Here is a 56359-nt window from a genome sequence, read left to right as displayed (position 1 = left end):
GGGACCAAGAGCACCAGCTTCAACGCCGACGGCAGCGTGGCCGCGAGCTCCTTCATCTCACTTCTCCAGTCCGACCTCGACGCCGGGTATTCCAACGCGGACGACTACCGCATGAGCGCCGCGGACTATTACCAGCACATGGTGAAGACCTTCCAGGGCTGGACCGAGCACCCCGAGGTCAAGGCGGGCCACTGGCCGGCCACCCTTGAGCAGGCCTTCGGCATCGCGCCGCAGTACAAATACCCGCTGTCCCAGGCCGACGCCGAGGCCCTCACCAACTACTTCATGGACGTCTACGCCCCGTCGCGCAGCGCCCGGAACAACCTGCGCGCGTTTGAAGGCTTCATTGTGTCCGGGCCCGAGTACCTGACGGTGTTCGAGGGAGCCACGGGCAAGGAACTGAAGACCGTGGCCTACACGCCGGGCCGGACCGACGACGGCCTCATGTGGGGCGACTACGCCATGCCCCGGATCGAGCCGGGCAACCGCGTGGACCGGTTCCTGGCCGGCGTCGCCTACCTCGACGGCAGGAAGCCGGCGGCGGTCTTCGCCCGCGGCTACTACACCCGGACCACCCTGGCCACCTACACCTGGGACGGGACCAACCTCTCGCCGGTCTGGAACGTCGACTCCGGCTGGACACCGATGACCAACCCCTTCAACGACTCTCCGCACGGCCGCGACGGCACCGACCCCACCTACGGCAAGCTCACCACCCAGGGCTTCCACTCCCTGAGCGCCTCGGATGTGGACGGTGACGGAAAGCAGGAGATCGTCTACGGATCGGCAACGCTCGACGACGACGGATCTGTCCTGTACACCTCGTTCGACACCCTGCCGACCGGCAGCGCCGCGCCCGGACAAGAGGCGCGGCTGGGACATGGTGACGCCATGCACGTGGCGGACATCGACCCGGTGCGCCCCGGCAAGGAGATCTTCACCGTCCACGAAGGTGCCTCCTACGCGCCCTACGGCTACGCCATGCGCGATGCGGCCACCGGGGAGGTGCTGTTCGGCGCCTACTCAGGCAAGGACACCGGCCGCGGCATGATCGGCGACGTGGATCCGTCCGTCCCCGGCCTTGAGAACTGGGCCATCGGCATGCAGTCCGCGGACGGCCGCAAGCTCTCCACCAGTGCCCCCGGCACCAACATGAGCATCAGGTGGGCCGCGGACATGACGACGCAGATCATCAACGGCTCGGGCGAGCAGACCCCCACCATCGATGACTGGAAGCGCGGGCGGTTGCTCACGGCAGACGGCACCCGCACCAACAACAGCACCAAGGGCACTCCCAGCCTGGTGGCCGACGTCCTGGGCGACTGGCGGGAGGAAATGTTGGTCCGCACGGCAGACAGCTCCGCCCTGCGGATCTACCTGAGCACCGAGGTCACCAACCACAAGCTCTACACGCTGATGCACGATCCGCAGTACCGCGCCGAAGTTGCCCGGCAGAACACGGCCTACAACCAGCCCGCCTACACGGACTTCTACTTTGCCTCCGACATGACCTTCGGAAATGTCCCGCTGCGCGCCGCCTGGTTACCGGGCAGCGTCAAGGCATTGCAGGACATCCTGACGGACCTGGTGGACTCCGGCGATGTGGCAGGTCCGGTGGCGGCCCAGCTTGGCGCCAGCGTCCAGCAGGCGGCAAAGGCGGTCCAGGACGGCGACCCGGCCAAGGCTGGCCAGGCCCTGCAGAGGTTCGTGGACTTCCTTGCCCAGCAGAAGGGGCCGGATACGGTATCGAGTACGGCCCGGGTGGCGCTGGACTACAACGCCGGCAACATCCTCCGGGCCTTCTCGAATCCAGGCCGGTGAGGGCGCTGGCGGCCGAAAAAGGGGAGACTGATGGCATGACACTTGCACCGCTCATCGAACTCAATGACGGCAACAGGATTCCGCAGCTGGGGCTTGGCACCTGGCCGCTGGACGACGAACAGGTGGCTGCCGCCGTCGTACACGCTGTGGAAGCCGGATACCGGCACATCGACACCGCCGTGAAGTACGGCAACGAACGCGGGGTGGGCAACGGCATCCGCGCCAGCGGGGCTGGGCGGAGCGAGCTCTTCATCACCACCAAGTTGGACGGTGAATTCCAGGGCGACGACCGCGCGGTGGCAGGACTGGAGGGCTCGCTGAAGCGCCTGGGGCTGGACTACGTGGACCTGCTGCTGATCCACTGGCCGCTGCCCCAGCGCGATGAGTACGTGTCCACATGGAAGACGTTCGAGCGGTTGCAGGCAGAGGGGAAGGTGCGTTCCATCGGCGTTTCCAACTTCAAGCCGGCCCACCTCGAGCGGCTTATGGCCGAAACCGGAGTGGTGCCGGCAGTAAACCAGATCCAGCTCAGCCCGGCCATCACCCGTACGGCCGAGCGGGAGTCCACGAAAAGCACGGAATTATCACAGAGTCCTACAGCCCCCTTGGTGGATCAGGGGCCAGCCTGCTTGATGCTCCCATCCTGTCCCAGCTGGCCGAGAAACACGGAAAAACACCCGGTCAACTGGTCCTGCGGTGGCATATTCAGCACGGACTTGTAACGATTCCGAAAACGGCCAATCCAGACCGGATGAGGGAGAACCTGGACGTCTTTGATTTCGCCTTGGATCCGCAGGATCTAGCGGAATTGGCCATCCTCGACGAGGGTCCCGGCGCAGGCAATGATTCCGATGTAACCGGGCACTGAAACGGGCCTGAACTGCGCTTTTTGTTATATTTGGGGTTGGCAAAGAGATAGTAAGCATGATTACTATTGAGGCAGAAGGATGAAGTGCTTCCGGGATCCGGGGGCCTCCTTTACTTAGGAAGAGGAACGAAAAATGGGATTTATTGCATTTCTGATTCTCGGACTTATTGCTGGTGCGATCGCTAAGGCGATCCTCCCGGGCAGGCAGGGTGGCGGCTGGGTCATCACTCTGATCCTGGGCGTCGTTGGCGCTTTCCTCGGCGGCTGGCTGGGCGGTTTGATCTTCGGCAGTGGACTGCAGGAGTTCTTCTCGATCCAGACGTGGCTGCTGGCGATCGTCGGCTCGCTGATCGTCCTTGCCATCTATGGCATGGTCACCAAGCGAAGCGCCCGCGGATAACTGTACGGGCATGCCAGGAGGCCGGCCTGGGGACACCATCCCCAGGCCGGCCTTCATTTTCTCCGGCAACAGGCGCCCGCTACGCCGGCCGGGACTGACAACCTTCTCGCAGAGCAGGAGTTCATCGTGAAAAACAAGCTTCTTTTGGGTGTAGGCGTTGCCGTCGGCTATGTCCTCGGCTCCCGTTCAGGCCGTGCGGCCTATGACAAGCTGAAAGCCCGTGCCGCCGGCATCTGGGACAGCAAGCCGGTCCAGGACAAGGTATCCGTGGCCACGGAGACCATCAAGGAAAAGGCTCCCGAGGTGGCGGACCAGTTGAGTGAAGCCGCACGCCGGGCTGGCACTGTCATTGGCTCCGCCATACACCGGGACGGCAGCTCTGGGGGGAGCCAGGCCTCGGGAACTGCTGGCACTTCCAGCGGCACCTCGGTGGCGGGCGACGCCACGGGTGAAGACCACATCCCCGCACACAGCACCCACCCGGAGACCACCAACCTTGGCACCTCCGATGAAACCGGCACAAAGGCCTGATCCTGCTTTCGCCCTGATCATTACGCTGGAACCTGCGTTTGACACAGCGGGTTGAAGGCTTTGTGCTACAACTGAATCGCCTTGCCGGCCGTCGCGATCCTTGGGGGACGCGGCGGCCGGCAACGTTTAACCGGGGCTTGAAACAACACCCATCCATGGTTTTCCACATAGGGGCTTGGGCGGGTCCTGATTGTCGGTGGTGGCTGGCAGAGTGGGGTTATGGAGACCATTGGGGAAGATCTTGGGAAGGCGTACGACGCCGGCAGTTGGCTGCCGCGCCCGGCCCACCTTCATGCCGTCCCCGGGGAGGCGCCGGCCACCGGGGAGCCTTCAGCGCAGTCCCTGAGTCTGACAGCTGCCGCGGCACCTGCCGTACGGGCTTTGTTGGGCGGGCTGGCTGGGCAGCTTGCGGCCACTGCCCTGGCCGCCCCGGACGTGCTGGCCTCCGCCTCCTATGTTGAGGCCGCCGACTTCGCCGGCGGCGTCGAGGAACTGGTCCGGACCGCGGAATACCTGCAAATCCTCTCGGCCGACGCTGTGGACCGGACCCGCACCCAGGCCATCAGCGACGCCGCCACGGCCAAAACCCGCCCCACCCGGTCCCGGGGCTGGACCACCGGATGGGACGCCAACGGTGTCGAAACCCTGAACACCGGACCTCAAGCTGTGAACGAGACCGACGCCGAGTGGCCCGCCCCGGCCGCCACACTCAATGCCCTGGGTCTTAGCCAGCTGGTGTCCCCGGCCGCCACACCCGACCAGCCCTCCCGGCCCGGCCCCCTCGTGGCGTCCCCGGCCGATGACGGCTGCCGGAACACCGCAGAGTTCCTCCGGCTGCGGCTGCGGATTCCCATCCGCGAAGCCCGCCGCCGCCTCACCCTCGCCCGGCACGTCCTCCCCGCCAGCAGCCTCACCGGTGAACCACTCCCACCGGCCCGGCCTCACCTCGCCGCCGCCCTCACCCCGGCCCCGCAGACGAACGACCACCCCCAGGGCCCGGCGGTGTCCTCACACGCCGCGACCATCATCACCGCCACCCTGGACCGGCTCCAACACCACACCACCGAAGAAACCCTGGACCGGATCGAACACCACCTCACCCACGCGGCCGCCACCGCCGACCCCGACTTCCTCACCCGCCTGGCCCAACGCTGGACCGACACCATCGACGCCGACGGCACCGAACCCACCGAAGAAGCCCTCCACCACACCCAAGGCGCCTTCATCCGCAAACCCCGCCACGGCCTGCACCACGTCGAAATCTTTGCCACCACCGACCAATACGAACACCTCCTCACCGTCATGAACACCGCCACCAACCCCCGCACCACCACCCCCGAGACCACCAAGGCCACCAGCACCGGGGCCACGGGAACGGGCACGGCCGCCAGTGAAACCACCCCTGGTGAGGACACCGAACCAGGTGGAGCAGGAACTGCACCAGACCTGCCCGACCTGCCCGACCTGGACCTGCGTACCCGCGCCCAAAAACAACTCGACGGCATCATCACCGCCGCCAAAACAGCCCTCGCCACCAACACCCTGCCCACCACCGGCGGCAACCGGCCCCAGATCATCGCCACCATCCACTACCAGGACCTCTTCCCCGAAACCCCCACCACACCCGCAGGCACCACAGAACCCGCCACGGCCGGACGGCCGGAAGCAGGCACCGGAACACCAGCAGGACCAGCAGCGGGCAGGGCCACAGGGACAGGGACAGGGACAGGGACCTTCGCGTTCACCGGGCCCGTCGCCGCGGCCACCCTGCGCAAAACAGCCTGCGACGCCGACATCATCCCCGCCCTCCTGGGCACCCACGGCGAAATCCTCGACCTCGGCCGCAAAACCCGCCTCTTCACCCCAGCCCAACGCACCGCCCTCACCGCCCGCGACCAAGGCTGCGCCTTCCCCAACTGCACCATCCCCGCCCCCTGGTGCGAAGCCCACCACATCACCTACTGGTCACACGCCGGACCCACCACCACCAACAACGGCGTCCTGCTCTGCAGCCACCACCACCACCTCATCCACAAAGAACAATGGAAAATCACAACCACCCACAACACACCCATGTTCATCCCCCCACCCCACATCGACCCCACCCAAACACCCCAACAAAACCACTACTTCAAACCACCACCACCACCCCGCGGAAGCGGATGAGGCAAGGCTCCCGAACGGGTCGCGGATGACCCGGACCGACCTCCCATGGACCACCATTTGAGGTCCCCCGCGCCGGGGTTGTGCCGGCTCAAGGGGCGGTCCCGATTCAAGGAGCCGTGCCGGTTCAAGCGTCCACTGACATCACCCTGCCCGCGTCCCGGCAGCCATCAAGGGGTCCTGCCGGTTCAAGAGCCGGGGCTGGGGCAGGGGCTGAGGCTGGGGCTGGGCTGATAAAGACCCGCGGAATGCTTACCCCTGCGTCATTCCTGCCGCCAGGCATCCAACAACGACGGTTCCATCCACTTCTTCCGAGTGGACCGTTCGGGTGAGGAAACCGGCGGCAGCCAGGATGGCGGAGGTGCCGCCTGCCTGCCGCTGGCTGGTTTCGATGAGTAGGTGACCGCCGGGAGCCAGCCACCCGAGGCTCCCGGCAGCAACCCTTCGGTGGAAGTCCAGGCCATCAGGACCGCCGTCGAGGGAGGCTACAGGTTCGTACAGGCGCGCTTCGGGCGGCATGGTGCGGATGGCTTCCGTGGGAACGTAGGGAGCATTAACCACCAGCACCCGGACCTGCCCACGCAGTGCCGGCGGCAGGGCATCAAACAGGTCCCCTGCATGCACCTGGCCGCCCATGGGCCCAACGTTCCGGCGGGCACACAGAACAGCCGAAGGTTCGATGTCCGCGGCATGCAGTTCCACCCACGGCGCCTGCTGAATGATGGCCGCTCCCACGGCTCCAGACCCGCAGCAGAGGTCTACGACAACCGGGGGCGCCGGCTGGGGCGCGTCGGGCAGCAGGGCCAGTGCCTCGTGGACCAGCAACTCCGTACGGCGCCGCGGCACAAAGACGCCTGGTTCCACAAGAATGCGCCGGCCCGCAAATTCCGCCCAACCCAGGATGTGCTCCAGGGGGACGCCTGCCACCCGGCGCTGGACATTTCGGGCAAGGTCGCCGGGACTGGAGGCCTCGGCCAACAGCAGGCGGGCCTCTTCCTCCGCGAAAACACATCCCGCGGACCGCAAAGCAGAGACGACGCCGTCGAAGACCCCCAATGGCGACGGACTGCCAGAAGGGGAAGGACCGAGAGATGGTGAAGGACTGAGGGACGGGGAAGGACTGTGAACAGCCCGTGGTTCGGGACGTGGCACAGCAGCACCCTCCGCTGAGCCCGCAGCCACCCCCATGCCGGCTAGCCCAGGCTCTCGGGACGGCGCCGGGAGGGGACGGCCACAGCTGTTACAGCGGTCATGGGCCCACCTCCTTCGTCCCTTGCTGGAAATCCCATGCTAATTGTCGGCCGTGTGCACGGGAATGGGTGCCAACCCTTGGCAGGATGGGATCATGACCACGGGAACAGCCAGCAACATTCTTTGGATCGGCACCTACACCCCCGACGGCGGCGGCCGCGCCAAAGGCATCGGAGCTGTCCGGGAGCACCGCGACGGAAGCCTTGAGTGGCTGGGCACGGCAGTCGAGGCCCAGTCGCCGTCGTTCCTGGCCGTCCATCCCACGTTGCCGGTGGTGTATGCGGCGGCCGAGCAGCGCAAAAAGGTCCAAGCCTACCGCCGCCGGGGCGAGTTTGCGCTGGAACCGTACGGGACGCCGGAGCCGGCCGGAGAGGCCACCTGCCATGTAGCAGTGGACCCGCGGGGCCGGTTTGTCACGGCTGCCTGCTGGGGCGACGGGCAGGTCCTGCTTTACGGGCTGGATGACGACGGCGGCCTGACCGGGCGGTTCCCCGCCGTACCGTCGGTTGACCCCCACGCAAGCCTTTCTCCCGGCAGCCCCAGGCAGAGCCGTGCCCACGCCAGCCTGATGCTGCGTGACGGGCGGGTCATGACGACGGACCTGGGCCATGACACCCTCCGCATTTGGAATTATGAGCCGGGCGCCGGGCTGGTGGCTGACCACGAAGTGGTCCTCCCCTACGGCAGCGGTCCCCGGCATATGGTGGAGCACCCTTCGGGCAACGTGTTCATCGTGTCGGAGTACTCCGTAGAGGTGTTCGTCGTCCGGCCCGAGGCCGGCACGTATGAGCTGGTATTCCGTGGACCCGCTACAGCGGGCGGGAGCAAGGAAGGTGATTCCGCCGCCGAAATCTGCCTTGGTCCGCAGGGAGACTTCGCGTATGCCGGCGTCCGCGGATCCAACCTCATCAGCGTCCTGGAAGTAGCAGCGGGCGGTACCGAACTGATCCCCCTCAAGGACTTCGACAGCGGCGGGGACTGGCCGCGGCACCACCTGGTCCGCGGAAACCGGCTGCATGTGGCCCACGAACGGTCGGACAACATCGCCACGTTTGAGCTGGCCCCCGTGACCGGGCTCCCCGGCCCGGTGCTCCATAATTTGGGCACCCCCTCGCCTACTGCCCTGGTATCCGCCGGCTGACTGCATTCCCCGCCGCACTTCGCGCCACGACCCTTCCCCAGACACTGGAGTAATTCAGTGCAAGCGCTTACAGTTGTGACTTGGTTCACAGGTCAGCGTGCTGTCCTTCGAACCCTCCTGCCGCATCCCTTGTCAACGGCAAGCCTGTACAGCAGCGCTGCTTCCCAGGAAGGTCTCACCCTTGTTATTCCGCACCCCTCCCGGCGCGCCCCCACGCGCCCAGCTGCGGGCAAAGCCCGCAGGAACACAGCCCCCCAGAGCCCGTCGGTCAATGCAAGGCCGCGTCGTCGCGGCCAGGTCCGCGGCCGGCCTCCTGGCAGCCGCCGTGGCCATCTCGGCGGCAGTCCTCCCGGCCCATGCTGCGGTGGCCCTTAAGGATCCAGGTCCCAAGGATCCCGGCATCCAGGGCCAGGGATCTTCCTCCGCCCTGCATTCGCTCCGCGGTCCCGTGACGGACGAAAACTTCTACTTCGTCATGGCAGACCGCTTCAGCAACGGCAGCACCGCCAACGACCAGGGCGGGCTGGGGCCCGACCCGATGGTTTCCGGCTTCGATCCCACGAAGAAGGGCTTCTACAACGGCGGGGACCTGGCCGGCCTGCGCAACAAGATCGACTACATCCAGGGCCTGGGCACCACGTCCATCTGGTTGACCCCCAGCTTCAAGAACAAGGCGGTCCAGCCGGAGGACAAGTCCGCCGGCTACCACGGCTACTGGGTCACGGACTTCACCCAGATCGATCCGCACCTGGGCACAAACGACGAGCTCAAGGCCCTGATCAGCGAGGCCCACGCCCGCGGCATGAAGGTGTACTTCGACATCATCACCAACCACACCGCCGACGTCATCGGCTACCAGGAGGGCGACCGCAAAGGCTACGTCTCAAAGGACGCTGTCCCCTACAAGACGGCCTCGGGTTCAGCATTCGATGACCGCGACTACGCCGGCACCGGAACCTTCCCCCAGCTGGACGCGGACACGTCGTTCCCCTACAAGCCCGTCCTGGCTCCCGGCGAAGAAAACCTCAAGGTTCCCGCCTGGCTGAACGACCCCACGCTGTACCACAACCGCGGCGACACCACCTTCACCGGCGAGGACTCGATGTACGGGGACTTCTTCGGCCTCGACGACCTCTTCACCGAAAATCCCACCGTCGTGCACGGCATGGAGGACATCTATAAGTCCTGGATCGGTGACTTTGGCGTGGACGGTTTCCGGATCGACACCATGAAGCACGTGAACAACGAGTTCTGGCAGGAATTCGGCCCCAACGTCCTCAGCTACGCCAAGGAGCACGGCAAGGACGAGTTCTTCATGTTCGGCGAAGTCTTCGATACCACCAAGAGCTTCACGTCGCAGTTCACCACCCGCAACAAGATGCAGGCCGTGCTCGATTTCCCCTTCCAGGACGCTGCCCGAAATTTTGCCTCGAAGAGCCAGGATGCCAAGGCCCTGCAGGCCTTCTTCGACGGTGACGACTGGTACACCGACGCCGACTCCAACGTCTACGAGCTGCCCACCTTCCTGGGCAACCACGACATGGGCCGCATCGGCAGCTTCATCGCCCAGGATAACCCGGCCGCAAGCGACGCCGAGAAGGTGGCCCGCGACGAGCTGGCCCACGAGCTGATGTACTTCTCCCGCGGCAACCCCGTGGTCTACTACGGCGACGAACAGGGCTTCACCGGCCCTGGCGGCGACCAGGATGCACGCCAGACCCTGTTCGCCAGCAAGGTTCCGGACTACCTGGACGACGACCTGCTGGGCACGGACGCCACGCACGCCACCGACAACTTCAACCCGGGCCACCCCCTCTACGCCAGGATCGGCGAACTGGCCGCCCTCGCCAAGGAGCACCCGGCGCTGCGGAACGGCGCGCACCAGCACCGCTACGCCTCCGACGGGCCGGGCATCTACGCCTTCTCCCGCACGGATGCCCAGGACCAGCGCGAATACGTGGTGGCCCTGAACAACAGCGCCCAGCCGCAGACGGCGGAGGTCCCCACGTACATCGCGAAGCGCAGCTACACGCGCATTTACGGCGAGGGCCCCGACGAGGCCAAAACCTCGGACGACGCCAAACTGACCCTGACCGTCCCGCCGCTCTCCGCCGTCGTCTACGAATCCTCGGGACGGATCCCGCACTCCAAGGAGGCCCCCGCCGTCGCCCTCCGGCAGCCGGCCGCCGCCACGGGTGACAACGGACGCATCAACGTGAGGGCCGACGTCGACGGTGCTTCGTTCTACGAGGTCACCTTTGAGGCGAAGACGGCCGGCGGCGAGTGGCAGCGGATCGGCACGGACGACACCGCGCCGTACCAGGTGTTCCACGATGTGGCGGCGCTGGACGCCGGCACCCCGCTGGAGTACCGCGCCACCGTGCTGGACAACGGCGGGCATGCCGCCACCAGCAAGAGCCGTTCAGCGACTGTCCCCGCGCCGGTCCTGACCCTGCAGAAGCCCGCCGAGGGCAGCAGCGTGGAAGGCAAAGTTGAGCTGAGCGCCACCGCTGACCCGGAAAAGGCCAGCCATGTGGTGTCCTTCGAGCGGAGCGTGAACGGCGGGGACTGGACCGCGGTGGGCACCGACTCGTCCTCACCCGTCTACTCCGCAACCGACGATGTGACCGGCGTCGCGGACGGCACCCAGGTCCAGTACCGCGCAACGATGTCCGGCACGGGTTTCAACGTCACCAGCGAAACCAGGACCGTCACGGTGGGCCAGGCCCCGCAGCCCGACTCGGTCACGGTGGCCGGGTCCCTGAACCAGGCAATGGGCTGCAGCGCGCCGTGGGATCCGGGCTGCAGCCAGGCGCGGATGGTCCTGGACCCCGCGGACCGGATCTGGCGGCTGACAGTGGACCTGCCGGCCGGGAAGTACGAGTACAAGGCCGCCCTGAACGGCGGCTGGGACGAAAACTACGGCGCCGACGGCCAGCTCAACGGGCAGAACATCGTGCTGGACCATCCAGGCGGACCCGTGACCTTCCGCTACGACAACAGCACCCACCTGCTCAGCGCCGTCTACGCCTCACAGCAACCGGCCGCCGTGGCAGCAGCCGGAAGCATGGACAGCGAGCTGGGCTGCGCCTCGGACTGGGAACCCGCGTGTGGCCAGGCGCAGCTGGCGCTGGACCCGGCAGACCTCGTGTGGAAGCTGTCCGTTCCGGACCTGCCGGCGGGAAGCTACGAGTTCAAGGCAGCCCTGAACCGCGCTTGGGATGTCAGCTACGGGGCGGGCGGGGCAACGCCCGGCGCGAACATTGTGTTTGAGCACGACGGCGGCCCGGTCACCTTCCGTTACGACCACTTCACCCATGTGATCACCGCGGGCTAGGTTCACCCTCCGACAAGAGGACAACCGGGACGGAAACCAATGAGGCCCCGCCGCTTACCAAGCGGCGGGGCCTCATTGCTTTCAGATCCGCTTATGACCCCTGCAGGGCGCCCTCCACCGCCGCCAGCAGTGAATTGAAACGCTTGTTGGCGGGAAGGTCATCAAGGTAGACGGGTTTTCCGTCCGGGCCGCCCAACGGCACCTGCCAGTTGGGGTAAAGGGCCTCGGTGGTTCCGGGCTGGTTCTGGACCCGCCGCTCCCCCACCGCATCCACCAGCGCTACGCCTAGCAGTACCGACGGCGCCTGGGCCAGCAGCAGGTGCAGCGCCTCGATGGTGTGCTCCTCAGATGCCCCCTCCACTCCGCCGGCAGCCATTTCGGAGAGGTAGCCGCGTTCACGCAGGAGTGCGAACATCTTCTCCAGTGACGCATTGTGCTCCGCGCGTTCCTCCTGTTCGGACCGCTCCAGCAGCCCCAACCGGCTCCGCAGTCCCACGTGGTCCCCGGCAAGGTAGCCGGCGGTCGGCGGGAGATCGTGGGTGTTGACGCTGGCAAGCGCCTGCGTACGGTACTTTTCCGGCGCAAGCGGCGACTCGCCGTCGTACTCAAACCAAAGGATGGACGTGCCCAGGATCCCGCGGGCCGCAAGGTAGTCACGCACCCATGGCTCGAAGGTGCCCAGGTCCTCACCGATCACCACGGCACCGGCGCGGTGCGCTTCGAGGGCGAGGATGCCGATCAGGGCCTCATGGTCGTAACGGACGTAGGCACCGTCCCCGGGAGCGTTCCCCATGGGGATCCACCACAGCCGGAACAGGCCCAGGATGTGGTCCACACGGATGCCGCCGGCGTGCCGGAGCACGTTGGCCAGCATGTTGCGGAACGGTTCGTAGCCCGCCTCGGCCAGGCGGGCGGGGTGCCACGGCGGCTGGCCCCAGTCCTGCCCCTGCTGGTTGTACATGTCCGGCGGGGCGCCCACGCTGGTGTTCGGGGCCAGCACGCCGCGCAGCGTCCAGGCGTCGGCGCTGCTGTGGTCCACACCCACCGCGAGGTCATGCACCACCCCCAGCCGCATTCCCGAGCGCAGCGCCGTCCTCTGGGCGTTCTCCAGCTGCTCGTCGCAGATCCACTGCAGCCAGCGGTGGAACCCGATCCGGTCCGCGAGCTTCTTCCGCAGTGCTTCCGCTTCCGGTGTTCCGATGGCGCACGCCGGGTCTTTCCAGAGCGGATCGTCCGGCGCCAGGTCCTCGCGGATGGCTGACCACAGCGCGAAATCCTCCAGGCCGCTGCCGGAGATGCGGCAGAACTCATCGAACGCGGCCTGCCGGGCCGGTGAACGACGCGTGTGGTAGAGCATTTCCAGCGCCTGCAGCTTTGCCGCGTACACGGCATCGCGGTCCAGCCGGGCACCCTCCTTGTTCAGCCCTGCCACTTCCTCGTGGAGTTTTTCCAGCGCCGCTCGTTTCCTCGGCCGGAGGTACGCCAGCTCGGGGATGGCTTCGATACGGATGTAGAGCGGGTTGAAGAACCGGCGGGTGGACGGCGAGTAGGGCGAGGGCTGGACCGGCGGAACGGGCTCAGCAGCGTGCAGCGGGTTCACCAGCACATAGTCGGCGCCGCGCGCACCACTGATCGCGGCCAGGTCCGCCAGGTCCGCAAAGTCACCGATGCCCCATGACCGCTTTGAGCGGACCGAATACAGCTGCGTGGCCAGGCCCCAGCCGCGGCGTTCCTCCAGCGGCTTTGCCGTGGCCAGCCGCGCCGGCGTCACCACCAGCGTAGCGGTCGCCGTAACGCCTTCCGACTCCGCCTGCAGGGTGTGCCAGCCCAGAGGCAGGTCCTCGGGAAGCGAGAAGGTGGCACGTCCCCTGGAGACGCCGTCGACCTCCCTTGACTGGACCCAGACATCCTGCTGGACGGCCTCCCGCTCCCCGGTTCCCCCTTCCAGGATGACGTTAAGGCGGGCGGTGGCACCGTCCCGGACATGGACCGGCACCTGGGCCGGTTCGCCTTGCTTGATGACGACGGCGGGAGGCAGCATCTGCCGCCAGGGCGACAGTTCCGCCTCCGCCAAGGCAGCCTTGATGAGCTGGTTGGTGTGTGCCTCAACGCCGAGGGCGGCCAGCACCTTGATCAGTGTCGCTTCGGCCACGGAGTGCGGAAGGCCGTCCCAGCCCTGGAAGGACGTGCCAACACCGTGCGCGTCGGCCAACTGCTGCAGCAGGTGCGGATCCACCGGTTCAGGGGCAGCGGCAGGAGGGTCTGCGGGCGAAGTTGACCGTGGTGCGTGCTGCTGGTCTGAAGCCGTCATGGGTGTCCGCCTCGTCTGTGATGGTCCCGGAACTTACAGTGCTGCTGTTGTACCGGGCGCTGACACCCCCGTGCACAACCGTTGGTTCAGATTATTGCAGGGCGGCGCGGAGGCGAAACCCGGACGGCGTGCGGGCGGGTCCTGACAGGTCCCAGGCACGGCCTACGGATCGAAGTGCGTGCTCACTGCCCCGCCACTGACCCGGCCCAGGATCCCGGCGGCAACGTCCCGCAGCTTCTGGTTCCGGTGGCTGGACGCCTTGGTGAGCACGGCCATGGCCTCGTCCTGGCTGCACCGGTTTTGCGCCATGATCACCCCGCAGGCCAGGTCGATGGTGGTACGGCTCGCCATGGCGGCCTTCAGGTCATCCGCCAGGTTCTGGGTATCGGCAATCCGCAGCGCCAACCGCACCGCGCGGGCGGCGAGGTCGGCAAAACCCTTCAGCCCGGTGGACGATGTGGGGGGGCAAAGGTGCCCGGCTCCGCAGCAAAGAAGTTCAACGCCGCGGACTGGTGGTCGTCGAGGGGAAGGGGGACGCCCAGGACGCTGCGGCAGCCATTCTCGGCCAGGACCTTCTGGTAGTTGGGCCAGCGGTTATCGGTCTCGACATTGGACAGGACCATGGGCCTCATGGCCTCCAGCGCCGCGAGGCACGGCCCCTCCCCCAGGGCCTGCTCCAGCTTGTCCAGGATGACGGCGCGTTCACTGCTGCCCGCAATGGTGACGCTGCGTTTGCGGCGCCGGAGGGTCACCCCGCACTCGATGGCCACGCCCGCGTCACCGCTGAGCGTTGACGCGGCAAGAGTGGACAGCTCCGTCAGGAAGTCAGCGACGTTGCTGCTGCCGATGATGAGGTCGTGCAGTTGGACGAACTGGTCGTCACTCTTGATGGTGCCCATCCTTCAATATAGGCACGATTCCGCGCTGTTGGCGCGCCACAAAACGTCATTCCCGTAGCCCCATAGTTACTCCGTGCGACGAAAAGAGAAGGACTAAGGCGGAATTCTGCGGCGGTCCCCGGAAGCTGTGTAGCCTCATGACGATCCAAGGCACGGCAACTGAATGGAGGAGGCCGCAGATGAGCCTGAGCGAACTGCGGGTGTTCGGACGGTCGGGAACCCCCATCAGTCCCCTCACCCTTGGCACCATGAATTTCGGCGAGGGGACCGGCAGCTCCCAGGGCGCCCCCACCGGCGCGGATGAAAGCATCCGCATCATCCACGCAGCCCTGGACGCCGGCATCACGGCCATTGACACCGCGGACGTCTATTCCCAGGGCGAGTCCGAACAGGTGGTGGGCCGGGCCCTCCGCGGCCGCCGGGACGACGTCTTCCTGGCCACCAAGTTCCACGGCCAGATGAGCCCCAATCCAGCACACTCCGGAAACTCCCGGCGCTGGATCATGCAGGCCGTCGAGGGCAGCCTCCGGCGGCTGCAGACCGACCGCATCGACCTGTACCAGGCGCACCGGCCGGACTACAACACCGACGTCCTCGAGACCATCACCACCCTCAATGACCTGATCCGCCAGGGCAAGATCCTGTATTACGGCACCTCCGTATTTACGCCGGCGCAGCTTGTCGAGGCGCAGTGGCTGGCCACCACCAACCACCTGATCCCGCCGCTGGGCAACCAGGTCCCGTACTCCATGCTGGTCCGCGGCAATGAACGGGACGTCCTGCCCATCGCCCAGCAGTATGGCCTGGGCGTACTTGCCTACGGCCCGCTGGCCGGCGGCTGGCTGTCCGGCAGCTTTGTCCTTGAATCAGGCAAACCGCCCACCCGGGTCCACACTCTGCCCGGCCGGTACGACATCTCCGGACCTTCCAGTGAGCGGAAGCTGCTGGCCGCGGACTCTTTGGCCCGGCTGGCGGACAAGCTGGAAATGTCCCTGGTGGACCTGGCCGTGGGATTCGCCCTGACCCATCCCGCCGTCAGCAGCGTGATCATTGGCCCGCGCAACGAGGAGCACCTCCAGGCGTACCTGCGCGCGGCTGACGTCCAGCTGGGCGAGACGGTGCTGGATACCATCGACGACCTGGTGCCGCCGGGAACCAACTTCGTGGAGCGGGATGCGGGCGCCATTGTTCCGTCCATCGAGTTCGCGGAATTACGGCGGCGGTAGGCGGCTTCCGGCTGAGGCCCGGGGCTATTGACTAACCGGTAGAAGACTCCTACGGTCGATATCGATACCGCCGCCCAAGGAAGCAGGGGCCTGCCATGCCAATGTCCGATGAGGAGCGACGCCTGCTCAAGGAGCTGGAGCTGGGGCTGATCGCGGACGATCCCCACCTGGCCATGGAACTGCTGTCCGGCTACCCGGCGCGCCGTTTCCCCGCAGGGCTGTTGCCGGGGACGGCTGCGGCACTGGTCGGCCTGGTGCTCATCATTGCAGGGGCCGGGCTGCCTGCTCCCGGCGCGGTGGTGCTAGGGATTCTGTTGCTGGGGCTGGGCGCCTGCCTGTTGCTTGGCCCCACGTTGCTGGCCCGGAGCGGGGGCCGGCAAATCACCGGCTGATGGCGTTGGTGGTGCGGCTTTCTTTGGGTTTGCGCCTGCTCGGCGCGTTGCTGCTGCCCCTGTTTGCCCTGGTGTCAGGATGAACAGGCTGGCCAGCACGACGGCGGCGCCAAGCCAGGCAAGTGCCGGCAGCCGTTCACCCACCACGAGTACCGCCAGGACGGCTGCCACCACGGTTTCGAGCAGGGAGATGCCGGTGGCCGTGCCCGCCCCCACCCGGGCCAGTCCCCAGCCGAACAGCAGATAGCCGGCAAACATCGGCACCGTGGCCATATACGCGCCCACACCAACGCCGCGCCAGGACTCCAGCAGCGGGCCGCCGGTCGCGGCGAGGACCGGCATCAGGAGGATTCCGCCCAGTCCGAAAATGGCGCCCATGGCGGCGCGAGGGGTGACACCATGGCCGGTCAGCCGGTGGGCCGCCCAGGAATACAGGGCATAGGTGGTTCCGGCCAGGAGTCCCAGGAGGATTCCCACGATCGAGGTCCAGGAATCCGGCCCGGGGCCGGGTGTGGGAGGTACGGGCGCGGTGGGTCCGGGCGCCGCCGGCGAATGTCCGGCGAGTGACAGCAGGGCGGCCCCGCCGATTCCCAGCAGCGCCCCGAGAATCCACTGCCGGCTCAGCGGCTTCCTGTCCGCGAAACGTTCGATCAGCGCCGCCGCCACCGGCGCTGAACCGATGGAGACCACCGTTCCCACGGCCACTCCGGAGAGCCGCATGGAACTGTAGAAGGCCAGGGGGTAGACGGCTACCGCCAGGGCGCCGGGCAACACCAGGCGCCACCGGGCACGAAGGCTGCCCCACTGGACCGCGATATGGCGTGCGGCGTACAGCGCCTGCAGGAGCCCGCCCAGCCCCATTGCCACGGCGCCGATGGCCAGCGGGCTCACGGCGGGCGCGAAGGTGGCGGCTGTCCCTGTGGTCCCCCAGAGGATCGAGGCGGCCACCACGGAGAGTGCTCCGCGGAGTTGGGCCTGCCGGTGGTTAGGCGTGTCGTTCACAGGGCGTCCAGCAGTTGCCCGGCGATGGACCGGGCGTCCCGCAGCGGCGCGTCGCTTCCTTCAAGGCCGGCCCTGGCCATGGCTCCCTCAAGCAGGAACGCCAGGTGCGCGGCAATGCGCGGGACTGATTCTTCCCGGCCCCGCAACAGCCCTGCCACATGCTGTGCAAGGAGTTCCTGCACTTCCTCCTTGTGGCGCCGCACGGCGGCCCTGCCGGGATCCCCTGCGGGCAGTTCCGCTGCGGCGTTGAGCAGCCCACACCCCCTGAAACCGTGCTGGTAGGCGACGTTGGCGTGGTCCAGGCACGCGTCAAAGACCGCCAGAACCCCCTCCCGCGGCGTGCCGGCCGATTCCAGCCGCTTGCGGTAGAGGCCCAGCCACTCCCCGTGCCGGGCTTCCAGGTATGCGGCCACCAAGTCCGCCTTGGAGTTGAAGTTGTTGTAAAGGCTCTTCTTGGCCACCCCCGCTTCGGCCGTGATCGTGTCGATTCCCGTGGCGGCGACGCCGTGCGCATAGAAAAGGCGGGCGGCCGCCTCAAGCAGCAGCTCGCGGGCAGGGCGGCGTGCCGTCACCGCAGGACGTGAAGCAGGCATCGGGTACTCCTTGCAGCGCTGGTAGGTAGCCCAGTCTACCTACAACTCACTGCAGCTGTCTCCGCTCACTCCGTGTGGGACCGCCGGCAGTCGTTTGAACGGGCAGTCCCGCCTGGAGCTCCTGCGCGAGTGATTCCACGAGGACCTCCAGGGGCTGCGTGACGTCGCCCAGGATATGCGGTTCATCGGCCGCCAATTCCTCCAGTGCGGCGAACTGGGATTCCAGCAGCGCTCTCGGCATGAACTCGTGGGCACGCGCTTCCATCCTTGCGCCAATGGTGGCTGCGGTGCCGGCCAGGTGGATGAAGACAACCTCCGGTGCGTAGCTGCGCAATAGGTCCCGGTAACGGCGCTTCAACGCAGAGCAGGCCACAATCGGCGGAACTGTTGCGCCGTCGCCGGCCTTTGCTGCCAGCAGCTCCCCCAGCCGGCCGAGCCAGGGTTCCCGGTCCTTGTCCGTCAGCGGAACGCCGGCGGCCATTTTTTGCTTGTTGGCTGCGGGGTGGAAGTCGTCACCGTCCAGGAACGGCATGCCCAGGCGCTGGCCCAGGAGGGAACCGACCGTGGATTTCCCGCAGCCCGAAACGCCCATCACCACCAGCGGCGGGAGCGCGCTCACGATTGGCTCCCGCCGCCGAAGCTGAGCAGGACCTTCCCGGATTCGGCGGAGTTCCGCGCCACGCCAAAGGCTTCCAGCGCGTCTTCCACCGGGTACTCGTGCGTGATCACGGGCTCGATGTGGAGCGAGCCGTCGGCGAGGGCGGCGATGACGTCGTCGATCTCGTCGTTGAACCGGAAGGAACCCTTCAGCTCGAGCTCCCGCGTGATCGCCAGCGAGATCAGCACCGGCTGCGGCCCGGTGGGCAGCAGCCCCACCATCACCACGGTGCCGCCGCGGGTTGCGCCCTGGATGGCGGAGGCCAGGCCGTGGTGGTTGCCGGAGGATTCAATCACGACGTCGGCCTCGACAGCTGCGATCGCCCCGGCATCACCGGCGGTGATCACTTGGTCCGCTCCCACGGCTTTGGCGATTTGCAGCGGCTTGTCGTGCATGTCGACGGCGGTGATGCGGCTTGCGCCGGCGCGCTTGAGGACGGCGACGGCGAGGGCGCCGATCGGTCCGCTGCCGATCACGAGCGCGGACTTGCCGGCCACGTTCCCGGCCCGCGCCACCGCGTGCCAGGCCACGGAGGCGGGCTCGATCAGTGCGGCGGTGCGCAGATCGATGCTGTCCGGCAGGGTCCGGAGCATGCGGGTGGGGAGGTTCACGTAGCGGCTGAACGCGCCGTCCTTGTGCGGGAACCGTGCAGCGCTGCCCAGGTACGTGCAGCCCGGCGAAAGGTTGGGCCGGTCCGCGGGGTAGCGTGCCGCGCCCGGGCCCGGGGTTGCCGGGTGGACTGCCACCGGGGTGCCCGCGGCGGGACCGGTGCCGTCAGCAGCGGCACGGACCACTGTTCCGGAAATCTCGTGGCCCAGCACCAGGGGCGCCTTCAGGATGGATTCGCCGGCGGCGCCGTGCAGCCAGTAGTGCAGGTCGGAGCCGCAGATGCCGCCGTAGTGCACCTCGATGACTGCCTCGTCAGGGGCAGGATCAGGCAGCGGGACTTCATCAATCCGGAGATCATTGGCGGCGTGGGCCACCACGGCCGGGCCGGCAATGGGGAGGGCTGTCTCCAGTGTCATCAGACCACCACCGTCATTCCGCCGTCGATGAAGATGGTCTGGCCGTTGACGAAGTCGGATCCGCTGGAAGCCAGCCAGACCGTGGGCCCTGCCAGGTCCTGCACGGTCCCCCACCGGTTCGCCGGGGTGCGGCCCAGGATCCAGGAGTTGAACTTTTCGTCGTCCACCAGGTTCTGCGTCATCTCCGTGTGAATGTAGCCGGGCGCGATGCCGTTGATCTGCAGCCCGGACGCCGCCCACTCCGCCGTCATGGCCCGGGTGAGGTTCCGCAGCCCGCCCTTCGCCGCAATGTAGGGCGCGATGGTGGGCCGGGCCAGGTCTGTCTGGACCGAGCAAATGTTGATGATCTTGCCGTGCCCCCGCGGGATCATGAACCGGGCAGCCTCCCGGCCCACGAGGAACGCGCTGGTCAGGTCCGTGGAGATCACCCGTTCCCAGTCCTTCACGTCCAGGTCCAGCATGGGCACCCGGTGCTGGATCCCGGCATTGTTCACCAGGATCTCCAACGGACCCACATGCTCCTCCACCCAGGCAATGCCGCGGGCGGCTTCGGCGTCGCTGGTGACATCGAAGGCGACACTGTGGATACGCCCGGGGGCGAAGTCGGCAGCCATCGCCGCCGCGGCGTCCTTGAGCCGTTCTTCATTGACGCCGTTGAGCACAACTGTTGCACCGGCGTCGGCCAGGCCCCTTGCCAGCGCGTTGCCGATCCCGCGGCTGGACCCGGTCACGAGGGCAACGCGGCCGGTGAGGTCGAAAAGTGAGCTCATGCGAACGGTCCCTGCTGAACGAGGTTGGCCGGAGTCTGGCCGGCGGCCAGCGCCTCGAGCTGTTTCCGGAGGAGCTTCAGGATCCGCGGTTCGAACGCGGAGGCGTTGCCGCCCACATGCGGGGTGATGAGGGCGTTCTGCGTCGACCAGAGGGAATGGCCCTTGGGCAGCGGTTCAGGGTCCACCACGTCCAGGGCGCACTGCAGCCGGCCGGAGACCACCTCATTGGCAAGCGCGTCGGTATCGATCACCGGCCCCCGTCCCACATTGACCACCAGCGCGCCGTCGGGCAATGCCGCCAGGACCTGCGCGTTCACCAGGTGGTGGGTGTTGTCATTCAGGGGAAGGACGGACACCAGGATGTCATGGTCCCGGGCCAGCGCCTCGAGGTCTGCCGGAGCATGCACCGGCCCATGTTCATCGGTGCGGGCGCTGCTCCCCACCCGGGTGATGGTGACTTCGAAGGGTTCCAGCCGGCGGGCCAGCTCCTTGCCGATCCCGCCGATCCCCAGCAACAGGACCTTCCGGTCGGCCAGGGACTGGCGCCGCTGCGGTGCCCAGTTTTCGGCCTGCTGGTCCCGGACGGCCTGGTCGATGCCGCGCAGCTTGGCCAGGATGAGGCCCACGGCCAGCTCGGCAGTCGCAGCTGCGTGGACGCCTGAGGCGTTTGCCACTGCGGCGGCCGGCCCCGCAGCCTCGCGTACGCCGTCGAACCCTGTTGACTGGGTCTGGACGAACTTGAGGCCAGGGACCTTATCCAGGTTCCCAAGCACTGCCCCGGCGTTGATGTACGGGAGGATGACGCCGTCGATGCCTCCGTGGGTCTCGTCCGGCGCCCCCTGCATGTCCCACACCACGCCGCGGAGTCCTTCAGGAAGCGGTGAGAGATCTGCCAGGAGTTGGCGTTCAGGGAAGCTGACGGTTTGTACTAACTGCATCGGGAGGGCCTAACGGTTGGTGATGGGTTGGCTGCAGGGCGGCGACTTCAGTGCTGTGTCCGGTCCTTAGTCCCCGCGGCGGTCGAAGGTGAGGCCGCCCGGAACCTGGAACGTGGGCATGAGCTCAAGCATGCCAACATTCACGTGGCGCGGCGTTTCGATGGCGTAATCCAGGGCGTTGACGATGTCATCCGTGGTGAGTGACTCGTAGCCTTCGTAGTACGTCTTCCACGCCTCTTCCATAGCCTCGGGGCTCCCGCCCATGTTGCGGCCGAAGATCTCCGTCTCCACCCGGCCGGGGCAGATTTCGGTGACGCGGATACGCTTGCCCACGGTGTCGTTGCGGAGCTGCCTGGAGACCTGGTGCACCGCCGCTTTGGTGGCGTGATACACGGTGTGGCCGTAGAAGTTGTAGGTGCCGGCGATCGAGCTGATGTTGACCACGTGGCCCAGGTCGCGCTCCACCATGCCGGGCAGGACCAGCCGGGTGAGCTGCAGCAGGCCGCGAAGGTTGACGTCCACCAGTTCGTCGATGTCCTGCTCGGACGAATCCAAGATGTTGCCCGGCCGGGACACCCCGGCGCAGTTGACCAGGACGTCCACCTTGAGGTCACGCACGACGGCGGCCAGCGCGGCGGTGTCGGTCAGGTCCACCACGTGCGGGATGGCGCCGGTGCGGTCGGCCAGTTCAGTGAGGCGTTCCTCGTTGCGGGCCACGGCGTGGACGGTGAGGCCGCGCTTGGCAAGCCGCTCTGCGATGGCGGCCCCCATGCCGGTGGATGCTCCGGTGACGAGGGCGGTGGTGTAATCGGAAAAAGGCACTTGTACTCCAAAAGTGGGAATTGTCCGGGCTCTTACGTCCGGCGGCGGGGCCGGACGTAAGAGCCCATGGTCAGGGGTGGCTGGGCGCCGGGCGGTCAGGCGTCGCGGAGCGGTTCGTGGGCCCGGTCCTTGACGGTGCTCACCGCGGCCAGCGTGCCGAGTGCGGTGATCACCGCATAGAACGCCGGCATGTAGATGTTGTTGGTTTCCGCAATCAGCCAGGTCATCAGCAGCGGGGCGGTTCCGCCAAAGAGGGCCGAGGAGATGTTGTAGCCCAGGCCGTAGGCGGAGTAGCGGACCCGGGTGGGGAAGAGCTCCACGATCAGGATGTGGATGACTGCCGTGTGGCCGGCGAAGACGATGGCCATGACGGATGCGCCAAGGATGGCCAGGCCCATGTTGCCGGTGGCAATGAGCGCGTAGGACGGGATGCCCAGGATGGCCATGGCGATGGCCGAGCCCGCGATGACCTTCTTGCGGCCCACACGGTCGGACAGGGCACCCATGAAGGGGATGGCGATGCAGATGACCACCAGGCTGCAGGCGGTGACCAGCAGGGCCTGGCCGATGGTGAAGTTCAGCTGCTTGCCCTTGAGGAAGGTGGGCATGTAGGAGAACAGCACGTAGTAGCCCGAGCCGTTCATCAGCGGGATGAAGAGCGCAAGCAGCATGGCGCGGCGGTGCTCGGCGGACTTGAAGGCTTCCTTGAGCGGGTTCTTGGACAGCCCGCCTTCTTCCTTGAGCTTCACGAAGTTGGGGGTGTCGCTGATGGCCTTGCGGATGTACCAGCCGATGACGCCCATGGGGATGGCCACCAGGAATGGGATGCGCCATGCGAAAGCGCCGAACCCGCCGCCGTCGATCGCTGCCTGGGTGAGCCACGGAGACATGGAGTAGGCCACAAGGGTGCCCGTGAGCAGGGCCGCGAAGGAGGCAATCTGGGCGTAGGAGGTGATGACTCCACGCTTGCCTTCGGGGGCGTGTTCGGCCAGGAAGGTCATGGCGCCGGCAGCCTCGCCGCCAACGGAGAAGCCCTGGAGCAACCGGAGCAGCACCAGCAGGACGGGAGCCGCGATGCCGATCGCGGCGTAGTTGGGCAGCAGGCCGATGCCGGCGGTGGCCACGCTGATCAGGAGGATCACGAAGACCAGCAGCTTTTGCCGGCCGATCCGGTCCCCCAGGTAGCCGCAGACGACAGCACCGAGCGGGCGGACGAAGAAGGACACGGCGTAGCCGGCGAAGACGAACAACAGGGCGTTAGCCGGGTTGCCCGGTGCCAGGAACACCAGGGCCAGGGTTCCGGCCATGAAGGCGAAAATGCCGTTGTCGTAGAGCTCCACGAAGATGCCGACGCAGCCGGCGGTGACGACCTTGCGGGCCTGCTTCGCAGTCAAACGGTCATGCTGCGGTGATACCGCATGTGTTGATGTTGACATCTTGGTTTCCTTTAGGAGTTCTGGAAAAGCATTCACGGTGATCAGGCTCCTGACGCTGGGCTGAGTTCATGCCAGCGTTCCCCTGCACCGATGCCGAGCAGTCCGAAGACCGTTTGGATGGTGCTCCGGAGCCTGTCCAGTTCAAGGCAGGCTGCCCGGTGCAGGGCCGTTGCTTCCGCCACGGTGGTCTTTCGAAAGGTGATGGTGTGTCCGGGCCTGGCCTGCGCCAGGACATCCAGGGAGCGGCTCGTGACCACGCCCAGGACCGGGTAACCCGCCGTCACGCCGCGTCCCCGGTGCAGGACCAGCAGCTCCTCCCGGGACGGGACCTCGATGGCCCCGACGGGAACGCCGCGGGAGAGCACTTCGGTTGTGTGCTGCCGTTCGGGCAGGGAACCACCGAGCCGGAGCCCGATGTGGTTGCTGCGGGGACTCACCGTGTACTGCGAGGTGAACAGCAGGTCTGCCGTATCTCCGAATTCCGCCACGTCAGGCCCATCGGTAACATCGATGACCGGGTGCGTGGTGAACGCTGGCTTGGTCAGGCCGAGCCGGAACAGCGGCAGGCCGAAGTGGGGTTGGGTGATGGGGGCAGTGGTCTTCCCCGTTTCGAGCCGGAGGCCCTCCATCAGCTTCAGACCGAAGCCCACCACTGTGTCCGGGGCACAGCTGCCGAGCAGCGTGGGGACCGGGAAGGATCCGTGGACTGCAATGTAGGCACGCAGCCCGGTCCTGATGCCGCGGACGGCCACGGTTTCGCCGGCGCGGACGGAGATGGGTTCCCACTGCGGACAGTCGCGGCCGTCCACGGTGAGGTCCAGGGGTGCCCCGGTAACGGCAACCAGGAGGTCCGTGGTGGCGCGCATCCGGAAGTCGAGGGCGGTCAGTTCCAGCAGCGGATCATTGTCCGCGTTGCCGGCCAGGATGTTTGCGGCCTTGGCTGAGAATTGGTCCAGGGCGCCGTTGACGGGCAACCCGTACCCGGGGCCTTTGGTCCGCCCCAGGTCCGTGACCACGGAATGTCCGGGCTGCAGGATGAGCAGTGCCCCGGTCATGGCCGTGGCTCCAGGAACTGTCCGGCGAGCGGGCCAAAGTCTTCTTCAGGGATCCGGTAGAAACGCAGTTCGTCTCCGGGAACGTAGGGCACCAGCGGTTCGCGGGTTGCGTCCAGGACCGTCAGGGGCGTCTGCCCGATGACGCACCAGCCGCCCGGCGCTGCTGCCGGGGCGATCACAGCCTGGCGGCCGGCGACGGACACGGCACCGGCGGGGACGGACAACCGCGGGTCCTTGAGCCTGGGCACAGGGACCGGGAAGTCAGGCCCATCCATCATGGGCGAGCCGGCCGGCGCTCCGAGGCACCGGATGACATAGGTCTTTGCGGTATGCCTGGCGATGACGTCCTCAACGTCCAGTCCTTGGTGCTGTGCCACCCGTTCCAGGTCGGGCCCGTAGCTGCCGCCGTACACCACGGGCACCTCGAAGCGGCGCGGTTCCCGCAGTGTGCTGCCGGTGAAATCCAGTTGGCGCATGCCCAGGAGGACGAACGCGCGGACCTGCCGCGCGGAGGTGAGGCAGGGATCGAATTCGACCAGGACCGAGTCGTAGGTGGGAACGGCGCCGTGGATACCTTCGACGCCGGCTGTTGCCAGCCAGCCTGCCAGGGAGTGGACGCTGGCCCAGTTGGCTTCCGCGTCACCCGACCGCGCCACCACGCGCAGTGCGGCGTCGCCCGACTCGAAAATGTCCAACACTGTTGGGGTTGCTGTTGTTGCGGTGGCCATGGTCAGGAAACCTTTTGCTTTGCGGCGAGCACCTGGGCAAGCGGGGCGATGGTGACGCCTGCGGCGACCAGTTCAGCGCGGATCAGGCGGGCCAGTTCGACGGCGCCGGGGTTGTCGCCGTGCAGCAGTACGGTGTCTGCGGAGATGGGGATGTCGCTGCCGGACGCGGTCTGGATGAATCCTTCGCAGACCATCCGGACGGTCCGCTCGACGATGGCGGCGGGATCGTGGATGACGGCGCCGGGCTGGCTGCGCGGCACCAGGGTGCCATCCTCCTGGTAGGCGCGGTCCGCGATGCCCACAATTGCTACCGGCAGCCCGCGTTCAGCTGCGGCGTTGGCCAGCTCGCCGTCCTGGGCGAGCACGATCAGGCCGGGATCCACGCGGACAGCCGCGTCAGCCACGGCCTGGGCGTAGTCGGCCCTGGTGGCGACGAGGTTTCCGAGCCGGCCGTGGGGGGCCAGATGGGAGACGGATGCGCCGTGGTAGGCGGCGAAGGCGGTGAGCGCTCCGAGCTGGTAGACGACGTCGTTGCGGACCTCCTCGGCGGTGAGGTCCATGGCCCGGCGGCCGAAGCCGCGAAGATCCGGGAAGCTGGGGTGCGCACCGATGCCCACTCCCTTGCGGACGCATTCGGTCACGGTGGCATTCATGATGTCCGGGTCGCCGGCATGGAATCCGCAGGCGATGTTGGCGCTGGACACAATGTCCAGCAGGGCTTTGTCGTCACCGATCGAGTAGGCACCAAAACCTTCACCAAGATCCGCTACGAGATCAACTGTGGGCATTGCGGGCCTTCCTCTGCTGGATAATTCGGTTGTAGATGAGTGTGGCATTGGGATTTCTGCCGTACAAAGACGTAATCCGCGTCATGGGATAGGGAATTTTTATGATCCCCATCCGCCGGATGGGAGCTGACCCAAAGAATGTACTTTTCGCTTGTTTCGTGAATGTAAAGGAAATGTGGCCAATTTCGTCATGCCTTGATTATGCAAAATGCATATGCGGTCATCGGAAGCGGTTATGGCCGAATCGGGGATAGAATGTTCTGGTCATTGAAAAGTCATCTGCAATTAACCTATGCCCGAGACGGGGATCACACAAAGACGTAACTCCTGTCCCGCCATAGCGCTAACGTATGACCCCCAGATGCTGTGCCGTCCCGTTGAAAGAGGAGCGCTATGGACACCCGGAAGCTGGCGTACTTCGTGAAGATCGTGGACTCGGGAAGCATCACCAAGGCCGCCGCTGCCCTGCATGTGGCGCAGCCGGCGCTAAGCCAGCAGGTGTCCGCCCTCGAAAATGAACTGAAGCAGCGGCTCCTGATCCGCAGCAAGCAGGGGGTGGAGCCCACCGCCGCCGGCCATACCCTGTACCGGCATGCCCAGACCATCCTCCGGCTGGTGGAGCAGGCCAGGGTTGATGTGGCGGCCTCCGGAGCTGCGCCGTCGGGCCGCGTGTCCATCGCCATCGCCCCCTACAGCATGGCCTCCAGCCTCACTCCGCGGATCATCAGCGAAGTGGGCCGCCGCTACCCGGACATCGTCCTCCACCTGACCGAGATCTACGGCGGCGTGCTCAGCGAAGCCATCAAGAACGGGCGCCTGGACATGGCGCTCATCTATGAGCCCGGGCCCATCCGCGGGGTGCAGTTCACCACCTTGATCGTGGAGGACCTGTACTTGATCGTGAACCCGCGCCGGGAACTGCCGGTAGCCGCGGACGCGGAAACCATCACCCTGGAAGAGGCAGCCGCCATGGGTCTTTTCCTGCCGGAACAGATCCACACCCTGCGGCAGGTGGTGCAGGCGGGCATCGAAAGCAAGGGCATGAAACTCAAGCTGGTGGGCGAAGTGGAATCGGTACCCTCCCTCACCAGGCTGCTGCGCACGGACCTCGGGGCGACCATCCTGCCCAAGTCGGCGGCGGATGCCCTGTTCCACGAGGAGGACTTCCGGGTCCTGCGGATCGTCGATCCCGCGCTGCAGTGCAAGATCGCCCTGTGCACCCCCGACCACGAGCCGCTGTCCGAGGCCGGATCCGCGGTCCTGCTGGTCCTGAAGGAAATGCTCCAGGAAATGCTGCGCAGCAAATACCCGCCACTTCCCGCGACCAGCCTGCCCGCATCATAAGGGCGGCTTATCAGGGCACTTTTGTTTTGTCTTATTCAGCCAGTTCCCCAAGTTCTAGGATAAAAGCCATAAAGGTCCGCTGAAACAGCGTTTACCCTGGCACATAATTCCCTGGAGCCCGCAATGAAAAAGATCGCCACCTTGCAGTACCGGAAAGCATCGGAAAGAAGAATCGATGTGAAGGCCGGCACCGGTTCGCACTGCCCCACCAACGGATTCTGGCGGCCGGAGGACGGACCATCCACTGAGCCGGTGTTCGTGTTCGAGGGAAGCATCATGCCGCCAGGCAAGCGCGGCTCCACCATGTGGTACCTGGACGACTCCCAGGCGGGTCCGCCCGCCTACCTCCTGCCCGGCATGAACTAACCCGGCATCAACTAACCAGGCATGAACTAACCAGGCATGAACCAGGCAACACCCCGGCCGCAGGAAACCGCGAGCAGGAGGCCCGGCGTTCCGAAAGGAACCCGGGCCTCCTGGTTTATCCATCCATTGCCGAGTACCTGCCGTTTAGGGGACTCATAACGGCAGGTACCCGGCAATCGATACCGATAATGCTGGGCTACAGGGCCAGCTCCAGTTCGGCGTCCTCCACGAGCAGGCCCTTGGCCTTCAGGACGTCCGTCAGCTTGCACAGCTCAATGGTGGTGCCGCCTTCCTTGTAGCGGCGGATGAGGTCGTCCTCGGCGTCGACGCGGGCCTGGGACAGCCGGATGACTTCCTCGATTTCGTCCTTTCGAACCACCACGACGCCGTCGGCATCGCCCAGGAGGACGTCGCCCGGGTAGACAATCTCGTCGCCAAAGACCAGCGGGTGGTTGATGGGGCCGATGGTTTCCTTCACGGTCCCCTTGATGCAGACGCTGCCGGAGAAGACCGGCAATCCAAGTTCGATGAGGTCCTTGGTGTCCCGGACACCCGAATCGGTCACCATCCCGGCCAGGCCTTTCGCCTTCATGGCATTGCCGAGCACGTCACCGAACGTCCCGGCTTCCTCGTACTCCCCGGCGGAGACCAGGACAACGTCGCCCTTTTGTGCGTAGTGGATGGCGACCTGGAGCATCAGGTTGTCCCGCGGGGCACAGACCACAGTGACGGCCGGGCCGCAGAAGGACATGCTCCGGTCGATGGGCTTGATCCTGGAGCTCAGGGCGCCCCTGCGGCCCTGCGCTTCGTGGACGGTGGCGGAGGAGAACCTGGAGAGGCGCTGGATGGCGTCTTCGGAGGGCCTGTCGAATTTGGTTTTGACGTGGATCATGGGATCGCTCCTGTACATGGAAGGGTGGAATCAGTAGTGGGTTTCGGCAGCAGGGATCAGGCGAGTGCCTGGACAGCTTTCTCAATCGCAGCGATTGATTCCTTGATCACCGGCAGCCCGGTGGCATAGGAAATCCGGAAGTAGGGGCTCAGTCCGTAGGCCGACCCCTGGATAACGGCCACGGAGGCCGCCTCGAGCAGGTAAAGGGTGAAGTCCTCGTCGCTGGTGATCCGCTTGCCTTCCGGTGTGGACTTGCCGATGACACCGCTGCAGTTGACGTACGCGTAAAAGGCGCCGTCCGGCGTCGAACACTGCAGGCCGTCGATCGCATTGAGGCCGGCGGCTGCCGCATCCCGCCGTTCGCGGTACACCTCCACGCTGTCGCGGACGAATGACTGATCGCCGCTGAGTGCCGCGGCGGCGGCAGCCTGGCTGATGGACGACGGGCAGGAAGACATCTGGGACTGCAGCTTGTTGATGGCCGCCACCAGGGGCGCCGGCCCGCCGGCGTACCCCAGGCGCCACCCCGTCATCGCGTACGCCTTGGAGACGCCGTTGGTGACAAGCACGCGGTCTTTGAGCTCGGGTGCCACGGCCACAAGGCTGGTGATCGGCTCTTCGCCGAAGTGGATTTCGTCATAGATCTCATCGGTGAGGATGTAGACGGACGGGTGGTCCCTGAGGACGGCGGCCAGGCCGGCCAACTCCTGCCGGGAATAGACCGCTCCGGTGGGGTTGGAGGGAGTGTTGAGGATGAGCCATTTGGTGCGCTCTGTCAGGGACTCCGCCAGGGCCGCGGGGGTGAGCTTGAACCCGGTTTCCTCGCCGCAGGGCACGATCACGGGGACGCCCTCGTTGGCCAGCACCATGTCCGGGTAGGAAACCCAGTACGGGGCCGGGATGACCACCTCATCGCCCTGGTCCAGGGAAGCCATGAAAGCGGTGAAGATGACCTGCTTGCCCCCGCCGCCAATGGTGATTTCGGCCGGCGTGTACGGCTGGCCGGTTTTGCGTTCCAGCGTCTGCAGGATGGCCTTCTGGAGTTCGGGGGTACCGGTAACAGACGTGTATTTGGTTTCACCGCGGCCGATGGCGGTGATGGCTGCGTCCTTGATGTGCTGTGGGGTATCGAAATCCGGCTCCCCCACCGTTAGGTCCAGGATCGTGCGGCCCTCGGCCTTGAGCTCCCGGACACGTGCGGCGGCCGCAACGCTCGGCGAGGATTTGATGCGGGTTACACGGGATGCGGGGACGAATTCAGGCATGTTCTCTTCCAGGTGTTCCGGGGGACGAGTGCGGTTCATTCGAGCCTAGGGAGGGGAGGGCCGGCTTGGATAAGACCTAAAGTGCGTGGACGGATAAGCGGCCCTTATGACACGGGCAGCCAGAAGTTCCGCCTATTGCGCCACGTACTTTTGGTATTGCCTGGCGGTCCTTGATGCGGCGTAACGTGCAGTGGACAAGGGCCCGCATAAGGAACGACGGCGGCCCGCCCTTGGGAAAACGGCTATGGAAGAAGGGGCAGTGGTGGCCGGGAGGCAGACAGACAAGCGCGTGCTTCCGCTTTCAGGAGGCAACGGGACCGGCAAGGCAGCCCCTCGGGCCTACCGGTACCGGGGCCCCGCCAAACCGGATCCTGCCGCCGCCCGGGCACGGGAAGTCCTGGCCCTGCTGGCCGGGCAACGGAAGACGATCGCCCTGCGCTCCAGCCGGATCCGTGCCCTCGTCAACGAGTTGCATGACCGCATTGGCCAGGCCGTCTGCGACGGCGTGAAGGTTGCCGCGGTGGCGCAGGTGTCCGGGATGCCTCCGGCCGCGGTTCGAACGAGTGCCCGGACGCGCGATGACCTGTACCCGTCGGGTCAAACGCCTCCCGAGCATCTTTGCCTCATCGAGGCGCTGGCAGCCGAGTTGAGGGCTGTCGAAAGCGCGCGCAACTCGGTTGAGCAAAAGCGTACCGAGGTCCTTGCCCTCGCCAGGAAGTCCCGGCTGCTGGACGACTACCAGCTTGCCTGCGCCAGCGGCCTGAAGCATGAAGAAATCCGCAAGATGACAAGGGGCGTTGGCTGCGGCGCGGCCTGACGTGACTGCCCTTGACAGGCCTGGCCGGCCAGCTCTAAATTCAAGAGAGTTATTTTTAGAGCGAGGCTCCAATGTCCAGTGAAATACAAGTGCGGTTCCCCTCCCGCGCAACTGCCTCCCCCGTCGGGCCCCTCCGGAGTTGGGCGGCATGAGATGGACTGGCAAGGTTGGGGGCTCTTCGGCCTCCTGGCAACTGCCCTCCTGACGCTCATCATGATTGCGGCTCAGATGGCCGGGCTGACCCGGCTGGACCTGCCGCTGGTGCTGGGCACCCTGGTGACGCCCGATCCTGACCGGGCCCGTGTTGCCGGCTTCTTCATCCATCTCGCGGCGGGCCAGGTCTTCGCCCTGGGTTATGTGGCAGCCTTCGCCCTCCTGGGCAGGGCCACCTGGTGGATCGGCGCGCTGTTGGGCCTGCTCCACGTGGGGGTGGCCCTGACGGTGATCCTGCCGCTGCTGCCCGGCGTGCATCCAAGGATGGCATCCACGCGGGCGGGCCCCGCCAGCACGGCAGTGCTGGAACCCCCGGGCCTGCTGGGCCTGAACTACGGCATCCAAACCCCGGCCGTGGCGATCCTCGCCCATGTCGCGTACGGCGCCGTGCTTGGCCTCCTCCTGAGGGCACTGTGAGGGCGGGGGGCACCGTGAAACTGAGTGCACTGTGAAGCTGAGTGCACTGTGAAGCTGGGGGCATTGTGAAGCTGGGGGCATTGTGAAAACCGCACCCGGGCCGAAGGGACCTGCCGCACCTGGTAGGCAGTCCGCCGTCGGGCCCTTCCCCGCGGAGGCCTGGCAGCCCGCGCCGATCGCCGACTACGGCCTGCTCGGGGATACCCGGACTGCGGCCCTGGTCTCGTCCATCGGTTCAGTGGATTGGATGTGCGCCCCCACGTTCGACGGCGAGCCGATCTTCGGAGCGCTGCTGGGCGGACGAAAGGCCGGGCAGTTCGTGGCCGGTCCTGCCGGAGCCGCGCACCTGCTAAGCCGGCGCTACCGCGGCAACACCGCCACGCTCGAAACAGCGTGGTCCTCCGGCGGTGGGCAGTTGACCTTGACTGAGGCCATGGTTGCTGAAGTATCCGGCACGCTCCTGCCCGCCACGCTCTTTGTCCGGCGGCTCAGCGCCAAGGGTGCTCCGGTAGCCGCCGTCGTCCGCTTCACCCCACGACTGGGCGAGACCCACCGCCGGCCACGGGTCAGCAGGCGCGGCCGGGACCTGGTGTGCGAGTGGGGCCCGCTTGCGGTGTCGCTCGGCTTCAGTGCGGGGTGCCCGCTGCCGCGGGGCGAACAGCAAACGGTGGTGGTGCGCCCCGGCCGGCCCGTGACACTTGTCCTCACCGTCGCCTATGGCGAACCGCTCATCCATGTGGATCCGGAAGCGGCCTGGGATCTGGTGTGCAGTGACGAGCGGCGGTGGGAGGACTGGGCCGGGGAGGTGGACGCGGCCATCCCCTTCCACGCACAGGTGCTGCGGAGCCTGCTCACGCTGCGGCTGCTGACATACTCTCCTTCAGGCGCACCGGTGGCGGCACCCACCACGTCATTGCCGGAGAACCCCGGCGGCATACGGAACTGGGATTACCGGTTCGCGTGGCCCCGCGATGCCAGCATCGGCGTGGCCGCGTTCCTGCATGCGGGAAAGACGAATGAAGCCCTGGGCTTCCTGGGGTGGCTGCTGCATGCCAGCCGGCTCCAGCGGCCCCGGCTCCCGGCCCTGCTCACGCTGTCCGGTGGCCGGGTGCCGCGTGAGCGCGTGCTGCGCGGGTGGCCTGGATATGCAGGAAGCGTGCCGGTGCGGACCGGCAATGGCGCGGCCGGGCAGCATCAGCTCGACGGGTATGGCTGGGTGCTGGACGCAGCCTGGGTGCTCGTTGAGGGTGGCCATCGGCTGTATTCGGAAACGTGGCGGGCCATGCGCGGGTTCGCGGACCTGGTGGCGGACACCTGGTCTGCGCCGGACGCCGGGATCTGGGAGATCCGTGCTGACGCCGCCCACCACGTCCACTCCAAACTCATGGCCTGGCTCGCCCTCGACAGGGCGTTGCGGATCGGCGCCACGCACCGCCTGTCCAGCCGGCAGCGCCGGCGCTGGCAGTGCGCACTGGACCGGCTTGGGACGGAGATCCGGAGCAAGGGAGTGGACCCGGCCCGGAACTGCTACACCCGGGCCTACGGGTCCACTGACCTGGACGCCGCCCTGCTGGTGCTTCCCTTGATCGGGCTGGAGGACCCCGCGTCCCCAGTGGTCCGGACAACCATTGACGAAGTCTGGAAGGAACTGGGTGCCGGCGGCCCCCTCCTGTACCGATACCCGCCCGGGCAGGACGGGCTGGAAGGCGGTGAGGGCGCCTTCCTGCCCTGCTCATTCTGGCTGGTGCAGGCATTGGCCATGACCGGCAGGACCAGCGAGGCGCTGGCAACCTTCGGCGCGCTCCTGGACCTGGCATCACCGCTGGGCCTCTTCAGCGAAGAAGTGGATCCTGCCTCGGGCGCCTTCCTGGGCAACTACCCGCAATGCCTTACCCACGCCGCGATGGTCCAGGCCGCCCTGGCACTACGTGATAACGCCGTAACATAAGCCCAGGACGGGCTGGGCCATGGGCGCGTGCCGCCCGCCGCAGCCGGTCCCCGCCCAACCTGGCCCGGGAATTTGTTGCCCGCGTCCGGCGTTGTCGATCTGTCCAGAACAATCTGGACATCAGCAGCTGGACAGGAGAACACACTACATGTCAGTTGACTACGACGCTCCGCGGGTGACACCCGAGGAAGAGCCGAACGTCGCGCTGGAGGAGCTGAAGTCCGACAAGTCCGGGCGCCGGGAGGCTGCTCCCGACATGGACGAAACGGACCTGGCGGACAGCTTCGAGCTGCCCGGCGCGGACCTCTCCAACGAGGAACTCCAAATCCAGGTAGTTCCCGTGCAGTCAGACGAATTCACCTGTATGTCCTGCTTCCTGGTCCACCACCGCAGCCAGTTGGCCCGGGAGAAGGATGGCAAGAAGTACTGCAAGGAATGTGAGGGCTAGCCGGGGACGACGGCCGGCCGCATTGGGGTTTCAACCATTGGAATCCACGCTCGTGGTCCGAGCGATGGGCAGCCATGATGTAGGTCACGCTCCGGCAAAGGCCGGCCCACTGGAAAGAAGGAAACCATGTCCCTCAGCGTTGAGGAAATGAACAAGCAGCTCCCGGCGGCCAACGTGCTGCCCGGAGAGGCAGTCCCGTATTACATGGCATCGGGCGAGGGCGCACGCTACGAAATCAACGGACAGCTGGTGACCGTCATCGCCCGCGCCGCCGATACGGGCGGCATCTTCAGCGCCGCCTACATCTCCGGCGGCATGGGGGCCGAGTCCCCCTTTGTCAGCCACAACATCGAGCACAAGACCCTCTACGTCTTCGACGGGATCCTGCACGTCTGGCTGCCAGGCGAGAGCAGGATCCTCACCCCCGGCGACTCGGTGGTCATCCCGCCGAACACCCCGCACGCCTACCGGATGGCCAGCCATTACACCCGCTTCCTGAACTGGATGACGCCCGGCGGCGGCGAAAAGTACTACGAGCGCGTGGGCACGCCCATCGATTCCCACGTCCCGCCGGTCCGCTCCGGGCACCAGGCCGGCCTGCAGGAGCAGGCCGAGGTGGGTGCCGAGTTCGGCATCACCTTCCCGGACGTGGAGCGCGTGGCACCGTCGTTCAAGCACGACGCCGACCTCCCGCCCGCCCTGAGCCCCTACTTCCTGAGTGCCGGGGAGGGTGAGCGGCTGGTCAGCTACCAGACCATGTTCACCTACCTGTCCCGGCCCGCCAACACCGGTTCGAACTACTTCGCCGTGCACACCAAGGGCGCCAAGTCCCCCTACATTCCGCTGCACTTCCACTCAGAGCACACGGAAAACTTCCTCTGCACGGAGGGCCGGATGTGGCTGTACGCCAACGGCCGCGAGATGCTCCTGACCAAGGGCGACTTTGTCCACGCACCGGCCGGGACCGTCCATTCGTTCGCGTTTGATGCCCACAATACGCAGATGGTGGGCTTCCTGACGCCATCCGTGTTCAACGGGTTCTTCGAGTACTTCAACCAGCCCACCGAGGACTACATGTACATCGAAGGCGGCGAACCCTACATGGACATGGAAGGCTTTGGCCGCGCCCAGGCCGAGATGGACCTGACGGTGGTGGGGCCGCCGCCGCAGCGCCGCGCCGCCCTGGACATCCCGTAACCTGCCGCCCCAAAGAACGGCCCGTCAACATCTGTTGACGGGCCGTTCTTTTGTCAACTAATGTTGACGGCATGGAGGTGGACCGGATGAAGACGCTGGTGGGATCAATGGATGGAAAAGGACCCGCGGAGGCCCTGTACGCTGTGGCCGAACTGCAAAAAGAGGTGGGCCGGGCCGAGGCATCACTGGTCCGGCGCGCACGGCAGGCCGGCTTGTCCTGGGAAGCGATTGCCTTGTGCCTGGGCGTCAGCAAACAGGCCGTGCACCGCAAGTACGGGAAGCAGTAGGGCCGGACTTCCACATGGAAGCCCGGCCCTGCCGGGCTTGCTCAATCCATTGCTCCATAGGTGTCGTTTACGGCGTTTAAATCGACACTTATGGAGCAACCGATGGGTGCTGCTTGACCAGTTCGCGGCCGTAGTCGTTGCCGTTGGGGGTGCGGACCACGGTGTGCATGTGGAACGGGGCGGGCTCGTCGTTGCTGAGGAACACCCCGGTGTGGTGGTCGAGTTCCAGGACCGCTACGGGGCTCTGCAGGCGGAAGTAAAAGGCTTCCTCCCCTTCCCAGCCCCCGATCCAGCTGAAGAAAGACTCGCCGTAGTGCTCCTGGATTTCCCGCCGGCGCGCGGCGCGGGGCCCGTCCGGCAGGTAGGCGATGAAGTCCTCCACCACCGCGTCCAGCAGCTCCCGGGCCTCCGCCGGCATCTCGGCCACGAGGATCCCCTCGTAGGGGATCACCCGGTTGTCCTGGAAGCAGCCCCCAAGGTGCCGCTCGTCACCGGGGTGGAGGCGGCCCTCCGGCATCGCCGGGTCCACCATCAATGCGTAGACCGTGGCATCCGCCTGCAACGGGGCCGGCAGGGCGCCCATCAGCTGCCGGGCCAGGGCGATGCGCTCCTTGAACACCTGCACGCCCCGATTCGGGCCGGCGTCGATCATGTCCGGCTCGGCGCCCATGAACACGGGTGAGATCACCAGCTGTGTCCCAGCCGCCAGGCAGTTCAATGCCGCGTGGTGGCCAAAGAGCTGCCACCCCCACGGTTCGGTCTCGGACGGTTCGCCGTACAGCGCGAAGTTGTAGCTGAATTCGTTCATCAACAGCGGCAGCTCCACCAGGTCGCCCAGGAAGCCGTTGATCCGCATGAGGTTCCGGACCAACTCAAAACCGGCCGGGCTCAGGGACGCCTCCACCACGCCCAGGACCGCGTCGCGGACGGGCGGTTCCAGCTCGTCCAGGCGTAGCCCGGTGTCGTGCTGCATGAATTCGGGATTGGCCCAGCTTTGCCACTCGGGCGCATCCACGGCGTGGCTGAGCTTCCGGGTCTGGTCCGCAGTGACGGTACCGAGCAGCTTGCGGGCCGCGGCCACCATCTCCGCGGCGGGTGCCTCCTCCCCGGGCAGGGCCGGGGCCAGCGGGTACAGGCCTTCGCGGCGCACGCCGTCGCTGGTGATGCCGGTGAAAGGCTGCGGATACAGCTTCTGCCAGCCCTCGATCATGGGCCCGGCGAACGGGTCGGTCTTGGCTGCTTCGGCGTACTCGCGGGCGTTCAGGCCCCGGATGCCCGCCACGCGGGGGTGGTCCGGGGCAAACAGGTAATCACGGAATGACGGCGTCGACACGGGTGCTCCTGGTGTTTTCAAGGGAAGCTGCCTGTTCAAGGGAAACCGCCCGTTCGGGTGATGCGGTCAGCGGGACGCTTGCCCACCCCGCAGCGACGGGCAGCGCTGCGGCAGCCTCATCTGCGGAGTTGCCCCGCCACGCCACGTGCTGGTCCGGGCGGACCAGCACGGCGTTGGCGCCCCAAAGCCGGGAAAGGGGCGTGCCGTCGTCGGAACACCCGACGGCGGTGACGGTCGCCGGAATGCCCTGCCGTGCGGCAGCCGCCAGGACGGGGGCGAATGCCTCATCGGCGGGCACTCCGCCAAGCGTCCCGGCGTCGGCCAGCAGGGTGAAACCGGCCCCCAGGGAGCTGTAGAGGGAGGACGATCCGGCCAGCCAGGCATGCGGAAGCAGGGCGCCGGGAACCGCTGACGGGACGTAGCGGATGGGGTCCTCGGCGGGAAGGGGTGAACCGTCCGGCACCACCACGGGCGAGTCGCCGTAGGCGTAGCCCAGCACCAGGCCCAGCGAATCAAACTCACTCTGCTTCACGGCGAGCGCGTCGTGGGCAGCCCGGCGCGCAATCTCACCGACAGGGCCGGCGAGCGCAAGGTCCGGATCCGCAAAGTGGTAGGCCAGGGCCTTGCCGTTCTCCGCGGCGTCGCGGATGGTCCGCGCTGCCACCGGCCGGCGTTCATCCGCGTAGCTCGCCAGGAGGCCGGGGCCCGCCCAGCCATTGATGACCGCGGCGAGCTTCCAGGCCAGGTTGGCGGCGTCACCGATGCAGGTGTTGAAGCCGTGGCCGCCCCAGGGCGGGTTGAGGTGCGCTGCGTCGCCCACCAGGAAGACGTTCCCACGGCTGTACTCCGGGGCCAGCAGCATGCGGGCGGTCCAGGGATCGGTGGCCACCACCTCGACGTCAACGTCAACACCCACGAGCGAGCGGACCATCGCGGCAGCATCGCCGGCGGTGACGGTGATGGCAGGATCCACGCCCTGGACAATCGCCCACCACGTGTCTGCAAGGTCCATGGGCCCCACCATCCCCGAGGTTTCCGACCCCACCACCCAGTACTGCACGGCGGGATCCAGCGAGACGGCGGAAGCCAGTGACTGCGAGCGGAACAGGATGCTGATGTTGGACAGCGCGGCGGAGCCGCCCTCCAGCCGGATGCCCAGGCTGCGGCGCACCGCGGAGGACCCGCCGTCGGCCCCGATCACATAGTCAGCGCGGATGGTGCGGCGGGCGCCGGAGGCATCAGTAACGGCGACGGCGTACGGCGCCGTGGCTGCCCCACCGTGGGGACCGGCGTCAGGAAGACCGCCGTCGGGAAGACCGCCGTCGGGAAGGCCGGCGTCGCCTGCTGCAATACCCGGCCCCCGGAGCTCCTGGACGGACCATCCGGTGACGAACGTGACCAGCGGGTTGTCCGCGACGGCGGCGCGGAGCACCTCCTCGAGCACCGGCTGCGGGACCTGCTGGCCGCACTCCGGCTGGGGCCCGTAGGTGCCCGGAACCAACTGGAAGGCGTTGCGGAACCGGCGCAGCTCATGCGCGGAAGGGCCGGTCAGCCCGGTGCAGAAGATGACGTCCTGGGCGTAATCCACCGGCAGCGGTGACGCTTTCCGGAGTGCATCGGCGAGACCCAGCCGGCGCAGGTGCGTCATGGTGCGGGCGTTGGTGGTCTTGGCCCGGGGCCGGGTGGGGTCCACGCTGGTCCGCGGGTCGATGACGGTGCTGGGGACGCCTCGGGACGCGAGGTCCAGGGCCAGGAACAGCCCGCTGGGGCCGCCGCCGGAAACCAGGACCCGCGCCTGCCCCGGGATGTCCGCGGCGTTGGCGTTCTGGAACGTGCTCATCAGGCGCGGCTCCGGAGGGAGGTATCGCCCACGGGCGTTGTGAGGGTGCCCAGCTTCTCGATCTCCACCTCGACGGTGTCGCCGGGCTGCAGCAGCCACTGCGGGGTGCGGGCGTACCCCACGCCTTCCGGGGTTCCCGTGGCAATGACATCGCCGGGGTGCAGCGTGAACGTCTGGCTGATGAGCGCGATGATGGCCGGGACGGAGAAGATCATGTCGCGGGTGTTGCCGTTTTGGGCTTCGATGCCGTTGACGCGGGTGCGGACCTGCAGCCCGTCGCGCAGGTCGCCTACTTCGTCCCGGCTCACCAGTGGACCCAGGGGGCCGCTGAAGTCGCCGTTCTTGCCCAGGGTCCACTGCGATGTGAGCTTCTGCGCCTTCCGGGACGTGATGTCGTTGAAGGTGGAGTAGCCAAAGACGGCGTCGGCAGCGGTTTCCTCGTCCGCGGACTCGACACGCCGGCCGATGTAGGCGGCCACTTCGCCCTCCCAGTCCAGCCCGGCCTCGCCCGCAGGGACGGGAACCGGGACGTCGCCCACGGACAGGGACGCCGTCCACCGGGCAAACAGGGTGGGGTATGGCGGCAGTTCCTGGTCCTTGAAGCTGCCTTCGGCCACGTGCGCCTTGTAGTTCAGGCCCACGCAGATGACCCGGGCGGAAGCAGGGACGAGCGGCACTTCGGTGATGCTGCCGCGCTCCAGCCAGGCGCCGGCGTCGGACGCGTCATGCTCCGCCGCGCCGGCCAGCAGGCTTGTTGCCTTGTCCTGCCAGCCCTCCGCGTCGGACCAGAAATCGGCGACGGCGGCGAGCGGGAGGATGCGGGAGCCCGCGAGCGCCGCTGCCCAGGGTTCGCCGTGGTGGGTGATGCCAATGAACTGCATGGAGGGGCCTTTCAGGTCTGTTCCGGGGGGCGTTGTGCCCGGAGGAGGTGGGGATGTCAGTGCTGCTTTGCCAGCCGGCAAAGGAAATCGATGGTGGCGGCGGTTGCCTGCCCGGCGGCCGCGCTGCTGCCGTCCGGCAGTTGCCACATATGGTCCGCGTCCTCCAGCAGGAGAAGTTCGACGGCGGCCCCGGCGCCTTCCAGCGCCTCGGCAAGGCTGGTGGACTGTTCCACGGGCACGAACCGGTCCGCCGTTCCGTGGATGAGGAGGAAGGGGGGCGCGTCCGGATGCACGTAGGTGAGGGGGCTGGCTGCCCTGGCCCTCTCCGGGGCGTCCGCCGGCTGGGCGCCGAGCAACAGCGACTCACGGGAGCCGGGATCATCCGCGCGGGCAACGGCGTCCGGCCTGGCCTGTTCTCCCATCCGTTCCAGGTCTGTCGGCGGGTACCAGGCGACGACGCCGGCAACATGGTCGTCCCCGTCGGCGTCGGGGGTGCCGGCGGGCTCAACGGATACTTTGCCGCCGGCGGTCAGGCCAAGGAGGGCGGCAAGGTGGCCGCCTGCCGAATCGCCCCAGGCATAGATCCGGCGCGGATCCACCCCGTACTCAGCGGCGTGGGTGCGGAGCCAGCGGACCGCTGCCTTGGCATCCAGCAGCTGGGCGGGAAACGTGGCAACGTCCGTCAGGCGGTAGTTGGCGGAGGCCACCACGAACCCGGCGTCCGCCAGCTGTTCGATGGGGCTTAGGCCGAAACCATCCACGCCGGGTCCCAGCGAGGACCGCTCCCCCGTCCGCCAGCCGCCCCCATGGTAGTGGATCACGGCAGGCCGGCCGCCCTGGTCCTGGGCGTCCGTGGGAGCACCGGGAACGTAGAGGTTCAGCAGCAGCGGGTCCGCGTTCTGTGGCCGGGCGAACCCGATCCCCCGATGGATCCGCAGTGCCGTCATCGTTGACTCCATGTGTGCCGCGCCGTTTCTGTCCTGTGTAGCCGGGAGCGGACCACTACCGGCGTCCGCCTTCATGGACTCAACTCTGGGCCATGGGCGGGGCCGGACGCGCTGCCGGTTTCACTGAATGAAACCCCTTTGGGAAGCATCAGTATGCCAACTGAAACAGCAAAAGCCAGGACTTGAACCTGACGCAGCGTCAGGTCCTACGGTGGGGATATGGATCATCTGGACGAACAATGCTGGAGCATTGGCGAGCTGGCGGCACTGACGGGCGTCACCGTCAGGGCACTGCACCACTACGACAGCATCGGGCTGCTCCGGGCAAGCGTCCGGACCACGGCAGGCCACCGCCGTTACACAAGGCAGGACCTTCAGCGCCTCTACAGCATCCGGACGTTGCGCAGCCTTGGTGTGCCGCTGGGCGGGATCGCCGCCGTGCTGGACCAGTCCGATGCGGGTTCGGAGTGCATCCGAAATCTCTTGCAGCGGCAGCTGGACGCCCTGGGAGTGCAGGCCCGGCAGCTGGAGCAGCTCCAGCGGACCATCCGGGAGCTGCTGGACCGCATCAACCACGACGGGGACGCAGCCCCCGCCTTATTCGTGACCGTATTGGAAGGCATGAGCATGTTTGAGAACTACTTCACGGAAGATCAGCGCCGGGAGCTCGCCGAGCGGCGCGCCCACCTGGGCCAGCAGGCCACGGAGGACGCACGGACCGAGTGGGCGGGCATGGTTAAGGAGGGCCTGCGCCAGGTCGACGCCGGGATCCCCGCCGACAGCCCCGAGGCCAGGGACCTGGTGCGCCGCTGGGACGAGCTGGGCTCCCGCTTCCACAGCAGCGAGGGCACCAAAGCGGCAGCCCGCGCCATGTGGAACGGAAACAGTGCCGAACTCAGCAAGGCCCTGCCATGGACTGCCCAGCAGATGCAGGCACTGGTGGCGCACCTGCAGGAAGCCCGCGACGCCTGATGACCCCTGGTCGGGAGCCCTTCAGCTCACCAGGACCTGGGTGGCGGACTCCTTCAACTTCCCGTTGGCCCACTTCATCTGGCGGATGGTCTGGGGATGGCATTTTTCGGCCAGGGCCAGGAGGTCTTTGTCCTTCATCCCCTGCGCGGCCTGGGCCAGCAGTTCCCAGTCGGCGGATACGCCGCAGGCCTTCAGGTACAGCTCCCGGAGGTCCCGCAGCAGCAGCATCCCGGTTTCCGGGCGCCGGCCCGCCAGCTCGCTGCCCTTCTCCCTCAGGGTTTCCATGAGGCCTGCCTCGCCGCGCGGCTCCGGATCCAGGTCCTGGCCGTAGTTCCCGCCGATCGCGGCGATATCCCGCACGTGCTGCTGGGACCAGCGCGCCAGGTCCCGGGCCAGGTGGTAGATCTCGTGGTCCACCTTGTGCCGCTCTGAGATGGTCAGCAGGTGGTGCGCCAGGTCGTTCTCCGAGCGGTGCATTTCCTCAAGGACAAGCCCGAACTTCATCGTACCCCTCCTGCCGTGTCCATGGCTTCGTCCGCCAGTGCGGAGGCGATTCCCTTGGTCCTGGCTTCTTCCGGGAAGTCGCCGACCGGGGCCGACGCAGTGGTGGTGGGCGCCGGGGACGGCTCCTCACCACCGGAAACCCGGGTAATGCGTGCCGCCGCCGTCTTGAAGATGGGCTGCTTGGAGGCGGCGTCCCAGTCCGTGATGGTCAGCTCGTTGGCTGCCCTGCCAGCCCCGTCCGGCTGGTGGCCGCCCTCGGTGTCCCAGTAGCCGTAGTGGAACGGCAGGAACAGGACGCCGTTCCGGATCCCGCTGATCCGCACCCGGGCACGGACTGAACCGCGCGGCGTCTCCACCTCCGCAACGTCCCCCTCGGCAATCCCGTACGCGCCGGCGTCGTCCGCTGACAACTCCACCCAGACGTCAGGTGCGGCCGCCTGCAGCTCCGGCGTCCTGCCCGTCTTGGTGCGGGTGTGGAACTGGTAGAGCGTGCGGCCTGTGATCAGCTGCAGCGGAAAGTCCTGGCTGGGCAACTCGTGTGGAGGCATGTACTCGGCGGCCTTGATGATGGCCTTGCCCTCCGGGTTGAGGGCCTTGTATTCGGACGGGTCCACTGGAGCGCCGGTGATCAGGTCCCGGCCGTAGGTCTCGCAATACTCGGGGTCTGCCCAGAACTTGCCGTCAGCGTAGATGCGTTCCGTGCCGTCAGGGTTCTCCTCGTTGCACGGCCACTGGATCCCGGAGCCGCCCCGCAGCTTGTCATAGGTGATGCCGGTGTAGTCGCAGGGGCGGCCGCGGGAGCATTCCTTCCACGCTTCGAAGGCGGACTCGGGATCGTGCCACTTGATCAGCGGCTGCCCGTCCTTGTCCTGCAGGCCCATCCGGTGGGCGTAGTCGATGAAGATGTCCAGGTCCGGCCGGGCCTCGCCGGGCGGATCCACCGCCTTCTCCGACAGGTGGACGGTGCGGTCCACGTTGGTGAAGGTGCCCGTCTTTTCGCCCCAGGTGGCGGCGGGCAGGACGACGTCGGCCAGCTGGGCAGTCTCGGACAGGAAGATGTCCTGCACAACCAGGAAGAGCCGGTCCTGCTCGAGGATGCTGCGCACGCGCGCCAGTTCGGGGAGGGAGACGGCCGGGTTGGTGCCGCTGACCCACAGCATCCGGATGGAGCCGTCCTCCGCGTACCGCATCATCTGCATGACATGCGTGGGCGGCGAGTAGTGCGGGATGGACATGGGGTCGACGTTCCAGACCCTGGCGAGGTCCTGGATATGGGCATCGTTGGACCAGTTGCGGAAGGCGGCCAGGTCGCCGTCGGCCCCGCATTCGCGGGTGTTCTCCGCGGTGGGCTGGCCGTTCATCTGCAGGATGCCGCAGCCGGGCTTGCCCAGCATGCCGCGGATGATGTTGATGTTATTGACCTGCACGGCGGCGGCAGTGGCCTGGTTGGACTGGTAGAAGCCCTGGAGCACGGTGGACAGCAGCCGCTCGGCGTGGCCGATGATGCCCGCGGCTTCGGAGATCTGCTCCGCCGGGACACCGCAAATCTCCGCAGCGAGCGCCGGCGGATAGTTCTTGACCTCTTTTTCCAGTTCCGGGTACCCCACCGTGTGGGCCTTGATGTACTCGTGGTCCACCCAACCATTGGCGATGATCTCGTGCAGGATGGCGTTCATCAGGGCCACGTTGGTGCCGGGCCGCGGGGCCAGGTGCAGGGTGGCGGCCCTGGCCACCGGGGTGGGGCGGGGGTCCACGCAGATGATCTTGGGCGGGTTGGGTCCGGCCAGGCGGTCCAGCATCCTGGTCCAGAGGACGGTCTGGGTTTCCGCCACGTTGTGCCCGTAGAGCGCGATCACGTCCGCGTGGTCCACGTCCGTGTAGGAGCCGGGCTGGCCGTCGCAGCCGAACGATTCCTTCAGCGCCTCCGCAGCCGTCGCCGTGCAGAGCCGGGTGTTTCCGTCCACATGGTTTGTGCCGATCCCGCCGTGGGCCAGCGTGCCCAGGGTGTAGTACTCCTCGGCGAAAAGCTGGCCGGTGGTGTAGAAGCCGATGGCGCTGGGGCCCTGCTCCGCCAGCAGCGCCTTTGACCGGTCCACCACGCGCTGCATGGCGGTGTCCCAGTCGGTTTCCACCAGCTTCCCGCCCTCGCGGATCAGCGGTTTGGTGAGCCTGTCGGGTGACGCGTTCGCCTGCCAGCCGTACAGGTCCTTTGGTCCCAGCCGGCCGTGGTTGACCCGGTCCGACGCCCGTCCGCGCACCCCGACAATCCGGTTGTCCTTAACGGCGATGTCCATGGCGTCACCGTTTGAGTGGAGCAGCGACGCCGTCTGGACCCACCTGTCCACGTCCTCCGGGGCCACCCCCTCGGCAAGGTAGGTGTCCACCCTGACCGGCCACTCACCGCCGCTGCCGTACGGCGTCCGTGTCCCCCATGGTTCGGCTATTCGGTCAATCCGCGCCATCTGTCCATCTCCTGTCCGGAACCGGCAGGCAACGTCGGGGAACGACGTTGTCCCTACCGGATCCTTTACCCAGGAGCCGCAGCTGGTAACAGGTGTTTTGTGTGCCGCCTGGCAGTGGCCGTGCTGGTCAGGCGCTTAGGCCCGGTTTTCCCGCAGCGGCCTCTCCTGCAAGGGACGGCGCGCGAGCCAGGCAGCGACAATGGCGCCGGAGATGTTGTGCCACAGGGAGAAGACGGCCGACGGCAACGCGGCCAGCGGACTGAAGTGGGCGGTCGCCAGCGTCGCGGCCAGGCCGGAGTTCTGCATCCCCACTTCGAAGGCGAGGGCGCGGCGGGCCTTGTCGTCCAGGCGGCCGAGCTTGCCGGCGAGGTAGCCAAGGCCCAGGCCGAAGCCGTTATGCAGCACCACGGCGAGGAACACGATGGCACCGGCTCCAATGATCTTGCCGGCGCTGCCGGCCACCACGATGGCCACGATCAGGGAAATCACGACGGCGGACGCCCACGGCAGTGCCGGCAGCACCTTTGCGACGAGCTTCTTGAGGAAGAGCCGGGCGGCGAGGCCGGCCACCACCGGCAGCAACACGGTCTTGACGATGTCCAGGACCATGCCGGCGGCGTCGATCTGGAGGTAGGAACCGGCCAGGAACAGGACCAGCAACGGGGTGACGATCGGGGCGATCAGCGTGGACACGGATGCTACTGCCACGGAGAGGGCAACGTCGCCCTTGGCCAGGAAGGCCATCACGTTGGAGGCGGTCCCGGAGGGCGCGCAGCCCACCAGGATGACGCCGACCGCGAGCTCCGGCTCGAGGTTCAGGGCGCCCGCGATCAGCCAGCCCGCGCCGGGCATGATGATGTAGTGGGCAACGATTCCCAGTGCCACCGCCCAGGGCCGCTTGGCCACCGCCGCGAAATCCGGCGGGGTCAGGGTCAGGCCCATGCAGAACATGATGATGCCCAGCAGGTAGGGGACGCTGGGCGCAAGGGGTTTGAAGACTCCGGGGAGCAGGAAGCCGATGACGCCTGCGGCCACCACCAGGAGGGGGAACACGGTCACGGCAACGCGGGCGATCCTGCTTTCCGCTTCCAGTGCGGGGTTGACGGGCGTCCCGTCCGGGGAATTCTGGGGTTTAGTTGCCTCAAGCATCCAACCATGCTGGCACCGGCCGCCATGGTTCCGCCAATTGATGACCGTGAACGGTAACAACGGCGGAACCATCCGGCCTGCGGGGCTCCTCAGTGGACCTGCTTGCGGAGGTCCATTTTCCGGATCTTGCCGCTGGCCGTGCGGGGCATGTCCGCGACCACCACCAGCGATTTCGGGATCTTATACCGGGCAAGCCGGCCGTCCAGGAAGCTGCGCAGCTGCTCCTCCGTCAACGATTCGCCTTCCCGAAGGGTCACGATCGCCTGGGGAACCTCCCCCCATTTGTCGTCGCTGACGCCGATAACCGCCACGCTGCTGACGGCACCGTGCTCCGCGATGACGGCTTCCACCTCGGCCGGGTAGATGTTTTCCCCGCCGGAGATGATCATGTCCTTGAGCCGGTCCGAGACGAAGAGGAAGCCTTCCTGGTCCCGGTAGCCCAGGTCCCCGGAACGGAACCAGTGCCCGTCCGCGTAGCTGCCCGCCGTGGCCTCCGGCCGGTTCCAGTACTCCCTGATCACATTGGGCCCGGAGATCTGGATCTCCCCCACCTCGCCGGGGGCCACGGCACCGCCCATCGGATCGGCGATCCGGACGTCCGTGAAGAAGTGCGGCAGGCCTGCCGAGCCGGCCTTGTCCCTGGACCTGTCAACCGGAAGCATGGTGACGCCGGGGGCCGTTTCGGTCATGCCGTAGCAGCTGGTGAAGCCGATGCCGCGGTCCTCGTACGCATCCAGGACCCGGCGGGGAATGGCGGAGCCGCCGCAGGTGAGCTTGTCCAGGGAGCTGAGGTCCGCCGCCGCCCATCCCGGATGCTCGCAGAGCAGTTGGAACGTGGTGGGCACCCCGTTGAGGGTGGTCACTTTGTGTTCCCGGATCAGTTCAAGGACCCTGGCAGGATCGAACTTTGCCTCCAGCACCACGGTGGCGCCCTTCAGCAGCATCGGCAGCAGGCCCATGTCCAGGGATGCCACATGGAACAGGGGCGAGATCATCAACGCCACATCGTTGCGGTTCAGGTCCATGTCCACGATGGTGTTGATGCAGTTCCAGGTGATGTTCCCGTGGGTCAGCAGGGCGCCCTTGGGCTTGCCCGTGGTCCCCGAGGTGTAGAGGATCATCGCCCCGTCCTCGTGCCCCACGGCCACGACGACGGTGTCCGGGGAGGCTGCCTGCAGCGCCTTCTCATACCGTTCGACGGCGGCAGGTGGCGTGGCGGCGGAAGGTTCCGTCCCGCCGTCGGCCGCTACCACCAGGCGGTGGGTGACGCCGGTTCCCTCCAGCGCGGCGGAGGCGGACGCCTCCAGGGCGCCGGCGTTGACCAGGAGCCGGGCTCCGGAATCCTGCAGCTGGAACTGCAGTTCAGGCGGCGCGAGCCGGGTGTTGAGCGGCACGAAGATGGCGCCCAGGAGGCCGCAGGCAAAGAATGTTTCCACGAAGGAAGGGTGGTTCTCGCCCAGGTAGGCCACCCGGTCGCCCTTTGCCACTCCCCTGTCCCGGAGCGCGTTGGCCAGGCGGCCGGCCCTTTCAGCCAGCTCTTCATAGCTCAGCGCGTTGGTTCCGGACAGGAGGGCTGTCTTGGCACCCGACTTCCGGCGGCGGCGCTGCAGCCAGGATCCAACTCCGTTGTTGTCCATGCGTTCTCCTAACGGACCGTGGTGAGGTCGTTGTTCTTAGATTCCCGCGTCAGGGCGATGAAGACAATCGAGACGAGGGCCATGACGGACAGGAACACCACCACCGGAATGATGCTCTGGCCGGAGTCCTTGTAGAGGCCGGCGATGATGCCCGGGGTGAAGCCTGCGCCGATCAGGGTGGCCAGCTGGTAGCCGACGGCGGCGCCGGTGTACCGGGACGTGGTGCCGAACTGCTCCGAGACGAAGGCTGCCAGCGGCCCGTACAGGCATGAGTGCAGGATCAGTGCCACGGTGAAGGCCACGAAGACAAGGCCGACGTTGCCGGATCCGAGCATGCCGAACATGGGGAACAGGTAGGCGATGAACAGGGCGAGCCCGGCGATCATCACGGGCCGGCGGCCGAGCCGGTCGGACAGGCGGCCGCCAAGAAGCACGAAGATGATGGAGATGGCGGAGGCTCCGGCGAAGGCGTAGAGCACGCCCTGCTGCGGTGCCCCCTTGGACACGGCGTACGTCACCGAGAACGTGGGCAGCACCACCTGGAGGCCGAACCCGGCGGCACCGGCGAACATGATCATGATCAGTGCCTTGGGCCGGCGGAGCACGTCCAGCAGCGGGATCTTGCGCTTGGTGCCCTGTGCGTCTTCCTTGGCCACGGCCTCGGCGAAGATGGGGCTTTCGGAGACCCGGAGGCGGACGAACATGCCCACGATCAGGAGCACGAAGGACAGCAGGAACGGCACCCGCCAGCCCCAGGCCAGGAACGCGTCCTGTGGCAGGGCTGAGAAGATGCCCATCACCACGGTGCCCAGCACGGCGCCGGTGGGGGCGCCGGCGTTGACGAAGGAGGCTGCGAAGCCGCGGCGTTTGGGGTCCGCGTGCTCCAGGGCCATGAGCGCGGCACCGCCCCATTCACCGCCGACGGCGATGCCCTGGCAGACGCGCAGCAGCACCAGGATGACGGCGCCCCACGGCCCGATCACGCCGGCGCCGGGGATCAGGCCGATCAGCGTGGAGGCGATGCCCATCATGGCCATGGAGATGATCAGCATCCCCTTGCGGCCCACCTTGTCACCGAAGTGGCCGAAGATCACACCGCCCAGCGGCCTGGCTACGTAGCCGGCGGCGAAGGTGGCGTAGGCAGCGACGACGCCCACCCATTCGTCCGTGCCGGTGAAGAAGACCTTGGGGAAGGCTACTGCCGCGGCCGTGGCGTACAGCAGGAAGTCGTAGAACTCGATGGTGCTGCCCAGATAGCTGGACAGGATGACCGTGCGCGCTTCCTTGCGCTTGGCGGCCGTGCCCGCAGGTGCGAGCGTGGTGTGTCCGGACATGGCTGTTCCTAAGGACGGAGGGAATGGGACGGAGGGATGGGGTGCGCAGGGAAGGCGTGCGCAAGGAAGGGGTTTTGGGGTTGCCTGCGGAGGCGGTGCCGTGGGGTACCGCCGGTGTTGTGAAGGGGTTGCTGCCGGTAGTGCGGCTTACGTGTAGAAGCGGCTTATTTATAGAAGCGGGCGAGGAATTCGGCGACGACGGCGGGGCGTTCCTGGCCTTCGATTTCGATGGTGGCGTTGACCTTGATCTGGGCGCCGCCCTTGACTTCGGTGACCTCGGCGATGGTGGCCTGCATCCGGACCTTGGAGCCGACCTTGACCGGGGAGGTGAAGCGGACTTTGTCCAGGCCGTAGTTGACCTTGGTGGTGACCCCGTCGACGTCGAACAGTTCGCCCCAGAACGGGATGATCAGGGACAGGGTAAGGAAGCCGTGCGCGATGGGGGCACCAAACGGGCCGTCCTTGGCGCGTTCGGGATCGGTGTGGATCCACTGCTGGTCGTCGGTGGCGTCGGCGAACAGGTTGATTTGTTCCTGCGTGATCTGGCGGTAGTCGGTGGTGCCGAGGTCCTTGCCGGACAGGGTGAGCAGGGTGTCGAAATCGACGACGAGATTGGGCATCGTTGCCTCCTGGCAGTTTGTTGTGGGTAAGGGAGTTGTGGTTTAGCGGGTGAAGGCGCTTTCGCCGGTGAGGGCGCGGCCGATGATGAGGGCGTTGATGTCGTGGGTGCCTTCGTAGGAGTACACGGCCTCGGCGTCGGCGTGGAACCGGGCCACGTCCGTGGCCAGGGTGATGCCGTTGCCGCCCACCACTTCGCGGGCGAGGGCCACGGTGTCGCGCATGAACAGGGACGTCTGCATCTTGGCCAGGGCAGAGTCCTGGTCCCGGTAGATGCCCTTGGCCTGCTGCTCGGTGAGCCGGACCACCAGGGACAGGGACGCGGTGACGTTTCCGAGCATGCGGGCCAGTTTCTCCTGGACCAGCTGGAAGGAACCAAGGCTTCGTCCAAACTGCTGGCGTTTGGTGACGTAGGCCAGGGCGGCTTCGAACGCACCGGCGGCGATGCCGGTGGCGATCCAGGCCACGTCCGATCTCATGGCCTGCAGCATCGCCGCGACGTCCTTGAAGGAGTTCACGTTGTGGAGGCGCATCGCCTCCAGGACCCGGACATTTTCGAGGGTGATGTGGGCGTTCTGCATCATCCGCAGCGAGGTCTTCCCGGAGATCTTTTCCAGAGTCACGCCCTGCGCCTCGCGGTCGACGAGGAAGGCTTTGACCTGCCCGTCGGCGGTGTCCCTGGCGAATACGGCCAGGACGTCGGCGCTGGCGGCGCCGCCGATCCAGCGCTTGGCGCCGTCCAGGATCCATGAGCCGCCGTTGGCATCCTCTTCGAAACGGGCCGTCGTGGCCAAGCCGCCGGCAATGTCCGACCCGTGCTCCGGCTCAGTCAGGGAGAAGACTCCCTTGAGCGAAAAATCGATGACCTGGGGCATCCACTCCCGCTGCTGCTCCTCGGAGGCGCCGACGCGGATGGCGGTCCGGAACAGGCCTGCCTGCGCGGTGTACCAGGTGGCCAGGGAGGCGTCGGTACGGGCCAGTTCGAAGATCCGGAAACCCTGGTAGATGCCCCGCGCGGGCCCGTCCGCGGTGAGTTCAGCGGGCTCCATGAGGTCCAGGTCGATCAGCGGCCGGGCGAGCTGTTCCGGGAACTCTCCCCGTTCCCAGTACTCGGCCAGCAGGGGCTTCGCTTCGCGGTCCAGGAAGTCCCGGAGCCGGGCCAGGACCTGGCGCTCGTCCTGGGTGAGCAGGGACTCGGCGTCGTACCAGTCCGCTGCGGAGTAGAGGCGGGCACCCAGCCCGGGTGCCGTCGTCGTCAGGCTGTTCATCTCAGCCGCCTAACCCGAGGAGGCGGACCGCGTTGTCCTTGAGGATCTTGGGCCGGACCTCATCCTTCAGCGGCAGGTCAGCGAAGGCGCCAAGCCACTTTTGCGGGGTGATCAGCGGGAAGTCGGTGCCGAAGAGCACCTTGTCCTGCAGGTAGGAGTTGGAGGCCTTTACCAGGGACTGGGGGAAGTACTTGGGCGACCAGCCGGAGAGGTCGATGAAGACGTTGGCCTTGTGCGTGGCGATGGAGTTCGCCTCGTCCTGCCACGGCACCGAGGGGTGGGCCATGATGATCTGCAGGCCGGGGAAGTCCGCTGCGACGGCGTCCAGGAGCAGTGGGTTGGAGTAGGCGAGCTTGATGCCGTATCCGCCGGGAAGGCCGGCGCCCATGCCGTTCTGGCCGGTGTGGAAGATGGCGGGCAGGCCCAGTTCCTGGAGCGTTTCCCAGAGCGGGTAGAAGCGCTCATTGGAGGGGTCGAAACCCTGCAGGGACGGGTGGAACTTGAAGCCCCGGGCGCCGAGCTCGATGGCTTGGTGCTTGGCTCCGGCGATGGCGTCCTCACCGGTGCGGGGGTCCACGCTGCCGAACGGGATCAGGACGTCGTTGTTCCGGGCGGCACCGGCGATCAGCTCCGGGATGCTGTTGGGTTCGTGCTTGAGCTGGGTACGGGCGTCCACGGTGAAGACGACGGCGGCCATGTTCAGTTCGCGGTAGACCTCGGCGATCCGGTCCAGGGACGGGGTGCGGTCTTCAGCCTTGAAGTACTTGGCCGAGGCCTCGGTGAGGGCCTCCGGCAGGGACACGTGCCCGCAGCTGTCCACCTCCAGATGGACGTGCATATCGATTGCATTGAGCTTGGCGGCGTCGATGCCCAGTTCGTAGCGGTCAGCCATGATCAGCGGGCCTGTGCCGGTTCGGGCTGCAGTTCGGCGGGCAGGGGCAGGAATTCCTCGCCGTAGCCTTGCAGCGTGTCCTGGTTGAACAGCTGGCCGGCGTTGTCCAGCAGCGCCTCATAGCTCCAGCCGCCCTCGCGGTATTCGGTGGTGGCCGCCGTCGGGTGCGTCCAGACCTGCAGGCGGTCACCGCCGGCTCCGATCGCCTGGCCGGTAATGTGGGCGGCTTCATCGGAGGCGAGGAAGGCAACCAGTCCGGAGACGTCGTCGGCCGTTCCAAAGCCAAGGTCGTGGCGGAAGAAGAACGGCATGGCTTCACCGCGCTCCTCCGCTTCCACTGCCTTCTGGAAGTACGGAACGGTCTTGGTCATGGCCGTCGCGGCCACCGGGATCACACTGTTGACGGTCACGCCGGCCTTCTTCATCTCCAGCGCCCAGGTGCGGACCATGCCCACGATGCCGGCCTTCGCCGCCGCGTAGTTGGTCTGGCCGAAGTTGCCGCGCTGGCCCGTCGGGGAACCGATGGTGATGATCCGGCCCTGCCCGTTGTTCTCCTTGAAGTACGCGTAGGCTTCGCGGACGCAGGTGAACGTGCCCTTCAGATGCACGTTGATCACCAGGTCGAAGTCCTCGTCCGTCATCTTCAGGATGCTCTTGTCCCGCAGGATCCCCGCGTTGGTGACCAGGATGTCGAGCCGGCCGAACGCGTCCACTGCTCCGGCCACCAGGGCCTTGGCTGCGTCAGTGCTTCCTACCGGAACCACCACGGCGGTGGCGCGGCCGCCGTCGGCCTCGATCTGCGCCACGGCCTGCGCGGCGGTGTCCGCGTTCACGTCGTTAATGACGACGGCGGCACCCTGGCGGGCCAGTTCCCTTGCGTAGGCGAGGCCGAGGCCCTGCCCGCTCCCGGTAACGATTGCAACCTTGCCGTTCAAGCTCATGGCCTGCTCCTTCGCATGCGCCGGCCGAAGCCGTTGGGGTGGTCCCACTGCTGTGTGAGATCCTTGTTGAACTCAATGAAATTACGAATCATTGAAAAAGTCAACGATTGTTTTTTACCAGTACCGGAGTTGTGATGGCCACCTTGGGCACAGACGTTCAGACCCCGCGCCTTGCGGCCGCCAGGATCGGCAGTGATGTGGGCCTGCTGCTGGCCAAGCTGCATGCCGCGGGCTCGGTCCTGAACAACAAGGCGCTGGCGGATTTCGGCCTGCGCGAGCGTTCCTTCTCCGTTCTGACGCTGGCGTGCAGCGGGCTGGAGCCGACGCAGCGGGAACTGGCGGATTTCCTCAGCCTGGACCCCAGTCAGGTGGTGACGCTGGTGGATGACCTGGAACGCCGGGGGCTGGTGGAGCGGGCACAGGGGAAGCAGGACCGACGCGCCAAGATCATCGTTTCCACCGCCGAGGGACGGAAGATGCACACGAAGGCACGGGCAGCACTGGACGAGGCGGAGCTAAAGCAGCTGGCCGGACTTTCCGACGAGGAGTCGCAGGAGTTGAAGCGGCTGCTCCGCAAGGCATTGTGGGGCTCGGCGGAGTAGGCGCACGCGCCGGCGGCACCCGGGGTTCTTTCCCCCAATCGGACTGTTCAGGCTGTGAGGGGTGGCTTACGTGGCTGCCCGCAGCCCTGAAGCCAGGCTGGATAGCAGTATGCCCATGATCAATGACAGACGAGTCCCTCGGCCGGACTCAAAGCGCCTAACCTGTGTCGCCATCGCGTTGTCCTTCCTCTCCCCGAATCGGAGTCGGTTAGGGATTGTCCCAATGTTCTGAGGGTTTCGAGGCGCAAAGCATCGAAGCCGGTAGAGTGCGCTTCATGACATTGGGGGATGCAAAAGCCACTCGTGGCCGCCGCCCGTGGACCTTCGCCGGGGTGTGCGTCATGGTCGTCTCGATGGCGCTGCTGCTGTTTGGTTTGGCCCAAGTGCCGCCCGTACAGTTGCTCCCCGGCTATGTGGTGGCCTACCTGTTGATCGGGGCTTGCATCTTTGGGCCAACAGGAAAGGTGTCGTTGCGGCAGGCTGGTGCTTTTCTGTTGCCCGGCGTCCTGCTTGCTGTCCTGGCGCTGCTGAACTTGGGGTTCTGGGCCGGGGGCTGGTTGCTCGGGCTCCCGGCGTGGGGCCTGCTGCTGAGTCAATGGATTCCAGAAAACCCGCTCAGGATTAGCCAACTGCTGGAGTTCCTCGGCCTGCTGGTGCTTGGCTTGGTGATCTTCACGTTCAATGCGATCTACCCGATTCCCAGCCTGGGCCTGTTCCTGCTGCCGGTGATTCCGTTGGTCCGGCTGGCCTACCCGGAGTACCGGGCCAGGCCTCTGCGGGCTGCCATGGAACTTGTCCTGGGTCTAGCCACCCTTGTGGTCGCATTCGCGATTCCCGCCCCCGAGGGCTCATGGTCCTCCCCATGGACCCTCGCGGGCGGAGGCGCCACCGTGGGACTCATGATCGCGTACTGGGCCCGGCGCCTTCCCGATCGGTCCAGGCGACTGCAGCTCAACGAGGGAGCCATCCTTTAGGCACTGCGAGGTACCTTTGGCAGCGCCCGGTAAAGGATCCTTCACCCGGTGCTTCAGGCTGGACTTAGACGTTGGCCCGTCCGGGACGCACTCTCCGGGAAGCAATGAGATCGACTGGACTGGGGAAGTCACCGTGCAGTCCCTGTGTCAGTGGGAGAAGTTTGCTGAGATCTCGGCAAGGGTGCGCCCCTTAGTCTCAGGCGCGAGCCATTGCGAGAGAACTGCGCCGAGTAATGCGACGGCGGCGGCTACGACCATGCTTGGGCCCATGCCGATGTTGCTGATCGCCCATGGCAGGGCGAAGGTGCCGAGTGCGGCTCCGATGCGGCTGAATGCCGCGGCGAAGCCCATGCCGATGCCGCGCAGGTGGCCGGGAAATACCTCGGCCGGATAGACCTGGGTCATCGTGGTGTAGCCGGCATTGAAGAAGGAGAAGGCGAGAAACAGTACGAGCACGAGAATCGCTGGTGCGTTCGCCCAGATTCCGATGATCAGCAGGATGCCTGCGCAGAGCCACTGTCCGGGCACGGTGAGGATTCGGCGGCCGAGCTTGTCAATCAGAAGTACGGTGGTGACAACACCCGCGGCCGCAAGTGCGGACAAGCCGACTCCACCGGCCCAGCCGCCGCCGAAGCCGAATTGGTTGAGCACGTCGTCGGCGAAGGTCGCGATCGCGAAGTACGGAGTGACCGCGCAGAACCAAAAACCTGAGGTGAAGAGGGTGGTGCGCCAGTGCTGCCTCGAGAACAGCATTCCGAAGGAGGCGCCCTTGATTTTGGTCCTACTCTGCGCGGCTTGGGCCTCCTGGATCATCCTCAGATCCATCTCTTCGGTGATGCTGTTGTGCATCTGGGGCGATTCGACATATCTGCGTGCGATCGCGAGTGCTTCGTCATGCCGTCCCTTCGTAATAAGCCAGCTCGGCGATTCGGGGAGGCCCAAGCGGGCGAGGAACAGAACGAATGCGAGTATCGTGCTCGTGCCGATTACGAGGCGCCATGGGGTGCCGGCGTCGTGCAGGAGCGTGCCGATGATGAATGCCATCATGAAACCGACGTACCAGGCGATCAGAGTCAGCCCGAGCAACCGCCCGCGGAGCTTTGGAGGGGAGAACTCTGATAGCAACGGCCCACCGATTGAGTACTCGCCGCCGATCGCGACGCCCATAAGGAACCGGATGGCGGCCAGCTGGATCACGGCCCCATCTCCGGAGGTTACGAAGAACTGCGCCGCTGAGGCGACCAGGAACAGGCCCATGTCCACGAGGAACATGGGCTTGCGTCCGAACTTGTCAGTAGCCCAGCCGGCAAGCGGGGAGCCGACGAAGATACCAGCCAGCGGGCCTGCAGCGATCATGCCCAGAGATAGTGCGTCGAGCTGGAGCTCTGACCGCATGGGTCCAGTGACGGGGCCGATGATTCCGAGGATGTAACCGTCGAGGAACATCCCACCGATGAAGACAGCGACAAGCCGCACCATGAAGCGGCGTTTGAACGTGGAGCTGGTCTCTTTTGATATGGAGGTGTCGACGGAGGCCGTCGTCCTGGTCGGATGGATCATTGAGATGTGTTCCCTTCTGGCTTCAGCACAAACCGCTGGCGGCACCAGAGCGCCGTTTCATGCACGCGCGGACAGCCGCAGCCCCTAGCAAACAGTGGACTGTGACATATGACTCATATATCAGAACTCTAAGGGTGCGGTCCGCACCGATCAAGAGTGTGACAAGTTAATTGGTTTATCCGTCGACTCTCCGCGTGGTCTGTCTGGGCCGGCGCAGGTTCCGCGTCTGGCGTGGCTCATCCTTTTATCGTAGTAATGGGCGGCTTCTCGACTGTCACCGACAGGCCGGTACCTCCGGCTGCGTTCGCACCACGGACGATGTACCAACGACCTCCTGAGTGGAATGCTGTGTTGATGGATATCCAAGTGTGGTGGCCTTTGCTCGATGCCGAGACCCGCGACTGGCTCATTGAACACAACGGCGAGCCACTGCCACCGAAAGTAGTCGCCGGCATCAGGGCGGCTGCAGGCGGCACCGCCGATTCCAAGTGGTGGGCCAGCGAATCAACAGACGGGCCCCAGCTTTCCGACGATGCTGTGGATTGGATCGAGGGTATCGCGAACGACGAGGATCCGACTGCCAGCTGAATCACTTTCGAAGCGTCCCGCAGAAGGATCCTCCATCGGACGCCCCAAGATCTATCCGCCTGCTTCCTTCTAAGTGGAGGATGCCTTGCCCGTTTTTCGGCGCCTGGCTCCGAGCACCGTCAGTCGCCGAGGAGCCTGCGTTGGTGAGCGAACGCAATTAATTGCAACCTGGTGCGCAAAGTCAGTTTGTCGAGGACGCTGCGCAAGTGTGTTTTCACTGCAAGCAGGAATTCCGGTTCTGCGCTCTTCAGTAGGTATCCGCTGGCTCCAGCTTGGACAGCGTCCAATACCGCATGGTCGCGATTGAACGTCGTCGGTGCACATGCCTGCCACCCTATCCACGGCGGTCAGGCCCTTCGGGACATATCCGGCCGATCTCCCCCCAGGAGCCAGGACGTTTCAGCCTTCAGGTCAGGGCGCGACCCTCTGGTCGGGTAGCCCGTCCGCTTGGTAAGGGTTGACACTTAGCGCTGCGACAGACCGAGAACCAACACTGCATAGCGGCTAC

The 56359-nt window shown here is 66.4% G+C and carries 51 protein-coding genes and 1 pseudogene (1 of these 52 cut by a window edge); 21 read left to right on the top strand and 31 right to left on the bottom strand.

All coding sequences use genetic code 11. The annotated features are described in order from the left end of the window. The 5 genes and pseudogenes from Q9R31_RS19110 to Q9R31_RS19090 form a co-directional block, all read left to right on the top strand. A protein-coding gene (locus Q9R31_RS19110) for a rhamnogalacturonan lyase (RefSeq protein WP_311264288.1) crosses the window boundary here: on the top strand, positions 1-1821 show its 3' portion. Its footprint begins 741 nt before the window's first position; the window shows 1821 of its 2562 coding nt (coding positions 742-2562); the start codon falls outside the window, past its left edge; its stop codon occupies positions 1819-1821. A 35-nt stretch (positions 1822-1856) separates the two neighbouring features. Further along, positions 1857-2689, top strand: a pseudogene (locus Q9R31_RS19105) (aldo/keto reductase). Positions 2690-2822: 133 nt separating this feature from the next. Then, on the top strand, positions 2823-3089 hold the full coding sequence (locus Q9R31_RS19100) for a GlsB/YeaQ/YmgE family stress response membrane protein (RefSeq protein ID WP_056331329.1): 267 nt from the start codon (positions 2823-2825) through the stop codon (positions 3087-3089). A gap of 126 nt (positions 3090-3215) precedes the next feature. Beyond that, positions 3216-3620: a YtxH domain-containing protein gene (locus tag Q9R31_RS19095; protein WP_311264287.1), complete on the top strand. Its 405-nt coding sequence runs from the start codon at positions 3216-3218 to the stop codon at positions 3618-3620. Between the two features lie 219 nt (positions 3621-3839). Next, a complete protein-coding gene (locus tag Q9R31_RS19090) occupies positions 3840-5786 on the top strand; it encodes a DUF222 domain-containing protein (RefSeq protein ID WP_311264286.1) in 1947 nt (648 codons plus the stop codon). Positions 5787-6035: 249 nt separating this feature from the next. Here Q9R31_RS19090 and Q9R31_RS19085 read toward each other — a convergent pair whose 3' ends face one another. Next, entirely contained in the window at positions 6036-6839 is an 804-nt protein-coding gene (locus Q9R31_RS19085) for a putative protein N(5)-glutamine methyltransferase (protein WP_397428273.1), read from the bottom strand. 289 nt (positions 6840-7128) lie between these two features. Between Q9R31_RS19085 and Q9R31_RS19080 the strand changes: the two genes are divergently transcribed. Continuing rightward, the gene (locus Q9R31_RS19080) at positions 7129-8175 is read left to right on the top strand and encodes a beta-propeller fold lactonase family protein (RefSeq protein ID WP_311264285.1); all 1047 of its coding nucleotides are present in this window, start codon (positions 7129-7131) and stop codon (positions 8173-8175) included. 271 nt (positions 8176-8446) lie between these two features. Beyond that, complete coding sequence (locus Q9R31_RS19075) at positions 8447-11512, top strand: alpha-amylase family glycosyl hydrolase (RefSeq protein ID WP_311264284.1); 3066 nt, start codon at positions 8447-8449, stop codon at positions 11510-11512. A gap of 91 nt (positions 11513-11603) precedes the next feature. On the opposite strand, the gene malQ is transcribed toward Q9R31_RS19075, so the two are convergent. The 3 genes from malQ to Q9R31_RS19060 all read right to left on the bottom strand — a co-directional run bounded on the left by malQ (position 11604) and on the right by Q9R31_RS19060 (position 14722). Beyond that, positions 11604-13823 (bottom strand): 4-alpha-glucanotransferase, encoded by a 2220-nt coding sequence (gene malQ, locus Q9R31_RS19070; RefSeq protein WP_311264283.1) that lies wholly within the window; start codon positions 13821-13823, stop codon positions 11604-11606. A gap of 162 nt (positions 13824-13985) precedes the next feature. After that, the gene (locus Q9R31_RS19065) at positions 13986-14174 is read right to left on the bottom strand and encodes an ANTAR domain-containing protein (RefSeq protein WP_311264282.1); all 189 of its coding nucleotides are present in this window, start codon (positions 14172-14174) and stop codon (positions 13986-13988) included. An 89-nt stretch (positions 14175-14263) separates the two neighbouring features. Further along, positions 14264-14722 (bottom strand): GAF domain-containing protein, encoded by a 459-nt coding sequence (locus Q9R31_RS19060; RefSeq protein WP_311264281.1) that lies wholly within the window; start codon positions 14720-14722, stop codon positions 14264-14266. Between the two features lie 179 nt (positions 14723-14901). Here Q9R31_RS19060 and Q9R31_RS19055 point away from each other — a divergent pair, with 179 nt between their 5' ends. Further along, positions 14902-15948, top strand: a complete 1047-nt coding sequence (locus Q9R31_RS19055; protein WP_311264280.1) for an aldo/keto reductase — start codon at positions 14902-14904, stop codon at positions 15946-15948. 95 nt (positions 15949-16043) lie between these two features. After that, a complete protein-coding gene (locus Q9R31_RS19050) occupies positions 16044-16340 on the top strand; it encodes a DUF3040 domain-containing protein (protein WP_311264279.1) in 297 nt (98 codons plus the stop codon). Here the strand turns inward: Q9R31_RS19050 and Q9R31_RS19045 are convergent. The 11 genes from Q9R31_RS19045 to Q9R31_RS18995 form a co-directional block, all read right to left on the bottom strand. Continuing rightward, positions 16251-17342, bottom strand: coding sequence for a DMT family transporter (locus Q9R31_RS19045; protein WP_311264278.1), 1092 nt, complete (start codon positions 17340-17342; stop codon positions 16251-16253). The genes Q9R31_RS19050 and Q9R31_RS19045 overlap by 90 nt on opposite strands. Continuing rightward, the gene (locus Q9R31_RS19040) at positions 17339-17935 is read right to left on the bottom strand and encodes a TetR/AcrR family transcriptional regulator (RefSeq protein WP_311264277.1); all 597 of its coding nucleotides are present in this window, start codon (positions 17933-17935) and stop codon (positions 17339-17341) included. The genes Q9R31_RS19045 and Q9R31_RS19040 overlap by 4 nt, the downstream gene beginning before the upstream one ends. Positions 17936-17981: 46 nt before the next feature. Beyond that, positions 17982-18557, bottom strand: a complete 576-nt coding sequence (locus tag Q9R31_RS19035; protein WP_311264342.1) for a gluconokinase — start codon at positions 18555-18557, stop codon at positions 17982-17984. Continuing rightward, entirely contained in the window at positions 18551-19618 is a 1068-nt protein-coding gene (locus Q9R31_RS19030) for an L-idonate 5-dehydrogenase (RefSeq protein ID WP_311264276.1), read from the bottom strand. Before Q9R31_RS19030 ends, Q9R31_RS19035 begins: the two co-directional genes overlap by 7 nt. Further along, on the bottom strand, positions 19618-20388 hold the full coding sequence (locus tag Q9R31_RS19025) for an SDR family oxidoreductase (RefSeq protein ID WP_311264275.1): 771 nt from the start codon (positions 20386-20388) through the stop codon (positions 19618-19620). The genes Q9R31_RS19030 and Q9R31_RS19025 overlap by 1 nt, the downstream gene beginning before the upstream one ends. Further along, the gene (locus tag Q9R31_RS19020; protein WP_311264274.1) at positions 20385-21326 is read right to left on the bottom strand and encodes a 2-hydroxyacid dehydrogenase; all 942 of its coding nucleotides are present in this window, start codon (positions 21324-21326) and stop codon (positions 20385-20387) included. The genes Q9R31_RS19025 and Q9R31_RS19020 overlap by 4 nt, the downstream gene beginning before the upstream one ends. Before the next feature lie 66 nt (positions 21327-21392). Beyond that, positions 21393-22148, bottom strand: coding sequence for an SDR family oxidoreductase (locus Q9R31_RS19015; protein ID WP_311264273.1), 756 nt, complete (start codon positions 22146-22148; stop codon positions 21393-21395). Positions 22149-22243: 95 nt separating this feature from the next. After that, positions 22244-23584: an MFS transporter gene (locus Q9R31_RS19010; protein WP_311264272.1), complete on the bottom strand. Its 1341-nt coding sequence runs from the start codon at positions 23582-23584 to the stop codon at positions 22244-22246. Positions 23585-23625: 41 nt separating this feature from the next. Then, the gene (locus tag Q9R31_RS19005) at positions 23626-24639 is read right to left on the bottom strand and encodes an allophanate hydrolase (RefSeq protein WP_311264271.1); all 1014 of its coding nucleotides are present in this window, start codon (positions 24637-24639) and stop codon (positions 23626-23628) included. Further along, positions 24636-25367, bottom strand: coding sequence for a carboxyltransferase domain-containing protein (locus Q9R31_RS19000; RefSeq protein WP_311264270.1), 732 nt, complete (start codon positions 25365-25367; stop codon positions 24636-24638). Before Q9R31_RS19000 ends, Q9R31_RS19005 begins: the two co-directional genes overlap by 4 nt. A 2-nt stretch (positions 25368-25369) precedes the next feature. Next, positions 25370-26155 carry a 5-oxoprolinase subunit PxpA gene (locus Q9R31_RS18995; RefSeq protein WP_311264269.1) on the bottom strand — a complete coding sequence of 262 codons (786 nt, stop codon included), beginning with the start codon at positions 26153-26155 and terminating at the stop codon, positions 25370-25372. A gap of 393 nt (positions 26156-26548) precedes the next feature. Here Q9R31_RS18995 and nac point away from each other — a divergent pair, with 393 nt between their 5' ends. After that, positions 26549-27499: a nitrogen assimilation transcriptional regulator NAC gene (nac, locus tag Q9R31_RS18990; RefSeq protein WP_311264268.1), complete on the top strand. Its 951-nt coding sequence runs from the start codon at positions 26549-26551 to the stop codon at positions 27497-27499. Positions 27500-27622: 123 nt separating this feature from the next. Further along, a complete protein-coding gene (locus tag Q9R31_RS18985; RefSeq protein WP_311264267.1) occupies positions 27623-27865 on the top strand; it encodes a hypothetical protein in 243 nt (80 codons plus the stop codon). A gap of 196 nt (positions 27866-28061) precedes the next feature. On the opposite strand, the gene Q9R31_RS18980 is transcribed toward Q9R31_RS18985, so the two are convergent. Beyond that, a complete protein-coding gene (locus tag Q9R31_RS18980; RefSeq protein WP_311264266.1) occupies positions 28062-28757 on the bottom strand; it encodes a 4-carboxy-4-hydroxy-2-oxoadipate aldolase/oxaloacetate decarboxylase in 696 nt (231 codons plus the stop codon). A 56-nt stretch (positions 28758-28813) separates the two neighbouring features. After that, the gene (locus Q9R31_RS18975; RefSeq protein WP_311264265.1) at positions 28814-30022 is read right to left on the bottom strand and encodes an aspartate transaminase; all 1209 of its coding nucleotides are present in this window, start codon (positions 30020-30022) and stop codon (positions 28814-28816) included. Between the two features lie 244 nt (positions 30023-30266). Here Q9R31_RS18975 and Q9R31_RS18970 point away from each other — a divergent pair, with 244 nt between their 5' ends. The 6 genes from Q9R31_RS18970 to Q9R31_RS18945 all read left to right on the top strand — a co-directional run bounded on the left by Q9R31_RS18970 (position 30267) and on the right by Q9R31_RS18945 (position 35349). Further along, entirely contained in the window at positions 30267-30839 is a 573-nt protein-coding gene (locus Q9R31_RS18970) for a hypothetical protein (RefSeq protein ID WP_311264264.1), read from the top strand. 153 nt (positions 30840-30992) lie between these two features. After that, positions 30993-31469: a hypothetical protein gene (locus Q9R31_RS18965; RefSeq protein WP_311264263.1), complete on the top strand. Its 477-nt coding sequence runs from the start codon at positions 30993-30995 to the stop codon at positions 31467-31469. 82 nt (positions 31470-31551) lie between these two features. Further along, positions 31552-33417 carry a glycoside hydrolase family 15 protein gene (locus tag Q9R31_RS18960; RefSeq protein WP_311264262.1) on the top strand — a complete coding sequence of 622 codons (1866 nt, stop codon included), beginning with the start codon at positions 31552-31554 and terminating at the stop codon, positions 33415-33417. 148 nt (positions 33418-33565) lie between these two features. Beyond that, complete coding sequence (locus Q9R31_RS18955) at positions 33566-33865, top strand: DUF4193 domain-containing protein (protein ID WP_311264261.1); 300 nt, start codon at positions 33566-33568, stop codon at positions 33863-33865. 126 nt (positions 33866-33991) lie between these two features. Beyond that, positions 33992-35062 carry a quercetin 2,3-dioxygenase gene (locus Q9R31_RS18950; RefSeq protein ID WP_311264260.1) on the top strand — a complete coding sequence of 357 codons (1071 nt, stop codon included), beginning with the start codon at positions 33992-33994 and terminating at the stop codon, positions 35060-35062. A 71-nt stretch (positions 35063-35133) separates the two neighbouring features. Further along, a complete protein-coding gene (locus Q9R31_RS18945; RefSeq protein WP_311264341.1) occupies positions 35134-35349 on the top strand; it encodes an AsnC family protein in 216 nt (71 codons plus the stop codon). 88 nt (positions 35350-35437) lie between these two features. Here the strand turns inward: Q9R31_RS18945 and Q9R31_RS18940 are convergent, their stop codons facing one another. From Q9R31_RS18940 to Q9R31_RS18925, 4 genes are read right to left on the bottom strand one after another with little or no spacing between them, the layout of a single operon-like run. After that, positions 35438-36682, bottom strand: a complete 1245-nt coding sequence (locus Q9R31_RS18940) for a DUF3500 domain-containing protein (protein WP_311264259.1) — start codon at positions 36680-36682, stop codon at positions 35438-35440. Continuing rightward, positions 36660-38522 carry an FAD-dependent monooxygenase gene (locus Q9R31_RS18935; RefSeq protein ID WP_311264258.1) on the bottom strand — a complete coding sequence of 621 codons (1863 nt, stop codon included), beginning with the start codon at positions 38520-38522 and terminating at the stop codon, positions 36660-36662. The genes Q9R31_RS18940 and Q9R31_RS18935 overlap by 23 nt, the downstream gene beginning before the upstream one ends. Continuing rightward, the gene (locus Q9R31_RS18930) at positions 38522-39403 is read right to left on the bottom strand and encodes a fumarylacetoacetate hydrolase family protein (RefSeq protein ID WP_311264257.1); all 882 of its coding nucleotides are present in this window, start codon (positions 39401-39403) and stop codon (positions 38522-38524) included. Before Q9R31_RS18930 ends, Q9R31_RS18935 begins: the two co-directional genes overlap by 1 nt. A 56-nt stretch (positions 39404-39459) precedes the next feature. Beyond that, a complete protein-coding gene (locus tag Q9R31_RS18925) occupies positions 39460-40425 on the bottom strand; it encodes an alpha/beta hydrolase (RefSeq protein ID WP_311264256.1) in 966 nt (321 codons plus the stop codon). Between the two features lie 144 nt (positions 40426-40569). On the opposite strand from Q9R31_RS18925, the gene Q9R31_RS18920 reads away from it, so the two are divergent. Then, on the top strand, positions 40570-41322 hold the full coding sequence (locus Q9R31_RS18920; RefSeq protein WP_311264255.1) for a MerR family transcriptional regulator: 753 nt from the start codon (positions 40570-40572) through the stop codon (positions 41320-41322). A 21-nt stretch (positions 41323-41343) separates the two neighbouring features. Here the strand turns inward: Q9R31_RS18920 and Q9R31_RS18915 are convergent, their stop codons facing one another. From Q9R31_RS18915 to Q9R31_RS18875, 9 genes are all read right to left on the bottom strand, one after another. Continuing rightward, entirely contained in the window at positions 41344-41826 is a 483-nt protein-coding gene (locus Q9R31_RS18915) for a hypothetical protein (RefSeq protein WP_311264254.1), read from the bottom strand. Next, a complete protein-coding gene (locus tag Q9R31_RS18910; RefSeq protein ID WP_311264253.1) occupies positions 41823-44288 on the bottom strand; it encodes a nitrate reductase in 2466 nt (821 codons plus the stop codon). Before Q9R31_RS18910 ends, Q9R31_RS18915 begins: the two co-directional genes overlap by 4 nt. A 135-nt stretch (positions 44289-44423) precedes the next feature. Beyond that, positions 44424-45437 (bottom strand): bile acid:sodium symporter family protein, encoded by a 1014-nt coding sequence (locus Q9R31_RS18905; RefSeq protein ID WP_311264252.1) that lies wholly within the window; start codon positions 45435-45437, stop codon positions 44424-44426. A gap of 89 nt (positions 45438-45526) precedes the next feature. Continuing rightward, the gene (locus Q9R31_RS18900; RefSeq protein ID WP_311264251.1) at positions 45527-47074 is read right to left on the bottom strand and encodes a long-chain fatty acid--CoA ligase; all 1548 of its coding nucleotides are present in this window, start codon (positions 47072-47074) and stop codon (positions 45527-45529) included. Positions 47075-47082: 8 nt separating this feature from the next. Continuing rightward, a complete protein-coding gene (locus tag Q9R31_RS18895; protein ID WP_311264250.1) occupies positions 47083-48408 on the bottom strand; it encodes an MFS transporter in 1326 nt (441 codons plus the stop codon). A gap of 164 nt (positions 48409-48572) precedes the next feature. Beyond that, on the bottom strand, positions 48573-49028 hold the full coding sequence (locus Q9R31_RS18890; protein ID WP_311264249.1) for a MaoC family dehydratase: 456 nt from the start codon (positions 49026-49028) through the stop codon (positions 48573-48575). 42 nt (positions 49029-49070) lie between these two features. After that, positions 49071-50294 (bottom strand): acyl-CoA dehydrogenase family protein, encoded by a 1224-nt coding sequence (locus Q9R31_RS18885; protein WP_311264248.1) that lies wholly within the window; start codon positions 50292-50294, stop codon positions 49071-49073. A 1-nt stretch (position 50295) separates the two neighbouring features. Beyond that, the gene (locus Q9R31_RS18880) at positions 50296-51186 is read right to left on the bottom strand and encodes an amidohydrolase family protein (protein WP_311264247.1); all 891 of its coding nucleotides are present in this window, start codon (positions 51184-51186) and stop codon (positions 50296-50298) included. Positions 51187-51188: 2 nt separating this feature from the next. Continuing rightward, complete coding sequence (locus Q9R31_RS18875; RefSeq protein ID WP_311264246.1) at positions 51189-52127, bottom strand: SDR family NAD(P)-dependent oxidoreductase; 939 nt, start codon at positions 52125-52127, stop codon at positions 51189-51191. 134 nt (positions 52128-52261) lie between these two features. Between Q9R31_RS18875 and Q9R31_RS18870 the strand changes: the two genes are divergently transcribed. Together Q9R31_RS18870 and Q9R31_RS18865 are read left to right on the top strand one after the other, a co-directional pair. Continuing rightward, a complete protein-coding gene (locus tag Q9R31_RS18870) occupies positions 52262-52729 on the top strand; it encodes a MarR family transcriptional regulator (protein ID WP_311264245.1) in 468 nt (155 codons plus the stop codon). Between the two features lie 275 nt (positions 52730-53004). Next, positions 53005-53703, top strand: coding sequence for a hypothetical protein (locus Q9R31_RS18865; protein ID WP_311264244.1), 699 nt, complete (start codon positions 53005-53007; stop codon positions 53701-53703). A 147-nt stretch (positions 53704-53850) separates the two neighbouring features. On the opposite strand, the gene Q9R31_RS18860 is transcribed toward Q9R31_RS18865, so the two are convergent. Beyond that, positions 53851-55263, bottom strand: a complete 1413-nt coding sequence (locus Q9R31_RS18860; protein ID WP_311264243.1) for an MFS transporter — start codon at positions 55261-55263, stop codon at positions 53851-53853. Between the two features lie 354 nt (positions 55264-55617). Between Q9R31_RS18860 and Q9R31_RS18855 the strand changes: the two genes are divergently transcribed. Then, positions 55618-55851: a hypothetical protein gene (locus tag Q9R31_RS18855; RefSeq protein ID WP_311264242.1), complete on the top strand. Its 234-nt coding sequence runs from the start codon at positions 55618-55620 to the stop codon at positions 55849-55851. Positions 55852-56359 lie beyond the last annotated feature (508 nt).

Origin of the sequence: Pseudarthrobacter sp. BRE9 (assembly GCF_031844305.1) — a bacterium.
Taxonomy (GTDB): domain Bacteria; phylum Actinomycetota; class Actinomycetes; order Actinomycetales; family Micrococcaceae; genus Arthrobacter.
Note: the sequence above shows the minus strand (reverse complement) of the source record. Positions and strands in the feature narration are given on the sequence as shown.

Bases quoted from the DNA above. Each gene is read 5' to 3' on its own strand.
- Q9R31_RS19080 (WP_311264285.1), top strand. From the start codon at position 7,129: ATGACCACGGGAACAGCCAGCAACATTCTTTGGATCGGCACCTACACC.
- malQ (WP_311264283.1), bottom strand. From the start codon at position 13,823: ATGACGGCTTCAGACCAGCAGCACGCACCACGGTCAACTTCGCCCGCA.
- Q9R31_RS18955 (WP_311264261.1), top strand. From the start codon at position 33,566: ATGTCAGTTGACTACGACGCTCCGCGGGTGACACCCGAGGAAGAGCCG.
- nac (WP_311264268.1), top strand. From the start codon at position 26,549: ATGGACACCCGGAAGCTGGCGTACTTCGTGAAGATCGTGGACTCGGGA.
- Q9R31_RS18920 (WP_311264255.1), top strand. From the start codon at position 40,570: ATGGATCATCTGGACGAACAATGCTGGAGCATTGGCGAGCTGGCGGCA.
- Q9R31_RS18865 (WP_311264244.1), top strand. From the start codon at position 53,005: ATGACATTGGGGGATGCAAAAGCCACTCGTGGCCGCCGCCCGTGGACC.
- Q9R31_RS19075 (WP_311264284.1), top strand. From the start codon at position 8,447: ATGCAAGGCCGCGTCGTCGCGGCCAGGTCCGCGGCCGGCCTCCTGGCA.
- Q9R31_RS19010 (WP_311264272.1), bottom strand. From the start codon at position 23,584: ATGTCAACATCAACACATGCGGTATCACCGCAGCATGACCGTTTGACT.
- Q9R31_RS19040 (WP_311264277.1), bottom strand. From the start codon at position 17,935: ATGCCTGCTTCACGTCCTGCGGTGACGGCACGCCGCCCTGCCCGCGAG.
- Q9R31_RS18915 (WP_311264254.1), bottom strand. From the start codon at position 41,826: ATGAAGTTCGGGCTTGTCCTTGAGGAAATGCACCGCTCGGAGAACGAC.
- Q9R31_RS19020 (WP_311264274.1), bottom strand. From the start codon at position 21,326: ATGCAGTTAGTACAAACCGTCAGCTTCCCTGAACGCCAACTCCTGGCA.
- Q9R31_RS18895 (WP_311264250.1), bottom strand. From the start codon at position 48,408: ATGTCCGGACACACCACGCTCGCACCTGCGGGCACGGCCGCCAAGCGC.
- Q9R31_RS19060 (WP_311264281.1), bottom strand. From the start codon at position 14,722: ATGGGCACCATCAAGAGTGACGACCAGTTCGTCCAACTGCACGACCTC.
- Q9R31_RS18965 (WP_311264263.1), top strand. From the start codon at position 30,993: ATGGACTGGCAAGGTTGGGGGCTCTTCGGCCTCCTGGCAACTGCCCTC.
- Q9R31_RS18905 (WP_311264252.1), bottom strand. From the start codon at position 45,437: ATGCTTGAGGCAACTAAACCCCAGAATTCCCCGGACGGGACGCCCGTC.
- Q9R31_RS18870 (WP_311264245.1), top strand. From the start codon at position 52,262: ATGGCCACCTTGGGCACAGACGTTCAGACCCCGCGCCTTGCGGCCGCC.
- Q9R31_RS18980 (WP_311264266.1), bottom strand. From the start codon at position 28,757: ATGATCCACGTCAAAACCAAATTCGACAGGCCCTCCGAAGACGCCATC.
- Q9R31_RS19065 (WP_311264282.1), bottom strand. From the start codon at position 14,174: ATGGCGAGCCGTACCACCATCGACCTGGCCTGCGGGGTGATCATGGCG.
- Q9R31_RS19050 (WP_311264279.1), top strand. From the start codon at position 16,044: ATGCCAATGTCCGATGAGGAGCGACGCCTGCTCAAGGAGCTGGAGCTG.
- Q9R31_RS19005 (WP_311264271.1), bottom strand. From the start codon at position 24,639: ATGACCGGGGCACTGCTCATCCTGCAGCCCGGACATTCCGTGGTCACG.
- Q9R31_RS18890 (WP_311264249.1), bottom strand. From the start codon at position 49,028: ATGCCCAATCTCGTCGTCGATTTCGACACCCTGCTCACCCTGTCCGGC.
- Q9R31_RS18855 (WP_311264242.1), top strand. From the start codon at position 55,618: ATGGATATCCAAGTGTGGTGGCCTTTGCTCGATGCCGAGACCCGCGAC.
- Q9R31_RS18970 (WP_311264264.1), top strand. From the start codon at position 30,267: ATGGAAGAAGGGGCAGTGGTGGCCGGGAGGCAGACAGACAAGCGCGTG.
- Q9R31_RS18860 (WP_311264243.1), bottom strand. From the start codon at position 55,263: ATGATCCATCCGACCAGGACGACGGCCTCCGTCGACACCTCCATATCA.
- Q9R31_RS18875 (WP_311264246.1), bottom strand. From the start codon at position 52,127: ATGAGCTTGAACGGCAAGGTTGCAATCGTTACCGGGAGCGGGCAGGGC.
- Q9R31_RS18910 (WP_311264253.1), bottom strand. From the start codon at position 44,288: ATGGCGCGGATTGACCGAATAGCCGAACCATGGGGGACACGGACGCCG.
- Q9R31_RS18900 (WP_311264251.1), bottom strand. From the start codon at position 47,074: ATGGACAACAACGGAGTTGGATCCTGGCTGCAGCGCCGCCGCCGGAAG.
- Q9R31_RS19030 (WP_311264276.1), bottom strand. From the start codon at position 19,618: ATGACACTGGAGACAGCCCTCCCCATTGCCGGCCCGGCCGTGGTGGCC.
- Q9R31_RS18950 (WP_311264260.1), top strand. From the start codon at position 33,992: ATGTCCCTCAGCGTTGAGGAAATGAACAAGCAGCTCCCGGCGGCCAAC.
- Q9R31_RS18995 (WP_311264269.1), bottom strand. From the start codon at position 26,155: ATGCCCACAGTTGATCTCGTAGCGGATCTTGGTGAAGGTTTTGGTGCC.
- Q9R31_RS18930 (WP_311264257.1), bottom strand. From the start codon at position 39,403: ATGCAGTTCATTGGCATCACCCACCACGGCGAACCCTGGGCAGCGGCG.
- Q9R31_RS19055 (WP_311264280.1), top strand. From the start codon at position 14,902: ATGAGCCTGAGCGAACTGCGGGTGTTCGGACGGTCGGGAACCCCCATC.
- Q9R31_RS19100 (WP_056331329.1), top strand. From the start codon at position 2,823: ATGGGATTTATTGCATTTCTGATTCTCGGACTTATTGCTGGTGCGATC.
- Q9R31_RS19025 (WP_311264275.1), bottom strand. From the start codon at position 20,388: ATGAGCTCACTTTTCGACCTCACCGGCCGCGTTGCCCTCGTGACCGGG.
- Q9R31_RS19000 (WP_311264270.1), bottom strand. From the start codon at position 25,367: ATGGCCACCGCAACAACAGCAACCCCAACAGTGTTGGACATTTTCGAG.
- Q9R31_RS18945 (WP_311264341.1), top strand. From the start codon at position 35,134: ATGGAGGTGGACCGGATGAAGACGCTGGTGGGATCAATGGATGGAAAA.
- Q9R31_RS19090 (WP_311264286.1), top strand. From the start codon at position 3,840: ATGGAGACCATTGGGGAAGATCTTGGGAAGGCGTACGACGCCGGCAGT.
- Q9R31_RS18975 (WP_311264265.1), bottom strand. From the start codon at position 30,022: ATGCCTGAATTCGTCCCCGCATCCCGTGTAACCCGCATCAAATCCTCG.
- Q9R31_RS18925 (WP_311264256.1), bottom strand. From the start codon at position 40,425: ATGAAGGCGGACGCCGGTAGTGGTCCGCTCCCGGCTACACAGGACAGA.
- Q9R31_RS18985 (WP_311264267.1), top strand. From the start codon at position 27,623: ATGAAAAAGATCGCCACCTTGCAGTACCGGAAAGCATCGGAAAGAAGA.
- Q9R31_RS18935 (WP_311264258.1), bottom strand. From the start codon at position 38,522: ATGAGCACGTTCCAGAACGCCAACGCCGCGGACATCCCGGGGCAGGCG.
- Q9R31_RS18880 (WP_311264247.1), bottom strand. From the start codon at position 51,186: ATGGCTGACCGCTACGAACTGGGCATCGACGCCGCCAAGCTCAATGCA.
- Q9R31_RS18885 (WP_311264248.1), bottom strand. From the start codon at position 50,294: ATGAACAGCCTGACGACGACGGCACCCGGGCTGGGTGCCCGCCTCTAC.